General features: G+C 38.3%; 45 protein-coding genes (2 of these 45 cut by a window edge). 35 read left to right on the top strand and 10 right to left on the bottom strand.

Translation table 11 applies throughout. The features are described from left to right. On the top strand, window positions 1–2,038 hold the 3' portion of the coding sequence (locus tag FA727_RS07225) for a PD-(D/E)XK nuclease family protein (RefSeq protein ID WP_136830233.1). The gene continues 953 nt to the left of window position 1, outside the view; 2,038 of the gene's 2,991 nt are visible here — the last part of the coding sequence; its start codon lies beyond the left edge, outside the window; its stop codon occupies window positions 2,036–2,038. Then, complete coding sequence (locus FA727_RS07220; RefSeq protein WP_136830232.1) at window positions 2,031–5,210, top strand: UvrD-helicase domain-containing protein; 3,180 nt, start codon at window positions 2,031–2,033, stop codon at window positions 5,208–5,210. Before FA727_RS07225 ends, FA727_RS07220 begins: the two co-directional genes overlap by 8 nt. Before the next feature lie 33 nt (window positions 5,211–5,243). On the opposite strand, the gene FA727_RS07215 is transcribed toward FA727_RS07220, so the two are convergent. Continuing rightward, window positions 5,244–6,614 (bottom strand): methyl-accepting chemotaxis protein, encoded by a 1,371-nt coding sequence (locus FA727_RS07215; RefSeq protein WP_136830231.1) that lies wholly within the window; start codon window positions 6,612–6,614, stop codon window positions 5,244–5,246. Between the two features lie 87 nt (window positions 6,615–6,701). After that, window positions 6,702–7,226, bottom strand: a complete 525-nt coding sequence (locus tag FA727_RS07210; RefSeq protein ID WP_136830230.1) for a ribonuclease H-like YkuK family protein — start codon at window positions 7,224–7,226, stop codon at window positions 6,702–6,704. Window positions 7,227–7,403: 177 nt separating this feature from the next. On the opposite strand from FA727_RS07210, the gene FA727_RS07205 reads away from it, so the two are divergent. From FA727_RS07205 to FA727_RS07190, 4 genes are all read left to right on the top strand, one after another. Then, complete coding sequence (locus FA727_RS07205; protein WP_136830229.1) at window positions 7,404–9,896, top strand: helicase-related protein; 2,493 nt, start codon at window positions 7,404–7,406, stop codon at window positions 9,894–9,896. Between the two features lie 241 nt (window positions 9,897–10,137). Then, complete coding sequence (gene dacB, locus FA727_RS07200) at window positions 10,138–11,577, top strand: D-alanyl-D-alanine carboxypeptidase/D-alanyl-D-alanine endopeptidase (RefSeq protein ID WP_136830228.1); 1,440 nt, start codon at window positions 10,138–10,140, stop codon at window positions 11,575–11,577. Window positions 11,578–11,665: 88 nt separating this feature from the next. Further along, entirely contained in the window at window positions 11,666–12,427 is a 762-nt protein-coding gene (locus FA727_RS07195) for a hydroxypyruvate isomerase family protein (RefSeq protein WP_136830227.1), read from the top strand. Window positions 12,428–12,442: 15 nt separating this feature from the next. Next, complete coding sequence (locus tag FA727_RS07190) at window positions 12,443–13,324, top strand: NAD(P)-dependent oxidoreductase (RefSeq protein WP_136830226.1); 882 nt, start codon at window positions 12,443–12,445, stop codon at window positions 13,322–13,324. A gap of 23 nt (window positions 13,325–13,347) precedes the next feature. Here FA727_RS07190 and FA727_RS07185 read toward each other — a convergent pair whose 3' ends face one another. Continuing rightward, entirely contained in the window at window positions 13,348–14,481 is a 1,134-nt protein-coding gene (locus FA727_RS07185; RefSeq protein WP_246041738.1) for a CAP domain-containing protein, read from the bottom strand. A gap of 259 nt (window positions 14,482–14,740) precedes the next feature. On the opposite strand from FA727_RS07185, the gene FA727_RS07180 reads away from it, so the two are divergent. The 5 genes from FA727_RS07180 (at window position 14,741) to FA727_RS07160 (ending at window position 20,238) form a co-directional block, all read left to right on the top strand. Further along, entirely contained in the window at window positions 14,741–15,505 is a 765-nt protein-coding gene (locus FA727_RS07180; RefSeq protein ID WP_136830225.1) for an exodeoxyribonuclease III, read from the top strand. Between the two features lie 183 nt (window positions 15,506–15,688). After that, window positions 15,689–17,092, top strand: a complete 1,404-nt coding sequence (locus FA727_RS07175) for a DEAD/DEAH box helicase (protein WP_136830224.1) — start codon at window positions 15,689–15,691, stop codon at window positions 17,090–17,092. A 42-nt stretch (window positions 17,093–17,134) separates the two neighbouring features. Next, window positions 17,135–17,581, top strand: coding sequence for a branched-chain amino acid aminotransferase (locus FA727_RS07170; protein ID WP_136830223.1), 447 nt, complete (start codon window positions 17,135–17,137; stop codon window positions 17,579–17,581). 83 nt (window positions 17,582–17,664) lie between these two features. After that, a complete protein-coding gene (locus FA727_RS07165) occupies window positions 17,665–18,585 on the top strand; it encodes a CBASS cGAMP-activated phospholipase (RefSeq protein ID WP_246041736.1) in 921 nt (306 codons plus the stop codon). A gap of 117 nt (window positions 18,586–18,702) precedes the next feature. Continuing rightward, window positions 18,703–20,238, top strand: coding sequence for a class I adenylate-forming enzyme family protein (locus tag FA727_RS07160; protein ID WP_246041734.1), 1,536 nt, complete (start codon window positions 18,703–18,705; stop codon window positions 20,236–20,238). Between the two features lie 353 nt (window positions 20,239–20,591). Here the strand turns inward: FA727_RS07160 and mraY are convergent, their stop codons facing one another. The 3 genes from mraY to FA727_RS07150 form a co-directional block, all read right to left on the bottom strand. Further along, window positions 20,592–21,548 carry a phospho-N-acetylmuramoyl-pentapeptide-transferase gene (mraY, locus tag FA727_RS07155; RefSeq protein ID WP_136830220.1) on the bottom strand — a complete coding sequence of 319 codons (957 nt, stop codon included), beginning with the start codon at window positions 21,546–21,548 and terminating at the stop codon, window positions 20,592–20,594. Between the two features lie 306 nt (window positions 21,549–21,854). Further along, a complete protein-coding gene (locus FA727_RS24360; RefSeq protein ID WP_170209242.1) occupies window positions 21,855–22,004 on the bottom strand; it encodes a hypothetical protein in 150 nt (49 codons plus the stop codon). Window positions 22,005–22,173: 169 nt separating this feature from the next. Continuing rightward, window positions 22,174–22,380 carry a DUF2187 family protein gene (locus tag FA727_RS07150; RefSeq protein ID WP_158318813.1) on the bottom strand — a complete coding sequence of 69 codons (207 nt, stop codon included), beginning with the start codon at window positions 22,378–22,380 and terminating at the stop codon, window positions 22,174–22,176. Between the two features lie 177 nt (window positions 22,381–22,557). On the opposite strand from FA727_RS07150, the gene FA727_RS07145 reads away from it, so the two are divergent. The 15 genes from FA727_RS07145 (at window position 22,558) to FA727_RS07075 (ending at window position 41,899) form a co-directional block, all read left to right on the top strand. Then, a complete protein-coding gene (locus FA727_RS07145) occupies window positions 22,558–23,229 on the top strand; it encodes a TetR/AcrR family transcriptional regulator (protein ID WP_246041732.1) in 672 nt (223 codons plus the stop codon). Between the two features lie 2 nt (window positions 23,230–23,231). Beyond that, window positions 23,232–23,972: a GTP pyrophosphokinase gene (locus FA727_RS07140; RefSeq protein ID WP_136830218.1), complete on the top strand. Its 741-nt coding sequence runs from the start codon at window positions 23,232–23,234 to the stop codon at window positions 23,970–23,972. A 281-nt stretch (window positions 23,973–24,253) separates the two neighbouring features. Next, window positions 24,254–26,167, top strand: coding sequence for a 1,4-alpha-glucan branching protein GlgB (gene glgB / locus FA727_RS07135; protein ID WP_136830217.1), 1,914 nt, complete (start codon window positions 24,254–24,256; stop codon window positions 26,165–26,167). A gap of 224 nt (window positions 26,168–26,391) precedes the next feature. After that, window positions 26,392–27,681, top strand: coding sequence for a glucose-1-phosphate adenylyltransferase (locus tag FA727_RS07130; protein ID WP_136830216.1), 1,290 nt, complete (start codon window positions 26,392–26,394; stop codon window positions 27,679–27,681). Beyond that, window positions 27,678–28,796, top strand: a complete 1,119-nt coding sequence (gene glgD / locus FA727_RS07125; protein WP_136830215.1) for a glucose-1-phosphate adenylyltransferase subunit GlgD — start codon at window positions 27,678–27,680, stop codon at window positions 28,794–28,796. The genes FA727_RS07130 and glgD overlap by 4 nt, the downstream gene beginning before the upstream one ends. A gap of 36 nt (window positions 28,797–28,832) precedes the next feature. Next, window positions 28,833–30,449, top strand: coding sequence for a glycogen synthase GlgA (gene glgA / locus FA727_RS07120; protein ID WP_246041730.1), 1,617 nt, complete (start codon window positions 28,833–28,835; stop codon window positions 30,447–30,449). Window positions 30,450–30,624: 175 nt separating this feature from the next. Further along, on the top strand, window positions 30,625–33,048 hold the full coding sequence (locus FA727_RS07115; protein WP_136830214.1) for a glycogen/starch/alpha-glucan phosphorylase: 2,424 nt from the start codon (window positions 30,625–30,627) through the stop codon (window positions 33,046–33,048). A gap of 12 nt (window positions 33,049–33,060) precedes the next feature. Then, the gene (locus tag FA727_RS07110) at window positions 33,061–34,902 is read left to right on the top strand and encodes an alpha-amylase family glycosyl hydrolase (RefSeq protein WP_136830213.1); all 1,842 of its coding nucleotides are present in this window, start codon (window positions 33,061–33,063) and stop codon (window positions 34,900–34,902) included. Between the two features lie 137 nt (window positions 34,903–35,039). Further along, window positions 35,040–36,092, top strand: coding sequence for a Delta(5) desaturase DesA (gene desA, locus FA727_RS07105; RefSeq protein ID WP_136830212.1), 1,053 nt, complete (start codon window positions 35,040–35,042; stop codon window positions 36,090–36,092). An 80-nt stretch (window positions 36,093–36,172) separates the two neighbouring features. Next, window positions 36,173–37,309, top strand: coding sequence for a sensor histidine kinase (locus FA727_RS07100; RefSeq protein WP_136830211.1), 1,137 nt, complete (start codon window positions 36,173–36,175; stop codon window positions 37,307–37,309). Then, the gene (locus tag FA727_RS07095; protein WP_136830210.1) at window positions 37,302–37,901 is read left to right on the top strand and encodes a response regulator transcription factor; all 600 of its coding nucleotides are present in this window, start codon (window positions 37,302–37,304) and stop codon (window positions 37,899–37,901) included. The genes FA727_RS07100 and FA727_RS07095 overlap by 8 nt, the downstream gene beginning before the upstream one ends. A gap of 74 nt (window positions 37,902–37,975) precedes the next feature. Further along, on the top strand, window positions 37,976–38,224 hold the full coding sequence (locus FA727_RS07090) for a hypothetical protein (RefSeq protein ID WP_136830209.1): 249 nt from the start codon (window positions 37,976–37,978) through the stop codon (window positions 38,222–38,224). A gap of 207 nt (window positions 38,225–38,431) precedes the next feature. Continuing rightward, entirely contained in the window at window positions 38,432–39,580 is a 1,149-nt protein-coding gene (locus tag FA727_RS07085) for a thiolase family protein (RefSeq protein WP_136830208.1), read from the top strand. Between the two features lie 65 nt (window positions 39,581–39,645). Continuing rightward, window positions 39,646–40,416, top strand: a complete 771-nt coding sequence (locus FA727_RS07080; protein ID WP_136830207.1) for a 3-hydroxyacyl-CoA dehydrogenase — start codon at window positions 39,646–39,648, stop codon at window positions 40,414–40,416. A gap of 112 nt (window positions 40,417–40,528) precedes the next feature. Next, a complete protein-coding gene (locus FA727_RS07075) occupies window positions 40,529–41,899 on the top strand; it encodes an aldehyde dehydrogenase (protein WP_136830206.1) in 1,371 nt (456 codons plus the stop codon). Between the two features lie 20 nt (window positions 41,900–41,919). Here FA727_RS07075 and FA727_RS24910 read toward each other — a convergent pair whose 3' ends face one another. Further along, complete coding sequence (locus FA727_RS24910; RefSeq protein ID WP_281280860.1) at window positions 41,920–42,369, bottom strand: CBO0543 family protein; 450 nt, start codon at window positions 42,367–42,369, stop codon at window positions 41,920–41,922. Beyond that, on the bottom strand, window positions 42,296–43,435 hold the full coding sequence (locus tag FA727_RS07065; protein ID WP_136830205.1) for a DUF2515 domain-containing protein: 1,140 nt from the start codon (window positions 43,433–43,435) through the stop codon (window positions 42,296–42,298). The genes FA727_RS24910 and FA727_RS07065 overlap by 74 nt, the downstream gene beginning before the upstream one ends. 85 nt (window positions 43,436–43,520) lie before the next feature. Here FA727_RS07065 and shc point away from each other — a divergent pair, with 85 nt between their 5' ends. Next, window positions 43,521–45,398 carry a squalene--hopene cyclase gene (shc, locus tag FA727_RS07060; RefSeq protein ID WP_136830204.1) on the top strand — a complete coding sequence of 626 codons (1,878 nt, stop codon included), beginning with the start codon at window positions 43,521–43,523 and terminating at the stop codon, window positions 45,396–45,398. Window positions 45,399–45,410: 12 nt separating this feature from the next. On the opposite strand, the gene FA727_RS07055 is transcribed toward shc, so the two are convergent. Further along, on the bottom strand, window positions 45,411–46,193 hold the full coding sequence (locus FA727_RS07055; protein WP_136830203.1) for a hypothetical protein: 783 nt from the start codon (window positions 46,191–46,193) through the stop codon (window positions 45,411–45,413). A gap of 347 nt (window positions 46,194–46,540) precedes the next feature. Here FA727_RS07055 and FA727_RS07050 point away from each other — a divergent pair, with 347 nt between their 5' ends. The 8 genes from FA727_RS07050 (at window position 46,541) to FA727_RS07015 (ending at window position 56,869) form a co-directional block, all read left to right on the top strand. Beyond that, window positions 46,541–47,560 carry a zinc-binding dehydrogenase gene (locus FA727_RS07050; protein WP_136830202.1) on the top strand — a complete coding sequence of 340 codons (1,020 nt, stop codon included), beginning with the start codon at window positions 46,541–46,543 and terminating at the stop codon, window positions 47,558–47,560. A gap of 144 nt (window positions 47,561–47,704) precedes the next feature. Beyond that, window positions 47,705–48,859 (top strand): CapA family protein, encoded by a 1,155-nt coding sequence (locus FA727_RS07045; protein ID WP_136830201.1) that lies wholly within the window; start codon window positions 47,705–47,707, stop codon window positions 48,857–48,859. 203 nt (window positions 48,860–49,062) lie between these two features. Continuing rightward, window positions 49,063–50,046 carry a ring-cleaving dioxygenase gene (locus FA727_RS07040; protein WP_136830200.1) on the top strand — a complete coding sequence of 328 codons (984 nt, stop codon included), beginning with the start codon at window positions 49,063–49,065 and terminating at the stop codon, window positions 50,044–50,046. A 142-nt stretch (window positions 50,047–50,188) separates the two neighbouring features. Beyond that, window positions 50,189–51,328 carry a zinc-dependent alcohol dehydrogenase gene (locus FA727_RS07035; protein WP_136830199.1) on the top strand — a complete coding sequence of 380 codons (1,140 nt, stop codon included), beginning with the start codon at window positions 50,189–50,191 and terminating at the stop codon, window positions 51,326–51,328. Between the two features lie 222 nt (window positions 51,329–51,550). After that, window positions 51,551–51,922: a hypothetical protein gene (locus tag FA727_RS07030; RefSeq protein ID WP_136830198.1), complete on the top strand. Its 372-nt coding sequence runs from the start codon at window positions 51,551–51,553 to the stop codon at window positions 51,920–51,922. Then, a complete protein-coding gene (locus tag FA727_RS07025) occupies window positions 51,912–52,415 on the top strand; it encodes an endolytic transglycosylase MltG (RefSeq protein WP_136830197.1) in 504 nt (167 codons plus the stop codon). The genes FA727_RS07030 and FA727_RS07025 overlap by 11 nt, the downstream gene beginning before the upstream one ends. A gap of 803 nt (window positions 52,416–53,218) precedes the next feature. Further along, complete coding sequence (locus FA727_RS07020) at window positions 53,219–55,747, top strand: EAL domain-containing protein (protein ID WP_136830196.1); 2,529 nt, start codon at window positions 53,219–53,221, stop codon at window positions 55,745–55,747. Window positions 55,748–55,867: 120 nt separating this feature from the next. Next, window positions 55,868–56,869, top strand: a complete 1,002-nt coding sequence (locus FA727_RS07015) for an LLM class flavin-dependent oxidoreductase (RefSeq protein ID WP_136830195.1) — start codon at window positions 55,868–55,870, stop codon at window positions 56,867–56,869. A 39-nt stretch (window positions 56,870–56,908) separates the two neighbouring features. Here the strand turns inward: FA727_RS07015 and FA727_RS07010 are convergent, their stop codons facing one another. Then, window positions 56,909–57,671, bottom strand: partial view of a glycoside hydrolase family 18 protein gene (locus FA727_RS07010; RefSeq protein ID WP_136830194.1) — the 3' portion only. It continues 362 nt past the right edge of the window; the window shows 763 of its 1,125 coding nt (coding positions 363–1,125); the start codon falls outside the window, past its right edge; it ends in the stop codon at window positions 56,909–56,911.

The raw sequence follows: 57,671 nt of genomic DNA, 5'->3' as shown, positions 1-57,671 counted from the left end.
TAGTGGCTTATTAAAATGGTTTCAGACGAACTATAGTGTGCAGCCTTTTCTTGATTTATTACAGGAAGGGTTAATAGATATTGGTGATGAGGCTTCTAGTAAAGGGAAAATCGCAGGTTATTTGCGAGAGTTGCAGATTGGTTGGAGCAAACAACGCTATTTGGTGAAATTAGACGAAGAGATGCGTACATTAGAAAAAGCGCTAGAGACAGCTGAAAAAGAGGAGAAGATGGCCCATCTAACAAAACAACTAAACGACTTGAATTGGTTATCAAAATGGTTTCAAGCCATTTTTAAACGATTACCAGAATATGATTCACAAATAAATTATCGAAGCTTTCTAGAAGGGATTGCCTATCTCTTAAGAAATTCATGTGCTACAAAATCAGGAATGGACGAAGTTGGGAAGACAACCATTTTGGATACTATAGAAAAAGTCTTACCGTATGCAAATGAGGTATTGTCTTCTTATGAAATTGTAGAAAAGGTCAAAGATTTATTGCTTTCCCTTCGAATCAAGCAATCGAAGGCGAAACCCGGGCATCTTCATGTAGCTTCGTATCGCTCAGGCGTATACAACCATAGGGCAAACGTCTATATTGTCGGTTTGGATAATCGTCATTTTCCTGGAACGACAAGTGAAGATCCGCTGTTACTGGATCGAGAAAGAAAAGCACTTGGAAGAAATATTCCCGTGTTACAGAATACCGGACAAGAGAATCTTTACCTAATGAACCAGCTTCTTGCTCATGCATCAGGACCTGTCACAGTCAGCTACTGCCATTTTGATATACATAATAATCGAGCGGTCAGTCCTGCCCATCTGTTTTTACAGCTGTATCGCTATGGAACAGGAATACATGAGGCAGATTTCAAAGAATTAAAGAACCTCCCTTCCTATTTAACAGCAAGGAAAGTTATTGAAAATAAGGATTATTGGAATCGACTCTTAAGTGATGAGTCAAAAAAGGTGCTTGATTCGGAACTTTTAAGTCATTATCCGAATTTGGAATATGGTTTAAAGAGCGAAAAATATCGACAAGCCCCTGAATTTAACGAGTACGATGGTTTCGTTCAAGTGGAACAAGAAGCTTTGGATCCCCGCTTGAATAAAGAAGAACGTGTTTCAGCGGCGAAGCTGGAAGCATTAGCGAAATGCCCATACTCTTACTTCTTAAAGAATGTTCTTCGAGTTCGTCCAATTGAACACATTGAATATGATCCGTATCGATGGTTAGACGCGGCAACTCGTGGTAGCTTACTCCATAGCATTTTTGAAAAATTTTATAAGGAAATTAAAGTGGAAAAGCCATCTGTAAAAGCCCATGAGAACACGATTCAAACGATAGCGGGCAAATTGATTGACAGGCAAAAAGTACTCATTCCACCTCCAAACGAGCGGATATTTGCGAAGGAGGTCGATGATATTCTAGCCTGCTGTACAATTTTCTTAAAAGAAGAAGAGACTCATAGTAAGTCTTATAGGCCTCTTCATTTTGAATACGCATTTGGTGTCCGGGATTACGAACCGGCTGTTATCACCCTTCCATCTGGGGACACGATTCATGTGGCTGGAATGATCGATCGTGTAGATGAAGCGGATTCGGGAGATTATCATATTATCGATTACAAAACGGGAAGTACGTATTCCTATAATAATAGGGATATTTTTAAAGGAGGACGTCAACTTCAGCATATGCTCTATGCACTGGCAATTGAACAGCATCTTCAACTTGAAAGTGGAAAGGTACAGGAGAGTGCGTATTATTTTCCGACAGTGAAGGGAATGGCTACGAGAGTTACGAGAAAACAGGATGACGTGGTCCGCACAAATGGCCTTGATATATTAGAGCGTTTAATAGATGTGTTAAAATCAGGGACTTTCACGATGACCGATGATGAAAATGATTGTAAGTTCTGTGATTTCAAAGCTGTGTGTAGAAGGAAGTTTTATGATAAAGATGTGTTAGATGTAAAACAAATGGATCAAAACTTTGAAGAGTTACGTCGTTTTAAGGGGGTTCGAGCATATGACTAAAACGATAGTAGACCAGGCTGCGCGCGATAAAATCAAACAGGATTTACATACTAATTTCCTTGTGGAAGCAGGTGCGGGTTCTGGTAAAACAACAAGTCTCGTTGATCGTATGGTCAATCTCATATATACAGGTACGAGCAAAATCGAGCATATTGTCGCCATCACATTCACGAGAAAAGCAGCTGATGAATTAAAGGTCCGCTTTCAATCAGTCCTTGAAAAGACATGGAAAGAGGAAGCGGATGAAGCAATACGATATCGGTTAGCTGAAGCTCTGCAAAATATCGAACGCTGCTTTTTAGGAACTGTTCACGCGTTTTGCGCAAAGCTACTTCGTGAAAGACCGATTGAGGCGGGCCTAGATTTAGCTTTTAAAGAGTTAGAGGAGGCTGACGATGTAGAAATCCTCGAAGAAGCATGGGGAATCTATTTACAGGCACTACAGGAAACTCGAATTGATGAATTGAAATCGGTTGAGGATTTAGGGATTTCAGTGGATGAGTTGTTCAATTGCTTGAAAGAACTCAAAGATTATCCGGATGTAGATTGGGTAACTGAAATTGTAGAAAAGCCCGATCTGCAGACTGCTTTTCAATCCTTTATGAATGTCGTTAAGGAAGCTCGAAGATGTATCCCTGAACAGGAACCAGACAAAGGCTATGATTCTTTACAAAAGGCGATCGTGACAGCCTTACAAAAAGTGCGGTTTATTAATGTAACAATGGAAAAGGATATTATTTCAATCCTTACCCTTTTTGATAAAAGGCTTAAGCCTACGTTAAATCGATGGGAATCAAAAGAGGATGCGAAGTTTTTCGAGGAGAAGATATTGACCACCTTTGAGGCTCTGATTAAGCCATTGCTTCAAGAATGGAAGGAATATTGTCATCCAATTATTACGAACTTTTTACTGGAAGCAGTTCAAATGTATATGAGCTTGAAAAAGGAACGATCTCTACTAAACTTTCAGGATTTATTGATTAAAGCCTCAACTCTTTTGAAAAATAATGGGGAGGTCAGAGCATATTTTCAAGAAAAATATCGTTTTCTTCTCGTTGATGAATTTCAGGATACTGACCCGATCCAAGCTGAGCTTATGTTCTATTTAACGGGAGAGGACATGAATGAGCCTGTTTGGACGAGATGTAAACCGAAAGCTGGCTCTCTCTTTGTAGTAGGAGATCCGAAGCAAGCCATTTACCGGTTCCGTCGTGCCGATATCGATACCTATAATCGAGTTAAGGAATTAATTGTGAACCATGGAGGAGAAGTCCTTCAGTTGACAATGAATTTCCGTACACTCGATTCGATTACAAATGGTCTCAACACAGTATTTAGTCATTATCTACCAGAAACAGAATCGGTTTATCAAGCAGCGTATCGACCATTAAACTCTTTCCATGAGGATACAGGTGATGAGTGGACAGGGATTAAACAATTGATTGTACCAGCGGATTTTTCGAAAAAAGAAGAGATTATTGAAGAAGATGCGAAAAACATCGCCGTATGTATTCGCCAGCAAATCGAGTCTGGAAAAAACGCCAAGGATTTTATGATTTTAACACGCTATAATGACGGGATTGGACTCTATGCAAAGGCAGTAGAAGCACTTGGGATATCGGTAAGTATTAGTGGAGAGGTCATTATTGGCGAAACAAGGGAGTTTCAAGAGCTTAGTATTTTGTTAAAAACATTTACTGATCCAACGGATCAAATTAGTCTTGTTGCTGTTTTGCGAGGAATTTTCTTTGGTATTAGTGATAATGATCTTTATCAATGGAAAAAGGCAAATGGCTATTTTTCGATTTATGCTGATGTGCCTGAAGGTCTTCCAACAGAAGTGAAGAAGAAATTCGAATTGTCTCTTGGGAAGCTGAGATCTTATCAAAAATGGACGCGTGAACTTGCACCAACGGTTGCGATCGAAAAAATTATGGATGATGTCGGCTTTTATCCACTTTTACTCAAAAATAATCGCAGTAAACGGACGTATAAAAGCTTGCAACAAATCTTGACGGCTCTTCGCAAGCATGAAGGTAGTGGAAATAGCACTTATAAGCAAATTTTCGAGCGGTTAGAGGAGTTAGTCTTTGAAAAGTCTGTTGTCATTAATATCGAGGAGGATGCAGATGCAGTCCGCATTATGAATGTCCATAAAGCCAAAGGTTTAGAAGCCCCAATTGTGTTCCTTGCTCATCCTGCAAAAGTTGTTAAGCCGGATTCCTTTTTAAATAAGCATATTAAACGGGAAGATAGCTATTCTAAAGGATATTTTGCTTTTTCGGTTCGGAATGGATTTCAGGATAAGGAACTGGCACTCCCTGTTGGCTGGGAATCTGTAAAAGAGGAAGAACTCGCCTATTTAACGGAAGAAGAGGTACGAATTCTTTATGTAGCTGCAACGAGAGCAGAAAAGACACTCATCCTTAGCTCAAATGCTAAAAATAACAATAAAAACCCATGGAATCATCTATTTGAAATTGAAAATATAGCAGAAATAGAGATTGATTCAAGGCAAGTGGAGTCCAGTGAGGCTGTTATTTCAATTAGTCTAATGGACTACTTAAATAAAACAGAAGATACGCTAACTTGGTTAGATAAAAGACGTGAAAAATCCTTTGAACACTGGAGTCCGACGAAGGATAAGGATTATGCTGTGATCGGGACGATTGAACGGGAAGAAGGAGGAGGAATGGATTGGGGGACAGTTGTTCATGAAGTCCTCGAAAAGGTCGTACGCGGGATAGATGTATCTCAGTTTATAAAGTCCTTGCTTTCTAAATATGACTTCTCTATAGAAAGAGAAGAGGAAGTTATCGAGATTATAAGAAAGTTTCAACAGACTGAAATCTGGGATGATATTACGAAGGCTGAAATGGTCTTATCGGAAGTTCCTTTTACAAGAAAAATCACAAGAGAAGAGCCTTTATATCGTTGGATAGAGGAGCAGGAAAGTGAAACGGTTCTTATTAAAGGAATTATCGACCTAATCTATAAAACGGATGATGGTTGGGTGATTGTCGATTATAAGACTGACAGACCTACCAATAAAGAAGATTTTGCTAAGCTTGAAGAATTCTATCGCACACAGATAGGGTTTTACCAAGAGGTGTGGGAGACGTTAACGAATGAGAAGGTAGCTCAAAAAAGTTTGTATTTTGTTTATGCGTAAAACTGAAAAGAGGAGCGAAAAATGCTCCTCCTTTTAGTCAATGGTTAGATCGGCACCCAATATCCCAACTATTTGCCCTTCATGAGTGTAAATAGGGAACGATAATGTAATACATGCTTTTTTCGTAAGAGCTGAAATATACACTTCGGAAACATAGATATGACCAGCCAATGCTTGAATGAACCAAGGACGTGCCTTGGCATTGACGAGACCTGCTTTTGGATTGGAATAAACGAAGGTTCCATCGATGCGATTTGTCCATATTGCTTCCAAGTCTGTGTAAGTCGCCAATACCTCATCCAAAATCGTTTGATGTTCTAATGCGTGCATGGATTGAATTTGTACAGAATGTAGGATCGGCTTAAGATTCTGTTTCATTTTTTCGATGGCCGCGGGATCGACAACACTTGTGCCTGTTATCTCATGGTGAACAACGCCTTGAAGCTCGCTTGAGGTTGCAGAAAGGGAATTGCTGATCGAGAGCATTTGATGGATATTTTGATGCTGTTTATCCATATCATGGCTAACCTTAATGACAAAATCTTTGTTCTCAATTGATAATTGTGTGATTTGATCGAGGAGATTAGCGATTTCTTTAACGTTTTCTGTTTGTTCATCGACTGCGAATGTCGAATCAGAAACCATACTCGTAATAGCTCCAAGCTTATCCTTAAAGGATTCCAAATAACTAAGCACGTTTCCTAATTCAGCCGTTCCTTCTTGTACTTCCTTTGTTTCTTTTTCAACCATTTGAGAGTTTAACTGAATTTCTTCTTGAATAAGATTGATATTTTCTCTTGTTTCTTCTACTGCCAAGGAGGTTTGATTTGCAAGTTCTCCCACCTCATTCGCCACTACTGAAAATCCTCGACCATGTTCTCCAGCTCTTGCAGCCTCAATTGCCGCATTCAACGCTAATATTTTTGTTTTTTGCGAGATGGAGCCAATGGTATGAACGATCGCGTGAATATTCTCGGAGAACTTCACTAAATGATTCATTTGCTCAAGAAGTTGGTTATGGCTTTGACTAAGTTCTTCAAATTTCTTCTGCAAGTCTTGTAGGGATTTCCAAGAGATGTCTAAATCGTTTTGTGAGCTTTGTGCTTTGGAAAGTATTTCTTGGAAGGAATTGGATATCTGAATGGCAGACGTTTCGATGGTTTCCATCTTTTTAGAAACTTGTATCGTATAGTCTACGGTTTTTTCACTATGGGACAATAATGTATTCGTGCTGTTCTTACTGGAGGTGGAGGTTTCTTCTAACTCAATTGTTGCAATCTTAACTTGTTCGACGACACCGTTTAATTGGTCGACAGCAACTTGTACCTGTCCGTCAAAGTTTCTGCTCTCTAGTATTGGTTCAGGAATTACGTTTATTTTTCCTATTCTTTTTAGTAAAATCAAATAAAATCCCCCTCATGTCATGTTTCCTAACATTATTATAATATATAATCTGACAAATAGGGGGAATTATTAGAAATTTCGATTTTGTTATTTCGTAAACCGGTTGGCATAGCTTGAAGCAACAAAGGAATTCGGTTTAATTTTTGGTTCCAGCCCCATCGATTCAATCCTTGCCATCATTTCCTCAACGTATATTTTTGTTTTGTTTTTCTTTCCAGAACCGATATCAATATGGCCCTCCATCGTAAAAGTGGCCCCATGATAAATATGGGGAAGAATAATATCAATCATCCGGTTTTTCCTTTCTTCAGTAAACAAGGCAACAATTTCTTCGGTTAAAGACGTTTCTCTCGATATTCGTTCATGCAATCGTCCCATTTTTCTAGACACTGAAACCTTACGTATGCATGCCCATACGCCTTTTCCTTCGCTCTGAATAACAATTCCTGTGATAAAAAGCGTATAATCATGATGGACCTGTGAATCAGTCCCGATCATAAGCCGGTAATTACCTCTTGGATTTCGATTCATAAACTTTAAGATTCTATTAAATACATCTTCAAAGGACATGTTACGTTCCTGCAAATTCTGAAACCTGATGTCATTCACCATGTATCTGTCCTTTCGGTATAATAGTCTTTTTAAAGACTTTTTCTCAAACAAACTGTCTTTTAATAAACTTATGCAAGAAGAAGAGAATATTGTTGGCTTTTTACGGAATAGTTCCGTTCATAAAAATATTAATGCAATGGAAGAGTAATAATTAAAGCAAGAAAAAGAGGGGATTTTATGTCACATTTAGAGACTTGGCATTCAAAAGCTATTCAATATACACAAACCAAGGTCAAGGAGGACCTATATAGTTACCTTGGCAGCAAAGAAAGTATCACAACGTTTGAACAATATCTATACGATCGAAAAAATTATTTGGAGCAAATTTGGGTGAATGTATGGTTGAATCATGCAACAAACCACATACCACGAGCTGAAAAAAAAGAGTTATTAAAAGAAAGAGACTTCGAGGTTGAGGGTGTGGATCGAAAAGTAATCAACCATCTGTTCCGCCAGGAAATCCGAGAGTATAGACCCTTTGATGTTCTTAAATGGATTAAAACCCATTTTTCAAAAGATGAAGTCGATTGGGATGCAGTTTATGAAAAAGCGAGAGAACAATTTTTGATCAAGCAAGAGAAAGAACGACTAGCACAAGCACGTGATCAAGTATTGCACGAGTTGGAAACGTCGATAGATGAGATTTTGACAGATCAATATCAGCTATTGTATTTACATACCCGCTACTATGTAGCAAAGGTATTAGAAAAATATAGCCATGTTCAGTTTGATAACTATTCACAGATGGCTGACTTTTTCATGGAATGGACTGGTGTTGTACATAAATCGAGATACAAAGGTCGTTCATATTATGAAAATGAAAACTATGGGGAAGTATTCGAGGAATTGATCGGTCAAGATGTTATGAATAGGGTTCCACAGCTCATACTTGAAAGACTGAACAAAGATTTGATTGCTTGTTATGAGGAGCTTTTGGGGAAGCGAATGCGTGCAGCTAATATTCGAGATTTTCTCTATAATGAACTGTACGAAATTGCTTCAGATTTTATCGGAATTATTCAAGAGGAAGCTGTTGCTGACCTTCTCTCCTTAGCAGAAATTCCGTTTGAAGAAGAAAGTCATCAACAAATTTTACAGAGGAACTTAGCCGAACGAGATAGATGGAAGGCAGAGGAACTTGCTGAACTGCAACGAAAACAAGAAGAAGAAGCACGACGAATTGAAGATATCTTCGGGCAGGAATACCAGCCAGGGTTAGGCCGTGATATTAAATATGTCCTTCATATTGGTGAGACAAATACAGGGAAGACACACCATGCTTTGGAAAAAATGAAAGAGGCACCGAGTGGGCTTTACCTAGCACCACTTCGCCTTCTTGCTTTAGAAGTGTACGACAAATTAAACGCAGACGGGATTCCGTGTACTTTGAAAACAGGTGAGGAAGAAAAGCTTGCAACCGGTGCCCAGCATTATTCCTGCACGGTTGAAATGTTTCATGAGAAAGATTATTTTGATGTAGTTGTAATAGATGAGGCACAGATGATTGCAGATAAAGACCGAGGTTTTTCTTGGTATAAAGCAATCACGAAGGCGAATGCACGAGAAGTACATATTGTTGGAAGTAGAAACTTAAAGGATATGATGATACAGCTTTTAAGCGAATCCAATATGGAAATAAAAGAATATAGTCGTGAAATTCCACTCCAGGTAGAGAAAAAGAATTTTACACTTGAACAGACGAAAAAGGGAGATGCTCTAGTTTGTTTTTCTCGGAAACGGGTTCTTGAAACAGCTTCGCGATTACAGAATCAAGGTCATAAGGTAAGTATGATTTATGGGAGTATGCCTCCGGAAACACGGAAGAAAGAGATGCTTCGATTTGTAGAGGGCGATACAAAGGTTATTGTTTCGACAGATGCGATTGGAATGGGTCTAAACTTACCAATACGTCGGATTGTTTTTCTCGAGACAGAGAAATTTGATGGAACTCGTAGAAGGAGACTGAATTCTCAGGAGGTTAAACAAATCGCAGGTCGAGCAGGGCGTAAAGGCATATATGATGTTGGAAAGGTTGCCTTTACAAATGATATTAAAATCATGAAGCATTTACTCGAGCAAGTGGATACTCCTGTTCATACATTTTCAATTGCACCAACCAATGCAGTGTTTGAGCGTTTTCAAAAGTATTATCGTGAACTGGGCAGTTTTTTTGAGCTGTGGGATAAATTCGAAAGTCCTCAAGGTACGCAAAAAGCGAGCCTTTCTCAGGAAAAAGAGTTGTATGAAATCATTATAGGAACAGAAATTGAGGCGCGATTGTCAATGATGGACTTGTATGGCTTTTTGCATTTACCTTTTTCCACAAAGGATTATGGTCTCGTACAACAGTGGAGAGATACGATGTTTGCGATCGTTCAAGGAGAAGAACTCCCTGATCCTGTGATTAAAAGGAATAATCTAGAGCAACAAGAACTGGCCTACAAGGCGATTGGACTTCATTTACTCTTCTTATATCGCCTGGATAAACGACTGGAGGCTACCTATTGGGAACGAATTAGGGAAGAATTAAGTGATGCTGTGCATGAATCCTTAAAAACTGAAGTGAAGAAAATGACGAAGAAATGTAGGAATTGTGGAAAGACAATCCCATGGGAACACAATTTTCAAATTTGTGATTCATGCCATTTTTCTAGGTATCAGAGATGGTAAAAATTTGAAGGTCGTTAAGTTTAGTAGACGATAAAATAGTTATGTTAACTTGATAGTTTTGCATGGGTTTTGAGAACGAATGAGATGTCTTATGGATACAGATGAAGCCTACTGCGGATCATTTAAGTCAGTGATTCACTAGAGCATAGCTCTAGTGAATTTTTTCGTATATGGACCAATTTTTTCCTAAGTGGCTGGGTAAATTAGTAAGGCGGCAAATGAATGATGGATGTGAATTGGATTGAAAAAAGGGTTAACTACGCTATTTTTGTCGATCATAATAATGTTCATTTTAGCACCTCATGGATATGCGACTCCTCCGCAAGGACAGATTGAGCAACTAATCCAAACAGAAACGAACTTAAAGGGAGCTATCGTAGGTATTAGTATTCGTTCAGCAAAAACAGGCGAGGTTCAATATGAATATAACGGAAATACGAGGCTTAAACCAGCATCTAACATGAAATTGATGACAGCAGCTGTTGCTCTGTCCATTTTAGGTGAAAACTATCGCTTTCAAACGGAAGTCAGGACTGATGGGGTCATTAAAGGACGAACATTGAAGGGAAATCTCTATTTAGTCGGAAGAGGTGATCCTACTCTACGAGAAGAGGACTTCAACCAGCTCGCCAGTGAAATTAGAGGGTTAGGAATTACACGGATTGAAGGCAATCTAATTGGAGATGATTCCTGGTATGACGATGTTCGTTTCTCGCCTGATATGATTTGGAACGATGAAGATGACTATTATGGGGCGCAAATTTCTGCATTAACAGCGTCCCCAGATAAGGATTATGATGCGGGGACCGTTGTGGTTGACGTGGAACCAGGGAAAACGCTCGGTTCGCAAGCTGTAATTTCCTTAGTACCGAAAACGAAATATGTTCACTTCATCAATCATGTGACTACTGTTACTCCCGAAGAAAAGGCAAAGGTAACTATTAAGAGATTGCATGGTACGAACACAGTTATGGTTGAAGGGATGATTCCCTTGAAATCCATTAGAAAAAGGGAATTTGTCGGTGTTTGGGAACCAACCGGATATGCTCTAGACCTTTTTCAATTAGCCTTAGAGAGACACGGGATTACAGTATCAGGAAATGTCACGAGAGGTATAAGTACTAAGAGTCATAGACTAGCTGTTCATCATTCTCCTACACTTTCTGTTCTCATGGTTCCATTTTTAAAACTAAGCAACAATGTCCATGCAGAAATTTTAGTTAAAGAGCTCGGAAGAAAAGGAACCGGGCAAGGCAGTTGGAAAAATGGCTTACGGGTCGTCAAAAATGAGCTGAAGAAATTTGGTGTGAATAGTGATGTACTTGTATTTCGTGATGGTTCAGGAATTTCTCATATCAATTCACTTACGGCGAATGAATTAACAAAACTACTCTATCAAGTACAAGGAAAACCGTGGTTTAAGACATTTCATGATTCCTTACCCGTGGCTGGTAAAAAAGACAAGCTTGTCGGAGGTACATTACGTAAACGAATGGCTCATTTAGATGTACATGCCAAAACAGGCACTCTAACCACTGTATCTTCGATATCGGGGTATGCGCGAACAAAGTCTGGAGAGACAGTCATATTTTCAATATTGATAAATAATATCCTAAAAGAGGATAAAGGAAAGTTAATCGAAGATAAGTTGATTGAAATCATTGCAAATCAATCATTTTGAAGGGCTGTCTAAGGGCAGCTCTTTATTTAATGAAAAGGAATGTACTGTGTGAGTGTCGAAATTATTCTTATCAAGGAGGGATTTGAGAATGAATTTTTCTGTTAATGTATCAACCATTTTTACAGAGTTCCCTTTTTTAGAGCGTTTTAAAAAAGCAAAGGAAGCTGGATTTCAGTACGTGGAATGCCAATTTCCTTATGATTTTGAAGTTGAAGAGATTCAAGAAGCAATAGCTAATGAACAACTTACTCTTACGTTAATAAATTTGCCACCTGGGAATTGGGCGAAAGGAGACAGGGGTTTGGCGGTTGACTATATGAGAGTAGAAGAATTCCGTCAATCTGTCGAAAAGGGGATTACTTATGCGACAGCATTAGGCGTAAAGAAAATTCATTGTATGGCAGGAGTACCTATAGAACGTGATGTAGCAAGAGGTGCGTATGTGAAAAATATTCAGTACGCCGGAGAAAAGCTGGCTGAACACGGAATTACACTCCTTATCGAGCCCATTAATCCATTTGATATGCCAGGCTATTACTTATCCAATCTTCATGATTCGGTGCAGATTCTAAAAGAAATTGCTTTACCTAATGTAAAGCTTCAATATGATTTTTACCATATTCAACGTATGCACGGAAATCTCATCGCCAACTTTGAACAATATTTTGATTACATAGGTCATATTCAAATTGCTGATACACCAGGTCGCCACGAGCCAGGTACTGGTGAAATACACTTTGAGAATATTTTTAGCATGATAGAGTTATCCGGTTACGAAGGGTTTGTTGGACTAGAGTACACACCGAAAGGGAGAAGTGAAGATAGTTTTAAGTGGATTTCGCATACATAGAAAGGAGCAATACGGATGAAGATTTGTTTTATTGGTTTAGGTGTTATGGGAGCACGAATGGTGGAACGTTTCCTCGATGCTGGGCATGAGGTACTCGTTTTTAACCGTACGCCTGAAAAAGCTGAAGCCTTAGTAAAAATAGGGGCATTAAGGGCAAATGATATTCCTTCTTTAGCTGAGCAGTCGGATGTAATATGCAGCTGTCTTTCTATGCCTGAAGATTCGATTAAGGTTTTTCTCGAAGGAGTGATTCCTCATGCCAGGGACGGTACGATTTGTCTGGATTTTTCTACGGTAGGAGTTGATACGAGTAGAATCATCTATCAAAAAGCGCGGGAAAAGGGAATTGACTATCTTGATGCTCCAGTCAGCGGTGGTCCTGAGGGAGTAGAGAATGGAAATCTAACGATTATGGTTGGTGGAAAAAAGGAAGCATATGAACGAGTTCTTCCCCTTTTAAATAGCTTAGGAGAAAAGATTGAGTATCTTGGAGGAAGTGGTTCCGGAAGCATCGCTAAGTTAATTAACCAGTATTTAGTCGCTGTACACTCAATTGCAGCCTCAGAAGCAATGGTTGCTGGTGTAGCATTTGGGTTAGATAGTGAACAACTTTATAAACTATTAAAAGTAAGTTATGGGCAAAGTCGCATGCTTGAACGCCATATGGAGCAATACGTATTAGACCGCCAATTTGAGCCTGGTGGAGCAGTGAAGTATGTTCATAAAGATGTGAAGTTAGCCAATCAACTATTTGAACAGGTCGGGCTGACGGAAACTTTAGGTAAGTTAGCTGAGAATTCTTTTGCACATGCAATGGGGATTGGACTTTCTGACTTAGATATGTCGGCGGTGATCAAGCCTTTAGAAGATAAAACAGGTGTAGTCGTAAAAAGGTAGGACTCCGTGAGCTTCACGGAGTCCTATTTTGTAAAGTAATTTTGCGTATAGTAAGGATGGGATTCGTTGTTAAATGCGACTCCCACACCTAAGTAGTCAAAGTCTTTCTGCAGAATGTTCTCCCGATGTCCTAAAGAATTCATCAAACCTTCATGAGCAAATATGCTGCTGAATTGACCATAGGCAAGATTTTCTCCAGCGACAGAAAAGGTAATTTGGTCCCCAAGCATTCGGTCAAAAGGAGATTGACCTTCCAAATTCGTGTGATCAAAATAATTGTTTTCTGCCATATCTAAGCTATGTTTTCTTGCTGTATTCCTTACACGCTCATCCCAGGTTAGGATATTTAATCCATGGTTCAGCCTAGTGGCATTTGTAAGGTCGAACATTTGAAGCTCAAAGCCTTCTTTCAGTTCTTCGCTTGCTTTTGTATAAAAATCTTTCTTGCTTTCTTCTATGTCCTTATGAATCAATTGAATCGAGGTTACCGTATCATCCTCATGGATATCATAAAAAATGGTTACATAGCTATCATCTAACAGAAAAACATCGTAGTTAGAGTCCTCCTGAAATTGGTAATAGACAAACCCTTTTTGAATTCTGGTTAAAGGTGTACCAAGCTCTGTTCTTACGGTATCCTTTGTACTTCCGAGCTTTATATTTTTCGTGGAGGAAATGATATTTTGATTGGTAAAAAGACCGACCACTTGATCGGAATCATTATACATGACCTCGACAAAATTTTGATAGTTTTGATGATAGGTACTCCAATTCAAACCATATTCATTATAGGAAACGCGTTTTGGTTCCCCTAGAACTTCTTCAACCTGCTGTTTGGTCTCGCCAATTTCTATATTATAAATAGAGAAGGTTTGCTCAAGAGGAGGCGTAAGTTCTGGTTCTTTGATTTTTTCTGGAATAGCGAGCTTATTGGGTGATGTCGGTTCATTTTTTAAATCTTCTATAATCGTTTGGATTGCCATAATAAAAGTGGTGACTCGAGCTTCTAATTCTCCACTTTGGATAAAGCTTTGAACATCTTCTTTTATATGATTGAAAGTGGAAACCACTTTTTCTTCGTTAAATTTATCGTCTATATATGTCCATCCAATGCTGATTAAAAAAATGAATGATAATAAGAGAAAAATTCTCCTCAAGATAATCCCTCCTTCCATCCATTTAGTGCGGATAAGATCCAGTCTTGCCATATTTTCTTAATTTAATATATGAGTGGAGTTCGCAATGTGCGAAGATATATATATTTGTACAACGCAATTCATCCAGTTGCGATAACAATTAAGTATAATACCATTATTAACAGGATAAGAATGTTTAACTCGATTCATCTTTTATAGTATAGTAGAATGTATGTTTAAGGAAGTAATTCGATAGAGTATCGCAAGGAGATTTAAATATATGAAATTAGTATCATGGAATGTAAATGGAATTCGTGCATGTGTGAAAAAAGGCTTTCTTGACTATTTTCACGAAGTGGATGCCGATATTTTTTGTATACAGGAATCAAAGCTTCAAGAGGGACAGATTGAGCTAGAGTTAGATGGCTATTACCAATTTTGGAATTATGCTGAACGAAAAGGGTATTCTGGTACAGCTGTTTTTACTAAGCATAAGCCAATTTCAGTGAGCTATGGTATAGGAGAACGGGATGACGAAGAAGAGGGTAGAAGCATTATTCTCGAGTTTGCTGATTTCTATTTAGTCAATGTCTACACGCCCAATTCAAAAAGAGACTTGGCGCGTTTAGATTATCGCCTCCAATGGGAGGAAGAGATTAGGAAATATCTACTTGAATTGAATTCGATCAAGCCTGTTATTTATTGTGGTGATCTTAATGTGGCTCACGAGGAAATCGATCTTCGTAACCCGAAATCGAATATTGGGAACTCTGGTTTTACGGATGAGGAAAGAGGAAAAATGACGGAATTGCTTAAGGCTGGTTTTGTAGATAGTTTTCGTCACCTTTACCCGGACAAGACGGATTCCTACACTTGGTGGAGCTATATGGCCAAGGTTCGTGAAAGAAATATTGGGTGGAGAATTGATTACTTCATTGTTTCCAATGCGTTAGAAAATAAAATTGAGGATGCGGAAATCCACCATGAAGTACTTGGTAGTGATCATTGTCCTGTTGTGTTAAAAATGGCTAACTTAAACGCATAGTTTATTTTATGATACAAATTTTGCAATCATGAAGCGTCCATATAATTCTCGTGTAGGTTGCGGAAAAATATTATGGGGAGTCTATGTGACTCTCCTTTTGTATTTGCAAATTTAGAGGAAAAACGGCAAAATTAAGCACAGAATACATAAAACATTAAAGCAACAAGAAAGTAGGAAATACATATGGCGGATTTTTTGTCCCTAGGAATTTCAAAGAAAGTCGTGGAACAGCTTGCGCACAATGGGATTGTCATTCCAACACCGATACAAGAGGCTGCGATTCCACATGTATTGAAAAATAAAGATATTATTGCGCAGGCGCAAACAGGGACGGGAAAGACACTTGCCTTCCTTTTACCAGTACTAGAAAAAATAGTGCCGGACTCTCCCGATGTACAGGCATTAATTGTCACACCGACAAGAGAATTGGCTCTCCAAATTACATCCGAAGTAAAGAAACTTATTGAGGATATGGATGGAGTTGAGGCTCTTGCTGTTTATGGTGGACAGGATGTAGAAAAACAGTTAAAGAAGCTAAAACGTTATGTTCAAATAGTGGTGGGTACGCCCGGACGATTATTGGATCATATTAGAAGAGAGACCCTTTCGTTAGGGAATATTTCTTTTCTTGTCCTCGACGAGGCTGACCAAATGTTACATATAGGATTTCTGAATGAAGTGGAGGATATTATTCGAGAAACTCCACGCACGCGTCAAACGATGCTATTTTCAGCAACTATGCCAGATGAAATCAAGACTTTGGCGAAAAAACATATGAACGCACCAGTCAATATTCAAGTGGAGAAAAAACAAGGTCCGGCGTTATCGGTTAAACAATTAGCGCTTCATACGACTGACCGGGCGAAGCAGGGTACGATTATAGAATTGATTGAGACTCATCGTCCATATTTAGCTGTGATTTTTTGCCGCACAAAGCGGAGAGTCACGAAGCTTTTTGGAATTTTAAAAACGCATGGCTTTTTATGTGATGAATTACATGGGGATTTATCTCAGGCTAAGCGGGAACAGGTGATGAAACGTTTCCGCGACGGAGAAGTCCAACTTCTTATTGCAACAGATGTGGCTGCACGTGGACTTGATGTAGAGGGCGTCACACATGTGTTTAACTATGATATTCCTCTTGATGCAGAAAGCTATGTTCATCGTATTGGGAGAACTGGTCGGGCAGGTATGAAGGGGCTAGCCATTACATTTTATTCATCTGCAGACCGTCCGACTCTTGATCTGATTGAAAAAGAGTTGAATATTCGTATTCCGAAGCAGAATATTGGCAATGTAGAAACAAAAGGACCGAAAGAAGAACGTAAACAACAACAGAGGGGTTCAAAATCAAAACCTAGAGAAGAGACTCGCGGTGAAAAAGGACGACCCTCTAAGAGAACGAAAGAACAAGGTTCGAAACAAAGAGATGGCAGAAGAACAGAAGAAAAAAAGCATAGGGATTCCAAACAAAAAGGCAATGCTACGGCAAGTAAAGGTAGAAGAAATGCTGGCTCTAAGCCAGGAACAAAGCCAGGGGCAAAACCATCTAATAGTAGAACTACGGTGAAAAAGAAACGAAGATAACCAACGATGGTACGGGATTTTTAAATAAAAGGAGTATCTTAAATGGAAGCTAATCAAGTATATATTGAGCGCTGTGATAAGGAAACAGAAAATCTATTAGCGGAAGAAGGACAAGCTTTTTTAAGCAATCCAATTGATTATTTACTTTCTCATAAAAATGAGTTTGTTTATATCGAGGCTACGCCATTTAACGAAATCGGGGTAGATGCGTTATCGATTGAGATAGACGATATCTTCGGAATGTACGATGTGATGCTAGGATTAAAGCTTCCAAAAAAGCTTGAGCCATCTATTAAAGCTTTTCTTAACCAAGAATTGCAGGGAGAAGACATTAAATTTGATTTAATGTTTGATCAAAATGATGGCTTATGGAATGTCAATTTCACGCTTAACTTTCTACCAGATTTTCGTGAAAGTATGACTTTTCAAGAGGCATTCACAAGTATTTATGAGTTTTTGGCAAAGTTAGTGAAGGAAGTAAAACAATAATCGTTGTGGACATGGTCGCTAGCCATGTCTTTTTGTTTCAACGTCATTTCATGCCATAATAAAGAAAATGGTATGTAGAGTTGGTGACGAATGTGAAGATTTTATGCATGGATGGTGGGGGCATTAGGGGTGTTTTTGCAGTTGCTATTTTAGCGGCGATCGAAGAAGAGATGGGCGAACCAATCAGTAATGCTTTTGATATCGTGGCAGGTACTAGTACAGGTTCGATTATTGCAGCAGCAGTAGCCGTGAAAAGAAAAATGAGCGACCTCCTCGAAGACTATAAGAAGTACGGGGAGAAAATTTTTCTACGCCAGGCAAAAGTAGGCTTATTTAAAACCGTCTATAGTGATCGGTATTTAAGACGCTTTTTTCAAAAAGCATTTGGTGACCTAACCCTAGCAGAAGTTGAAAAGCCATTGCTCATTCCGGCCGTGGATTTAACTCACGGAAATCCTTATGTTCATCGCTCAAATTTCGGCCAAGCGGAACATGAAAATGATTTATCGATAAAGGTTTGGGACGCTGTATTATCCTCTTGTTCCGCTCCTGTTTATTTTCCGCCAAACAATATGGGGAATAAGTTCTTATCCATTGATGGGGGACTTTGGGCAAATAACCCGTCACTTGTTGGAATTACAGAGGCAATGCATCATTTCAAAGAAAGGATTGAAAACATCCAAATTTTATCGATTGGGACCGGTAAGCAAAAAATCGATTTCACTGATGATGGGGAAACAAGCTGGGGAGTGAAACAGTGGCTCCCATTTCATCTTCCGAGCATGAAAGTTACACCAAAGCTACTTGATTTGGCACTTCATCTATCTTCAGAGTCCGTTTCTTATCAATGCGAACATCTACTCGGTTCAAACTATTTGAGGATAAATGAAGACCTCTGGGATGAAATTCCCTTTGATGAAGTGAAGTATATGGAACAACTAATCCAAACTGCATCTATTTGTATAGAAGGAAATAAGGATAGAATTCTCCAATTTATGAAGTAAAACCGCTAATTTTTAGTGTTAGCGGTTTTTATCATGATTCAAGTGTAGTAGAATGTAAATAGAATTATAAATCAGAATATTCTTACATAAGATTTATAAAAGAATCGGAAGGAGCGGATGAAAGTGCTATTAAAAGATTTGCTTGAGACAAATATTGACAAGCATGGGGAGTATCCGTTTTTATTCTTCAAAGATCATTCCTACACAAGTACGGAAACGAGAGTATTCTCCGAACAATTCGCAAATGGCTTAATTGAAATGGGCATCGAAAAAGGGGATCGAGTCATCGTATGTATGCCGAATTGTCCAGAAGTTTTATTTGCCTATCAAGGTATCACAAGAGCTGGTGCTGTTATTGTTCCAGTTATGTTTATGCTACATCCACGTGAAATTCATTTTATTGCTCGTAATTCTGGAGCCAAGGCGATTATTACCTCGTCACATATTTTACAGCATGTTGACATGGCATTAGAAGGATTATCTTCGAAACCAACTGTCATTGTTGTTGATGTAGCAACAAATGAAAAGGCTTACAATTTTTATGATGTGATGAAAAAACATACATCTGTAGAACGTGAACTAGCTGAAGGGCTTGATGAGAATGATGCAGCCATCATCCTTTATACGTCTGGAACAACAGGGAATCCAAAGGGAGTCGTACTTACTCATAAAAATCTTTTCTCCAATGCAGCTAATTCGTGTGAACATAGTAAAACAGAGCAAGGAACAACACTTGGAGTTTTACCCCTCGCACATGTGTATGGATTAACGATTTCTAATATTTGTTATTTGACGGGAAGCTCGATTGTTATTTTTCCAAAATTCGACTTGAATGAAGTGTTTGCAGCAATTGAAAAATATCAGGTTAAGAGCTTTTCAGCAGTCCCCGCCATGATTCATGCAATGCTTTCCTTTCCGAAGGCAGACGATTATGATATATCTTGCCTTGAGTCGGTTAGCTCAGGGTCAGCCCCACTCCCAGTAGCTTTAATACATGGATTTAAGCAAAAATTTGGAGCGGATGTGCAAGAGGGTTATGGACTTTCAGAAGCAGCCCCGATCGTTACTGCTCATGGAAAAGGAGCTACAATTAAACCAGGCTCTGTTGGTACACCAATTCCCGGTGTTGAAATTCGGATCGTGAATGAAGAAGGAGTTGAGCTTCCACGAGGTGAAGTTGGGGAATTAATTGTTCGAGGTGCTAATGTGACATCTGGATATTTTCAAAATGAAGAGGAAACGAATCGAGTTTTGAAGGATGGCTGGTTATTTACAGGCGACATGGGTCGTATGGATGAAGATGACTATTTATATATTGTTGACCGGAAGAAAGATTTAATTATTCGCGGTGGTTTCAATTTATATCCACGGGATGTAGAGGAAATTCTTAATACCCATAAAGGAGTATCAGAGGTTGCGGTCATTGGAATACCAGACGAGAGAATGGGAGAAGAAATGGTAGCTTGCGTGGTAAGAAAGCAGGACTCAGATGTAACCGAACAGGAATTAATCGCTTTTTGCCAAGAGCGTCTTGCTAAGCATAAAACCCCAAGAAAAGTTCTCTTTTTAGAATCCTTACCAAGAAACGGGGTCGGAAAAATCCTCAAGACCCACCTACGACAAACAGCTGCTGATTTAGATTCTGTTAAATAGATAGGTTTCTAGAATCTGAAATAACAATATAAAGAAAGTGCTAAATCGAATCTAGGTTTAGCGCTTTTATGTTTGTAAAGTACCAACTTAAAACGATTTTCAAATCGAAAAGCATATAATCATAAATAATTTTGAAAATATGCCTTAATGTAGCACCCCAAGAAGCGCACTTTTTTATAATATTGAAAAGGAGTTCGATGACAAAATGGAGATCATCGCCATTTATTTAGTTTTTGGGGTATTTATTATTTCAGGTATTTATGCGATTGCAGATTTTCGACCTTGGTATATTTTTTCTACTTTGTACGTTGCCTGGTTTCCTCTAATATGCGTTGGAATGATTTTAACTTTATTCATGGATTTAGAAGAAGTTTCCAATAAGTTAAACAGACAAAAACACAAATCCAAGAAATAAATCCAAAAACTGAGACAATTGTAGTTTCTGACCAACCGTACTTTAAGCCAAAGTGATAGTGAATGGGTGTCATTCTAAAAATACGCTTATGAGTAAGTTTAAATGACGAAACTTGTAAAATGACCGAAAGTTCTTCTGCAAAGTACACAAAGAACAAAATGGGGATTAAAATTTCCACTTTCTCAATAACTGCAAGAAATGAAAGCGATCCCCCAATGGCTAATGATCCTGTATCCCCCATAAAGGCTTTTGCAGGATATATATTGTAAATGAGAAAGCCGAGTAAACATCCAATCATAATTAAACAGAAAAGTTGCACCTCTGAGCTGTCAGAAACGATAAAAAAGAAAAAGTATGAAGGGATTGCAACAACTCCTAAAAGACCATCTAACCCATCCGTAAAATTTATGGCATTTGCAGAACCTACAACAAATAACGTGATCACAATTATATATAGCATTATTGGAAGATCTAAAGAAATATCTTTATAAATGTGAATACTGGTATCTATGCCTAATTCGTGGATTACGTAAAAAAGTAAAGCTCCAGTGAAAATAAATTGAAAAATAAGTTTGGTACGACTTGAGACACCTAATGGGTCCTGGCGGGAAGCTTTCCAAAAATCGTCCAAAAAGCCAACAAAACTAAAAAGAATGTATGTAATAAATAAGAAATACATTAATGGAGTAGGTGAGAAAAGGAGTGATATTATAATTCCTACAAAAAGAATAATTCCAAACATTAACGGAGTCCCTTTTTTTAACTGATGATCTGAAGGAAGTTCTTTTCTTATCGGTTGAATCAACTTAAGCTTTCTCAAAACAGCTATTAGTACGGGGGATAAAATTGAAACAGCAACAAAAGCAATTACTGCTGGAATTATTTGATTACTCACGTGTCATTTACTCCTTCTCTCTTTAACTATAATATTAATTTCTATAAAGAGCATTCGATTCCTCTATTTATTCAAGGTTATGTTTTATATGTTTATGCATCTAAATGGGGAGGTTGTTCAATTGGCGTCCCTTTTTTTAAAAATAAAAGGGGAATTTAGTTGAAAGTTTTACATATCCGCCGAGAAGGCTTAAGGACTCCCCCTCGGAAAGCGTTCGCCTGTAGTGGAAATCAACCATTACATAAACAAACAAAAAGAGGAGTCCCAAGCTTTTGGGACATCCTCTTTTCAGATCTATTCGTAAATTCATTGACTTTTTAAATCAGTAATTGGTAATGTAATAACTTTGCCACCGATTTGCACATGAACGGTGTCGTTAAAAATAGCTTTCACTAATCCTTTTAAGGAAATCTGTGAATCAACTTTTAAATTTTTGTTTTCAGGGGTTTTTGTCATGTTTTTTCACCCTCCAGAAATTAAGTTAATTAAGCACTATTAACATCAGAAAAATAATTATTAATATTATATAGCAGAAGTTTAAAAATGATCAAATAAAACATCTGAAATTTGAAGAGAATGTTTGTTGACCCATTTAAAAACAAGCCGTTAATAACTTAAAGGTTTCTTATTTTAAGGAATTAGACGCTAAAACAATGTAGTGCTTATGCGATACAACAGTCAATGGAGTCTCTAATTTCAAGTAATTCGCATCTGTATCATTCAACTTTACGATAACGCTTTCTTCACGGATACGAGTAACTTCTCCAATAAACTGTTCTCCGTTTCTAGAAAATTGTATTCTATCCCCTAAACTTGCCTTCTGTGAATTCAATTGCAAGACGACTCCTCAAACTAACAGAATAGAGCTCATGTTCATCCGACCATTATACAAGGGGTGTTAGAAGATAATGTATCAAATAAACATGAACCATAGTTCAAGTATTACATGAGCGAAATAGAGTGTCAACAAAAACGTGAACTCTAGTTCATTTTTTATTCCTGTGATATAATGATTTACGAGGTGACGATGATGACTGAAATGGACGAGACGCAATTGATTGGTTCGCTGCCAATCATTCCGAAGCAGGCTCGAGCACATGAAAAGAGAGATGCCTTATTAAAAAGTGGCCGTACCTTATTTATTGAAAAAGGATATGACCAAACGAACGCAAAGGAAATTGCTCAACATGCAGGTGTTGCAACAGGCACCTTTTATCGATATTTTTCAGATAAAAGACAACTTCTTATGTCCATACTCGAGGACAAGCTCGAAAGCTTACTACCACCAGAGCCACTTTGGAGTAACGTTAATCCAGAGGAATATCTTTCGTCACTATTGGAAGACCATTTTAATCGCTTGAAAGAAAAAGGCATTCATCGTGTTCTACCAGAGTTGCTTCACCGTGACCCTGAACTTGCGAAGGTATTAGTAAATGCGAAAAGAAATATCGTTGCACGGATTCATCAGGGGCTTGAAAAAGCAAAAGAGCAAGGGTTTACTTGGGAAGATTTAAACCTAGAAACTGTTTCATGGACGGTTATGTCGATACTTGAAAAATTACCCGAAATGTACACTGAAATTGGAACTCAACCAAATTTCGGTGAATTAGCGAAGATTATTTGCAGACTTGTGTTTCCTCCCGAAAAAATCGATGTTATTAGTAATTTGAAAAACAACTAGAGATGAGTGAAAGTATGGATATTCAAGAACTGAAGAATTTAAAGACGGAATTAACAAGATTCATGATGGCTTATAAATTTGCATTAGACGAAATGAATACGAAGATTAATATCTTAAAAGAGGAATTTCAATACATTCATGAATATAACCCAATTGAGCATGTTTCTTCTCGGGTAAAATCACCGGATGGCATTTTAAAAAAGGTGATGAGAAAAGGGCATGAACTATCATTAGCGTCAATTAGAGAACAAGTTAAAGATATTGCGGGGATTCGCATAACATGTTCTTTTATATCTGATATATATGAAATAAGTGAGATGTTAAAGAAACAAAAAGATGTAAAAATCCTAAATTGTAAGGATTATATTCAAAATCCAAAGCCAAACGGCTATCAAAGCCTTCATTTGATCGTTGAGATCCCGATTTTTATGTCAGACCGTGAAGAGCATATACCGGTAGAAATACAAATAAGAACGATTGCGATGGATTTTTGGGCAAGTCTTGAGCATAAAATATTTTATAAATATAACAAAGCTGTACCTGACCATTTGATAACAGAGTTAAAGGAAGCAGCCATCACGGCAGGGGAGCTTGATCGAAAAATGGAGCGACTCCATAAGGAAATGATAACGATCAAGCAACTAGATAATGAAAATACAACTAAAAAATTATTATTAGGGATAGACGAGGAAACATTTAATCTCCCTACGTATCTTTTAGAATCTTTAACAAAAAAAGTATAATGTAAGATGTAAAGCACAAGAGGCATTTTGAAAAATTCGAATGCCTTTTGTGCTTTTTTGTTAGGTATATTGATTTCTTTGTAAGAATTTCTTACTAATTTTACAAAAAATTAATAGATCAATGGTAAAATAATATACATTATATGGAATAGCATTATTGGTGGATTATTTTTACACGTATTTGTTAAAATTTAACAAGTTCGTACGATTTACTTAGTCTATCAGTAATTTTTCTTTAATATACTCGGGTGATAAAAGTATTTGTAGAAGGGATGGATTAGATGCAGCAATATAAGGAGGATATGTCTGTAGCAAAATACTTGTTTCACCACGGAAAAAACTTCAGAGCTTATGATTATTTAGGTTCTCATTTTTCTGAATATAAAGAAAAGTGTGGATATGTATTTAGAGTATGGGCCCCAAATGCAAGTGCAGTTTCTATTGTTGGAGATTTTAATCATTGGGACCCTCAGTCGCACCCCATGGTCAAAGAAACGAACGAGGGAATATGGGAGCTTTTTGTGGAAGGGTTAGAAGAGTTCTCCTTATACAAATATGCGGTGACCACGAAGGACGGTCGGGTGCTTTTTAAAGCTGACCCTTATGCGGTTTATAGTGAAACAAAGGAGAAAACGGCCTCTTATACGTATCGATTTGCTGACAAATTTACATGGACTGACTATGATTGGCAAATGGTTAAAGAGAAGCAGAATATTTATGAGAGTCCATTGAATATATATGAGGTACATTTAGGGTCGTGGAGAAAAACGGCTGACGACGGGTACCTGAACTATCGTGCGATTGCGAACGAACTGATTCCTTATGTGAAAAAGATGGGGTATACCCATATTGAACTTTTGCCACTTGCTGAGCATCCGTTCGACGGATCTTGGGGGTATCAGGTTTGCGGCTATTATAGTGTTACTTCGCGATTTGGGAAACCTGAGGACTTCATGTATTTCGTCAATTTAGCTCACGAACATGGGATAGGCGTCATCATGGATTGGGTTCCTGCTCATTTTCCAAAGGATGCCCACGGATTATATGAATTCGATGGTCAGCCTTTGTATGAATATAAAGATCCGTTAAAACAGGAGCATAAGCAGTGGGGAACGCGAATTTTTGACTTTGGTAGAAAAGAAGTTCAGGCTTTCCTCATTTCAAATGCAATCTTTTTTATGGAAAAATATCATATTGATGGTCTCCGAGTGGATGCAGTTGCCTCCATGATTTACTTGAATTACAACAGAGAAAGTGGTGAATGGAGGCCAAATGCTTACGGAGGCGAAGGAAATCTTGAAGCGATTGACTTCATAAGAACATTGAATCATACCGTATTAACCAATTTTCCTCATACTTTAATGATAGCGGAAGAATCGACCGCATGGCCAGGCGTGACACTTCCTCCTTCCCATAATGGATTAGGTTTCAATTACAAATGGAATATGGGTTGGATGAATGATGTCTTATCATATATGGAAGTTGACCCCATTGCACGCCAGTATCATCATGGTAAACTTACTTTTCCAATTGTCTATGCTTGTGACGAAAACTTCATCTTACCGATTTCCCATGACGAGGTCGTTCATGGAAAACGTTCCTTGTTAGATAAAATGCCAGGGGACTACCACGATAAATTTGCAGGCGTACGTAGCTTTCTCCTCTATATGCTCAGTCATCCTGGTAAAAAACTTATGTTCATGGGCTGTGAAATCGGTCAATTCATTGAATGGAATTACAAAAAAGAGCTTGAATGGTTCCTCTTAAAATATGAATCTCATAAGAAGTTGCAAACCTTTTTTAGTCATGCGAACCATTTTTATTTACAAAACCGTCCGCTATGGGAATTAGATTGCTCCGGCGATGGATTCAAATGGATTTGCCATTCAGACCATACAAGAAATATACTCTCCTTCCGACGAATGGATAAAGCGCAAAATGAATTAGTGATCGTTGTGAACTTTTCTCCGGTCCTATGGGAGGATTACTACGTTGGTGTACCAGAGAAAGGTCAATATAAAGAAATATTCAATACAGACTTAAAGAAATTCGGTGGTTCAGGGATACGTAATCGCAAGCTACTTGGAACAACAGATGAACCGATGCATGAGCTCGACCAATACATTTCAATAACTTTACCACCTTTAACAACACTTGTGATTCAACACACAGAGCAAAAAAGCGTGAGAATTTAAAGAAAGTATTCAATTGAGGCTGTTTTCGTAAAGACTGTTGTTAAAATCCTACTGCCGATTTTAACGTAGAAATAATCAGTTGGTGCATTCTAGCTAGATTGCAAGCTCTTTTCTCATTGATTTACGATTCAGTTATCACTGAAAACAAAGATTACTTTATTGATTTTTTGCTCCAAAAGCAACAAAGTTTGAGAAAAGAGCCTTAATTAAAGGGGGAGCTGAAGATGTTTCGGAAGAAAAAATGTGTAGCGATGTTACTAGCAGGTGGTCAAGGAAGTAGATTGCATGTATTGACGAAGCAAATTGCAAAACCGGCCGTCCATTTTGGTGGGAAGTACCGAATTATTGATTTTACTTTATCGAATTGCATTAATTCTGGCATTGATACTGTTGGAGTTTTAACTCAATATCAACCATTAGAATTAAATGATTATATTGATAATGGGGAACCTTGGGATTTGGACCGGTCTCATGGAGGTGTTCACATCCTTCCTCCGTATCAACAAGTAAAAGGTGGAGATTGGTACAAAGGGACAGCAAATGCAATCTATCAAAATATGAATTTTATCGATCGATACCAGCCTGAATATGTCATTATTCTTTCTGGTGATCATATTTATAAAATGGATTACAACAAAATGCTTGAGTACCATATTGAGAAGGATGCAGATTGCACAATTGCGGTTCTTTCGGTACCAATGGAAGAAGCGAGTCGCTTTGGCATTATGAATACGTATGAGGACGGAAGAATTTATGAGTTCGAAGAGAAGCCAAGTATTCCGAAAAGTAACAAGGCATCGATGGGTGTATACATTTTTAAAAAGGAAGCACTGTTCCGCTATTTAACGGAAGATGAAGAGGATGAGAATTCCTCAAAAGATTTTGGAAAAAATGTCATCCCAGCAATGTTGTATTCTGGCGAAAAAATGTTCGCTTACCCATTTGAAGGCTATTGGAAAGACGTGGGAACACTCCAATCATTATGGGAAGGAAATATGGATCTATTAGGGGATTGTCCAAAGCTTGATTTAAATGATCAGAAGTGGAAAATCAGTTATCGCCACTATCCTGACCACCCTCATTTTATCGGGAACGATGCTTCTGTTAGGAACAGTGTGATTGCTGAAGGCTGTGAAATTCATGGTACCGTCATAAATTCTGTTCTTTTTAGTGGAGTGACAGTTGAAGAAGGGGCTGTCATTAAAGACAGTGTTGTCATGCGAAATACATTCGTGAGCGAAGGCGCAACCGTTAATTATAGCATCGTCGACGTAGGTGTCTATGTCGGAAAGGATGCAAAAGTTGGAGAGGACCGCGGTAATGGGGGAGAGCTAACGGTTTTAGGCAGCAATGTCAAAGTAAAGGATTTTACACAAATTTCTAGCGGAGAAATTATCGATAGCAATTTGTATTTGAAGTATATCGAGAAGTCCCATTTAAAGGGCATATTAAAGGTGATCAAATCGGATGATGTCATTTATTCCAGTAGACAGGAAAGAGAGGCTATCGAATGAATGCACTAGGAATTGTATTTTCTAATATCAACGATAAACAAGTACCAGAAATCACAAAAAAACGCATCATGGCTTCCGTGCCTTTTGGTGGAAGATATCGTCTAATCGATTTTGTACTTTCCAATATGACAAACTCTGGCATTAATAATATTGGCATTGTGACAAAAAGAAACTATCAAAATTTAATGGACCATATTGGCACAGGAAAAGCATGGGATCTAGCCAGAAAAAGAGGTGGCATTCGCCTATTACAATCTTTCTCAGATGACGCTGAGGAAGTCGTTCAGATTGATAATCGTTTAGAAACATTAAAAGGGATTATGTACTATTTAGACAAAACGAATGAGAAATATGTCGTACTCTCAGACTGTGATATTGTTTGTAATATTTCCTATTCTGATATGCTAAAAGGGCACCAGGAAAATCATGCTGATGTGACGATTTTATATAAGAAAAATCAAGAAAATACGACCTGGAAAGAAAAAAGACCTGTTTTTAAACTAGATAAAAATGAACGTATTGCAAAGATTGAAAGATCGACAAATATAAAAGTTGGAGATGCTCTGTACTTAGGAACCATGATTGTACAGAAGGATTTCCTAAAAAAGCAAATTTCACTAGCCATTAATAAAGGATATACCAGCATTCTAGATTATTGGGCTGACCACACAGAGCACTTCCTCGTAAAAGGCTTCGAATTTAAAGAGTATTTCGCTTACATTGATTCACTAGAAAGCTATTTAAAAAGTAATTTAGATTTATTGAAAATGTCTGTTCGAGAGGACTTATTCCGGAAACCTTATCGTCCGATTTATACAAGTGTGAATGATTCAGCACCAACGAAGTATGGACCGTCAGCAGTTGTCGAAAATTCAATTATTGCAGATGGCTGTATTATCGATGGGACAGTGAAAAATTCGATTATTTTTCGCGGTGTGAAGATTAAGAAGTATGCGACCGTGAGCAATAGTATCGTTATGCAAGATTGTGAGATCGGGATAAATGCTACATTGAATCATATCGTCACCGACAAAAACGTTCAAATTGGTGAAAACCGAATGCTATGTGGGCATGAAACCCATCCGTTTTATATAGAAAAAGGGAGTAGGATTTAGTGCAAATATAGTCATAATGAACGGAGATGAAATTTGATGAGAAAACAAGTCATCCAACAACGGACGATCGCAGATAAAAAAGTGGAGCCAAGTGTTCCTTTAGAAATAAAAATCATGGGTAGTCATTCATCTGAAGAAAGTGCTCCACCAATAGAAGGCCCTATTTTAATCAAAAAAGAACGAGTAATCATTAATGATGAAGTTGAAGGTAATGGTAAAGGTCGGAAAATTAACATTTTGATGGCTGCTTCTGAAGGAGTACCGTTTTTTGTAACGGGTGGCTTAGGTGAGGTAATTGGAGCGTTACCAAAAGCGATTATGAAAGATAATAAAGACCGTTTTGATGTGCGCGTTGTCCTCCCTCTCTACGATTCTATTAGCCCACAAGAAAGAAATAAGATGCAGTTCTTAGGGCATTTCCATGTTGAGCTTGCCTGGAGAAAACAATATTGTGGTGTCTTCCGCACAGAAAAAGATGGGATTACTTATTACTTTATCGACAATGAGTTTTATTTTAAACGTGCGATTCCATATGGATATGATGACGATGGTGAACGATTTGCCTTTTTTAGCAAAGCAGTATTGGAAAGCATTCACGTGATGGACTTTGAACCAAATATTATTCATTGTCATGATTGGCAAACAGCGCTCATTCCAGTATATCTTCATTTCAGCTATCACCACTTACATCTAAAGTCACTCTTCACGATTCATAACATCGAATACCAAGGAAAAAATAACTTGCACATGCTAGAGGATATTATTGGATTACCTGCTGAAGCACGAAGTGTTTTGGAATATAATGGATGCGTGAACTTAATGAAAGCCGCAATTGAATGTGCTTATCATGTTAATACGGTAAGCCCTAATTATGCGAGTGAATTGAAGAATGATTACTTCGCGAAAGGATTAGCGAGAATCATCCAAAGAAATGGGCAAAAAGTTAAGGGGATTCTAAATGGGATTGATATGGATTTGTATAATCCTGAAACAGATCCAGCGATTTTTGTGAATTACAATCAACAGACGATTGAAAAGAAAAAATTGAATAAAACCGAGCTGCAGCGTCTTGTTAATTTACCAGTAGAGGAGAAGGTTCCTCTTTTTGCCATCGTTAGCAGACTCGTTACTCATAAAGGCATTGATATTGTTGCTGCCATGATGGAGAAATTGTTAAGCGAAAAGGTACAGGTCGTTATTTTAGGAATTGGCGAGCGTAAATTCGAGGACTATTTCAAATGGCTTCAAGACCAATACCAAGGAAAAGTTGCTTCCCTGATTACCTTTAATCAAGATTTAGCAAGAAAGATTTATGCTGGATCTGATTTTTTCCTCATGCCATCGAAAAGTGAGCCATGCGGATTGGCACAAATGATTGCTTCAAGATATGGAGCCGTTCCAATTGTTCATGGTGTTGGTGGCTTGCGTGATACAATTCAAGATTGCTCAAAAGGCGAAGGAAATGGGTTCGTCTTTGAACAATATAACGGGAATGATCTATTGCACTCTATCTTCAGAGGTTTAGAGACGTATAAAAACGAGCAAGATTGGAATGCATTGGTCGAATGGATCATGGGCATTGACTTTAGTTGGGGAAAATCAGCAAGAGAATATGAGAGACTCTATATGGAATTGGATAAAGTTTTAATTTAATTTTACGATTTCACCAAAAAAGTCAGTTTGGCCCTGTTCGCTTTTTCACTTACCTTCGGACATTGTAAATCGATTCAGGCGACTGGATATAGATAGAGTAATTTGAATTGGGACGATTAAATGGACACGCATAGAGCCTTGAACTTTTTAGACAGATTTGACTGGAGGTATTTCCATGCAATCCACGTTAACAAGTAAACAATTAGGCGTGCTCATTAAAAATAAATTGTCACGCCACTATGGGATTTCGGCTGAGGAAGCTGACCGGAAGCAGATGTACAAAACATGTGCAAGAGCGGTCGTTGAAATTCTTTCTGACAAACGTACAAGATATTATCAAAAATTAAAAGATCAAGAGAAAAAGAAAGTGTACTATCTTTGCATGGAATTTTTAGTAGGGCGTTCGCTAAAAAATAATCTCTATAATTTAGGTTTGGAAAAGGAATTTCGTGAGGTATTAAAGGAATGGAATTTTGACCTAGAAGAGCTTTACGAAGATGAACCTGATGCAGGGTTAGGAAATGGAGGTCTTGGACGCCTAGCTTCGTGTTTTATGGATTCACTAGCTACGATGGAATATCCTGCGATGGGATATTCGATTTGTTATGAGTACGGACTTTTTAAACAGAAAATTGTGGATGGTTGGCAAATGGAGCTTCCGGATATTTGGTTGCCTGGTGGAGACGTCTGGCTTAATCAACGAAACGATTTAGCTTTTCGCGTGAAATTTAATGGTCATGTCGAAGAAATTTGGACAAATGACGGGCTGAAGACGAATTACACGGATTATGATGAAGTCGAGGCAGTTCCATACGATATGATGATTTCAGGAGCGAACTCTGAAGGAGTGGCGATCTTAAGGTTATGGCGTGCCAGAGATGTGGATAAGTTCGATATGAAATCCTTTGCTAAAGGTGACTATAACCGAGCGATGAATGAAAAAATGAATGCTGAGCTCATCTGTAAAGTTCTGTATCCGTCAGATAATCATTTTGAAGGAAAAACCTTACGCTTACGGCAGCAATATTTTCTTGTTTCAGCGTCGATACAGAACATCATATCTGATCATCTTCAGCAATTTGGTACATTAGATAATTTTAGCGAAAAAATTGCTATTCATATTAACGACACGCATCCTGCTCTTTGTATTCCTGAGCTTATGCGAATTTTACTTGATGATTATCATTATAGCTGGGAAAATGCCTATAACATGGTGATAAGTACCGTGAGTTATACGAATCATACTGTTTTATCAGAAGCGCTTGAAACATGGCCAGAGGAGCTTATAAAACAGCAATTTCCAAGAATTTATGGAATCATTCAAGGAATGAATGAATCGTATTGTCAAGAAATGTGGAATCGTTATCCTGGTGAGTGGGGAAAAATTGAACGCATGGCGATTATTAGCCATGGTCAAATAAGAATGGCTAATTTATGTGTAATCGGATCATCCTCTGTGAATGGGGTTTCAAAGCTACATTCTGATATTTTAAAAAGTCAGGTTTTTTCTGATTTTTATCAAGCATCCTCTGAAAAATTCACCAATGTTACGAATGGGTTTGCCCATAGAAGGTGGATCTGTCAGGCAAACCCTCGTTTAACCAGATTGCTAGATGATTGCATTGGTGAAGAGTATAAAAAGGATGGGCGGAAACTAGCTGACTTCAAACGGTATTCGGACAACCGAAGTATCTTACGTCAGTTAAGGGACATTAAGTTAGCGAATAAGATTGATTTTTCAAACCTCATGGACCAAAAGGGAGTTAGCATTGATCCCCATTCGATTTTCGATGTACAAGCAAAGCGATTACACGAATACAAACGGCAGTTGCTAAATGTTCTAAAAATCATTTCTTTGTATTTGGATTTAAAAGACGATCCCAATTTGGTTATGCCTCCGCAAACTTTTCTATTTGCAGCAAAGGCAGCACCTGGCTATTATATGGCGAAGGAAGTCATACGATTAATTTGGCATTTGAGTGCGGATATTGAAAAGGATCCTGTTTTACGAGAAAAGATACGGGTTGTTTTTCTTGAAAATTACTGTGTGACGATGGCGGAAGCGTTAATGCCAGCAGCTGAGATTAGTGAACAAATCTCTCTTGCAGGTAAAGAGGCAAGTGGAACTGGAAATATGAAAATGATGGCGAATGGTGCTCTTACAATCGGGACGATGGATGGGGCGAATGTTGAGATTTTCGAAGCGGTCGGCAACGAAAATATGTTTATTTTTGGCATGAGTGCAGAGGATGTAGAGCGAAAATGGGCTGAAGGCTATGAGGCTTCTTCTTATTATCATAATAAAGAGAAGATACATAGAGTCGTCGAGAGCTTGCGTCGAGGGTTTAATGGAGAGTCATTTGACTCAATTTATCGCTACCTAATCGTAGGTGACTTTGGTGTGGGCGATCCATATATGTGTCTGGCTGATTTTGAAGATTATTTGAAGGTCCATCAGCAACTACTCGATGTCTACCTGGACCAGCATAAATGGAATCAGATGTCATTATTTAACATTGCGGGAGCCGAACGTTTTGCTGCTGATCGAAGTATTATGGATTACGCAAGAAATATATGGAACATTACACCTCTGCATTAAGGAGCTGTCAGTTTGGAAAATCGCATTTGTTCACGATTTGAGGGAGGAAATTTCCGTCATCCATCAGGAGCGGTTCCGACACATGCCTCGATTCTGTTTGAGATAGAGGTTCCTCGTTTTTATGGATTCAAAGAGGTTTCGCTTGTCGTAATAAACGATCGTACTCATCAGTACCATCGTTTGAAGATGGACTGGAAAGGGATGGAGTGCGGGCGAGATATTTATGAACTAGACATCGAGATAGATGATGTTGGACTGTATTGGTATTACTTCCAATTAGAATCGGTCACTGAGGTGCAGTATTTCGGAATGCATGATACTGGCATTTCGGAAACCGAGCCACCATCCTGGCAACTAACGGTCTATGACAAGGAATTTACAACACCAGATTGGATTAAAGGTGGTATCTTCTATCATATTTTTGTTGACCGCTTTGCACGTGTTGGGAAAACGATGCTAAAAGATGATATCTTTTTGCGCGACGACTGGGGTGGGCTCCCAACCTACAAACCAAATGAAGAGGGAGTAGTGCTTAATAATGATTTCTTTGGTGGTAATTTAAAGGGAATCATTAATAAATTGGACTATATTCATTCACTAGGAGTGACATGTCTATATTTAAGCCCTATTTTTGAGGCTTATTCGAACCATAAATACGATACGGGTGATTTTACTAAAATCGACCCGATGTTTGGGAAGTTAGCTGATTTTCATAGACTTTGTAAGGAAGCAGAAAAAAGAGGAATCCGAGTCATTTTGGATGGCGTCTTTAATCATGTTGGCTCAGATAGTGTTTATTTTAACAAAAAGGGAAGATATGAAGAGATTGGGGCTTATCAATCGAAGGCTTCCCCTTACTTTTCTTGGTTTAAATTCATCGATTACCCTGACGATTATGAAAGTTGGTGGGGAATTAAGACCTTGCCATCAGTCAATGAGGAAGAGCTCACTTATGTTGATTTTATTACAGGTAAGCATGGAGTTGCGAGTAGATGGCTAGAAGAAGGAGCATCAGGATGGAGACTCGATGTTGTGGATGAATTACCTGATCCATTCATTGAAAAAATTCGTAAAGTGATGAAAAGCTCTCAACCAGATTCCTTGTTAATTGGTGAAGTATGGGAGGATGCATCAAATAAAATAGCTTATGGACATCGGAAAAGTTATCTGTTAGGGAAACAGTTGGATAGTGTGATGAACTATCCGTTTATGAACGCTATTATTGAGTTTGTGCGAAATGGGGAAGCGGAGCAACTGGATACTGTAGTAACTAGTATTTTACAAAACTATCCAATGTGTGTCGTAGAATGCTTAATGAATATGTTGGGCACTCATGATACCCAACGTATTTTAACGGCTTTGGGAGGAAAAGACTTAAGCCACGCACCGAAAGAAGAGCAAGCGGATACATGTATGACAAAGAGTGAAAGACAAGTTGCGATTCAGCTATTAAAAATGGCTTCGCTCCTGCAAATGACATTGCCAGGTGTCCCGTGTATTTATTATGGTGATGAAGCGGGAATGGAAGGATATAATGACCCTTTTAATCGAAGATGTTTCCCTTGGGGCCATGAAGAGAGAGAGCTAGTTGAGTGGTATCAGATGTTAGGTGCAATTCGAAAAGATTGGACCGTTTTTAAAGAAGGGGAATATGAAACGATTTATAGCAAGGAACGTGTTTATCTTTTTCAGCGTACAGATGGGACAGAAAAAGTTGTCATAGGTGTGAATCGTTCAGAAGAGCCTTTCCGAATGGATGTGGAGAACGAGTACAGAGACCTTCTTGAATCAAAAACAGTTACAGGCGAATATGTTCTTCAACCAAATGGTGTCTGTTTTCTAGGAACACGATAAACTACTTCGACTCTAAGTCGGAGTTTTTTTACCTTAAGTATGACATTTATCATGTATAGCATGTGACAACTATGTCTACCATAATTTATAGCCTTTGTTATGATAAGAAAAAACGAATGACGAAGGGATGCTAATACATGATCAATCAAAAGCAAAAGCAAAAACAGCTTCGTAAAGAGATGGCCCCTTATGAGAAATCTGCTACACGCAAAAGTATCTTCCAGTTGATAAACACATTTGTCCCATTTTTTCTATTATGGGTGCTGGCATATCAAAGCTTGGACGTTTCATTAGTTCTTACGTTCTTATTGTCAATTGTTGCGGCTGGATTTCTAGTTCGCATATTCATCATTTTTCATGATTGTTGTCATTACTCATTTTTCAAAAATCGGAAAGCAAACGATATTCTAGGAACGATTACAGGGATTCTAACGTTATTTCCGTATCGTCAATGGCAGCATGATCATTCTGTTCATCACGCGACAAGCTCGAACTTGGATAAGCGAGGAACGGGTGATATTTGGATGTTAACAGTCGATGAGTATTTAGAAGCTTCAAAAATGACAAGATTAAAGTACCGATTATATCGAAATCCATTTGTTATGTTTGTTCTCGGTCCGATTTATCAATTCTTAATTATTAATCGTTTCAATCGTAAAGGTGCACGTAAAAAAGAGCGTATGAGCACGTATATAACGAATACGGCGTTCGTTGCCCTAATCGTCCTACTTGGCTTGACGGTTGGTTGGATTCCGTTGTTAGTGATTCAAGGTACGATCTTTATGGTTTCAGGCGCGGCAGGAATTTGGTTGTTCTACGTTCAACATACATTTGAAGATTCGTACTTCGAAGAGGATGAACATTGGGAATATGTTCGTGCTGCTGTAGAAGGAAGTTCTTATTACAAGTTACCGAAAATCCTCCAATGGATGACTGGAAATATTGGCTACCACCATGTACATCATTTGAGCCCAAGAATTCCAAATTATCAGCTTGCAGAGGCACATGAAAATACGCCACCGTTACAGCAAGTGCCAACGGTAACGCTTGGAACTAGTATCGCCTCGCTTAAATTCCACTTATGGGATGAGGAGGAAAAGAATTTTGTTGGCTTCAGAGCGATCAAGGAAAAAATAGCTCAAGAAAAATCGAAAAAATCAAAAGTAGGTAGTCCTGTCAAATCTTCATAATGGAAAAAGGCCGTTTCTTAACTTAGAACGGCTTTTTTATGCTAAAATTGCGAAAAAGACAATCAAAAAGGATACAAAAAATGAATATTAAAAAACAAAAAATGATGCAAAAGTTCTCAGGAATATCACCATATATATGGGCTCTTTTAAGTATCCTGCCGTTTTATTTTATTTTTCAGTCTTCGTCGACGATGGAGATTGTGACGGGAATTATACTCACTGCGCTCTTTTTTATCGTCTATCGATTTGCGTTTATTTCAAAAAGATGGTCGGTCTATTTATGGTCTATCATTTTGATTAGCATTTCGATGACCATGTCGATTCTGTTCGATTATATATATTTCGCCTTTTATATTGCCTATTACAATGGGAATATCAAAAAAAAGGCAGCGTTTATTACTTTGTATGTCGTTCACTTAGTCTTTACAACGGCAGCCATCAACTATAATTTTGTCATGCAAAAAGAATTATTTATCGAACAAATTCCTTTTGTCATTGTGATTTGGATAAGTGTCATACTCCTTCCATTTAACCTCTATAATAAAAAAAAACAAGGAATCTTAGAGGAAAAGCTAGAGGATGCAAACAAAAGAATTTCAGAGTTAGTTAAGCAAGAGGAACGTCAAAGGATTGCACGTGATCTTCATGATACTTTAGGACAAAGGCTCTCTTTAATTGGACTTAAAACGGATTTAGCGCAAAAATTAATATATAAAGATCCAGAACAAGCTAAGAATGAATTAAAAGACGTGCACCAAACAGCTAGAACAGCGTTGAGCGAGGTTCGCAAAATGGTTTCCTCAATGAGAGGGATACGCTTAAAAGAAGAATTAGTCCATGTGGACCAGCTACTTACTGCTGCTGGAATCGAACTTATTGTAGCGCAGAAAGAGCCGACAGCAAATGTTTCGTTGTTTTTAGAAAATATTTTAAGTATGTGTTTGAAAGAGACTGTTACAAATGTTGTGAAGCATAGTAAAGCTACCACCTGCCAAATCAGCATTGAACAAACAATGAACGAAGTGACGGTTACAGTGAGTGATAACGGCACCGGTTTAAAAGAAGCTGATGTGGGAAAAGGTAGCGGTTTACTCGGAATCAGGGAGAGACTTGAGTTTGTTAACGGAATGTTTGAGATTCTTGAAGGTGATGGAACAACGATCGTTATGAAAGTACCGAACGTGATGAAACGGATTGGAGGTGAGCAAGTTGATTAGAATTGTGATTGCTGAAGACCAACGGATGTTACTTGGTGCATTGGGCTCTCTGCTTAGCCTAGAGCATGACATGGAAGTGGTAGGAAAAGCTTCAAATGGTGAGGAAGCGATAGCACTCGTTCATGAGCTTAAGCCAGATATATGTATTATGGATATTGAGATGCCTGGAAAAAGTGGACTAGATGCTGCAGAGGAATTGAAGGGTCAAGGATCTGAGGTGGTTATTCTTACGACGTTTTCTCGAACTGGTTATTTTCAACGAGCATTAAAAGCAGGTGTAAAAGGGTATTTATTAAAAGATAGCCCTAGTGAAGAACTTGCGAACTCGATTCGAAATGTGATGTCAGGAAGAAGAGTGTATGCACCTGAATTAATGGATGACATGTATGCTGAAGATAATCCGCTTACCGACCGAGAGCTCGAAGTACTCGAACTTGTTGCTGATGGTAGAAACACAAAGGAGATAGCCGAAGAACTCAGTATTAAAACAGGTACTGTACGGAATTATATTTCGACTATTTTAGATAAATTAGGTGTGACGAATCGGATAGAAGCGATTACCCATTTTAAAGAAAAAGGCTGGTTTAAATAACTGGAAATATTATGTATGTTAAAAACCAATTAATGGCATACTACTCGGAAGAAACAATAAAAGGAGTTTATGCCATGACAATTGAAGTTGGAACAAAGTATCAGATATCAAAAGAAATCAAGAGCATTTACAACTCGGCCGATACATTGACGGTCACGCGACTGAATGGGGCAACCGTTCAATTTACTTTAGGAGATGGCAAGGGTTATGGTGCCATGCCAAAGCAGCATTTAGAATATTTGTTAAAACGCACGGACTTAACAGAGGTAACTAACAAGAGAATGATGTTAAAATCTGAGCAATCAGAAAAGGATATTGTGTGAGATTTACAAAAATCGGGCTCCGAACTAATTGGAGTCTTTTTTACTACTTGTTTAATTAACAGAAAATTTCTATAAAACATGTTATAATAGATGAAGATATTGCCATTTTAGTTTTATAACACAGGAGGTTGAAAGCGTTATCAAGACTATGCGTTGTTTAGAATTAATAAATATGAAGGTTACTAGAATGAAAGGGAGGCAAACAAGATGAGAGAAGTCGTGATTGTTGAGGCAGTGAGAACTCCGGTTGGAAAAAGAAAAGGATTCTTGCGCAATGAGCGTCCTGATGAGCTCGCAGCCAAGACATTGAAAGAACTTGTGAACCGTGCAGGCATTTCTCCAGAGTTAGTTGAGGATGTTATTTTGGGCTGTGTAGCTCAGGTTGAGGAACAAGGTTTGAACATAGCCCGTACTTCTGCATTAATGGCAGGGTTCCCAATTGAGGTACCAGGTACGACGATCGATCGCCAATGTGGCTCTGGACAACAAGCGGTACATTTTGCATCACAAGCGATTTTAAGTGGTGATATGGACATCGTGATTGCTGGTGGTGTGGAAAGCATGACACGGATTCCAATGGGCTCAACTCGAAAAAATTCAAGCTGGAGTGAAGTGTTGACTTCGCGTTATGAGATGATTCATCAAGGCTTGTCTGCTGAGCGAATTGCGGAAAAATGGGAGCTGACTAGACAAGAACTCGATCAGTTCTCGTTCGAAAGTCATCGCAGAGCAATTAGAGCACAAGATGAGGGCCGCTTTGACAGGGAGATTATGCCATTAGAAGTAACGCTTGAGGACGGTACAAAAATGGTCGTTACTCAGGATGAAGGTCCAAGAAGAGGAACATCCTTAGAAAAGCTTGCAACACTAAAACCAGCATTTACTGAGGATGGGAAAATTCATGCAGGAAATGCAAGTCAAATGAGTGATGGTGCTGCTGCTATTTTATTAATGTCACGAGAGAAGGCAGAAGAGCTTGGACTTAAACCTAGATTTAGAGTGGTTGCCCGAACAGTTGTTGGTTCTGACCCAACGTTAATGCTTACGGGCCCAATCGAAGCAACGAAACGTGTGTTAAATAGAGCAGGACTTACGATTCGTGACATGGATACTTATGAAGTGAATGAAGCGTTTGCACCAGTTCCGATGGTGTGGCAAAGAGAATTAGACGCTGACCCTGAAAAGCTTAATCCGAATGGAGGAGCTATCGCATTAGGTCATCCGCTCGGTGCGAGTGGTGCTCGTGTAATGATTACAATGATGAGCGAGCTAGAGAGAATCGGTGGTCGATATGGACTTCAAGCCATTTGCGAAGGTGGCGGAATGGCGAACGCTACGATTATTGAAAGACTATAATTCTATTGATATAGCAAATGGCTCATCCTCGAGGTGGGCCATTCGCTAAGGGAGGAGGATGTGTAATGGATCTACAGAATACAGTAGCGATCGTGACAGGGGGAGCATCTGGGCTAGGTGAGGCAACTGTTACCCGAATAGTTGAAAAAGGTGGATTTGCGACCATTCTAGATTTATCAGAGGAAAAAGCAGCTACACTAGTAGAAAAGCTAGGCTCTGACCGAGTTCTCTTTGTTAAAACAAATGTCACGAATGAAGAGGAAGTTCAGTCTGCAATTAATCAAACCATTGAAAAGTTTGGCGCTGTTCATGTATTGGTTAATTGTGCGGGGATAGGCCTTGGCGAAAGAGTTGTGGGTAAAGAGAAGCCACATGACCTCGATCGTTTCGCAAAAGTAATCCACGTGAATTTAATTGGGACATTTAATGTCATTCGATTGGTCGCTGAAAAAATGATTTCAAATATGCCGAATGCTGAAGGTGAACGTGGTGTAATCATTAACACAGCATCTGCCGCAGCTTATGAAGGACAAATTGGACAAGCGGCATACAGTGCGTCTAAAGGTGGAATTGTTGGGATGACTCTGCCTATAGCACGCGAATTAGCCAAATATGGCATCCGTAATATGACGATTGCACCAGGACTTATTGATACACCGTTGTTTGCCGGACTACCTGATACAGCCCGCCAAGCTTTAGGGGCTATGGTGCCGTTCCCATCAAGACTAGGTTATCCTTCTGAGTATGCCATGCTAGCAACAAGTATTATAGAAAATCCAATGCTTAATGGAGATACGATTCGCCTCGACGGGGCAATTAGAATGCAACCCCAATAATAAAGTCCGTTTTTAACTGCTTTTCAAAATAAATATTCGTCATGATTGTAATTGATTGCAACTTTTTCATCATAGAATTATGATCAAGACAAAATCATTTTAGGAGAATCATATGGAGAGCTACGGATTATTAGTTGAGAAACAAAGAGACTTTTTTCATACGGATCAGACAAAAGAGATTTCGTTTAGAATTCAAGCACTTGAAACGCTCCGTAAAGCGATAAAGAATGGGGAACAAGAGTTAATTGAGAGCTTGAAGCAAGATTTAAACAAATCGGAATTTGATGCCTATTCAACAGAAATCGGAATTGTGTTAGAAGAGATTCGCTTTACGTTAAAACATCTTTCTAAATGGGCGAAGCCAAGAAGAGTGAAAACACCTGTGACCCACATCGGTTCGAAGAGCTATATTTTTCCGGAGCCATACGGCGTTACCCTTATTATCGCTCCTTGGAATTATCCATTTCAATTAGCCATCGCCCCATTAATTGGTGCGATTGCAGCGGGGAACTGTGCTGTATTAAAACCTTCAGAACTGACGCCAAAGACTTCGAATTTGATGGCAAAACTGCTCAAAGAAAATTTCCCTGAAGAGTTCATCACGGTCATAGAAGGTGGAGTCGAGACAAGCGAGGCGCTTTTGAAAGAAAAATTCGATTATATCTTTTTTACAGGAAGTGTCCCCGTTGGGAAAATTATTATGGAAGCAGCCTCAAAACACCTAACGCCGGTTACTCTAGAGTTAGGTGGAAAAAGTCCTTGCATCGTTCATGAAGATGCCAATATTAGGATTGCGGCGAAAAGAATCGCTTGGGGCAAATTTATGAATGCTGGTCAAACATGTATTGCACCAGATTACTTGTTTGTCCATCAAAATATTAAGGATGAATTCTTGTCACAGTTGAAAGCTACGGTTGCTGAACTCTATGGAGATTCTCCATTAGAGAATGAAAATTTTACGAAGATTGTTAGCGAAAGACATTTTAATCGTCTTCAAAGCTTTTTGAACAATGGCACGGTGTTTGTAGGTGGGGGAAGTTTACCTGAACAGTTAAAGATTGAGCCAACAGTTTTAACTGATATTTCGTGGGATGATGCAGTCATGGAGGACGAAATATTTGGTCCAATTCTTCCTGTTCTTGAATACAACAATATGGGTGAAATTATCGATGAAATTAATAAGCATCCAAAACCACTTGCACTCTATTTGTTTACTGAAAGTGAGCTTGTCCAGTCTTCTGTATTGAATCGCGTCTCATTTGGTGGAGGATGTATTAATGACACGGTGTATCACATCACGAGTCCCTATTTGCCATTTGGTGGAGTTGGGAGCAGTGGCACTGGGGCCTATCATGGAAAAGGCAGCTTTGATACATTTTCCCATGAGAAAAGTGTCTTAAAGCAAACGACTTTATTTGATATCCCACTACGATATCCTAATTTTAAAGATGGCTTGAAATATATCAAATTGTTTTTTAAGTAAATTGTAAGTCTCTCTAGTTTTCAGGGAGACTTTTTTTTCACCCATTGATAAAAAGAATAGATAAAATACATGAATACGCTATATCCAAAAAAGGAGTAGGAATGCTTCCATGCCGAACTATGAATAAAGAATCCTATGTCTTCTGCAACCCTTTCAAGTATTGATGCTAGAAGACCTGATAAAAAGATAAAGAGAAAAGTGTTCCTTTCAGTTAGCTTGTCAGAAATGTAGAGAAAAAGGAGTACGACGAGAGGTAGAATAATTAAGGTAAATACGATATTTACTGAAAAAATGGAGGGATACGGTCTATACGGGAAAGCATATACCCCTTTTCCGACAAAATACAGATCTAAATACGTTCCAATGAGGGAAGCCAATAGCACGACTGGTAAAATGTTAATCCAAAATCGATACGGCCTTTTTTGCAATGGCAGCGAGTTCAAGTTTTTCGAGTGTTTTACAGTATTCATTTCTAATCTCCCCGTCTATGTCTTCTTTTGTTTCTAACAAATAATAGATGACTTTCCAATTCTTAAACCAATCACCTTCTTCTGCAGGTTTTTGTATTCTATTTTTCCACGCTGTTGTGAGCTGAGGGCTATAGAGCCGTTGTGACCCAGGAAGCAATTCGCAATCTTTGAATCTTCGTTTCCACACGGTACCAGGTACTGCTTCCTCCACCTCATTGAAAATGGCTGGCCAGTAATCTTTTCTCGAACCAGTATGTGGAGTCGAAACGGCCCATTGTAAAATTTTCTCTTTACGCTCTTCAGCACCGAACAAAATTTGATAGAGACGTTTACCAAGCATGATCCGTTCATGGAGCCTTTCAAATTGGTGAAGTGTTTCACCTACTAAACTTATATGTTTCCCTGTTTCAAAAGGAAAGAGTATATGATTCATAGAAAGGATGTCCTGAAGGAGAAATTCCATCGAATCAAAAACTTCTTTCTTAAAAGTTGGGTGTCGAACCACACGATTTTCTAAATAGCTTTGTTCATTAATGACAAGAGCAATAGCTAACAGATAAGAATCGTGATGCTTCCAAAAGTCATTCCAGATGGTTTCCATGAAGACGGATACATGAAAAAACGGTAGTAGATGAAATAGGTTCTGCCCTTTCCGGATACTTTCTTCATAGAGGAGAAATTGGGGATAGGCATCTTGAAAGATCAGCCAATTTCCTCTTTCAAGAAATGCAAAAAAGCTTTCACGCTCCTTTTTTGAGAGTAACCTAGATAAAAGACCACCTTTTAAATCCGTCATATTCCAACCACCATTACGTGAAACCATATGGCCCAAAAAGGCCCAATGAATTTCAGGGTGTTTAACGTAAAAGTCTAAATAAGCTTTCGTACGCGTTACATTATTTTTATTTAATTGCCTTGTTTGCTGTTGAATATTTTCGACTAACCTTTTCTCATCTAAGCTTACAGGCCTGTCTATCCAATTTTTTTGGTTTTTATTTTTCAATTCATTCTTAATGATGGCTAAAGATATCGGTAAGGCTGTGGTCTTTTTGATGAATTTGCACAAGTGCTCACTCCTCCTTAGGCGAATGCTTTAGAAAAAAGCGAATATGTATGTAACGTGAAGTTATTATTTTTCTGGAGTGATCAGTATGAATCAAAGTATCACAGATGGGATTGAGAGCTTGATTGATCAATTGAAGAAAGATCAATCTTTTGACGGTTCATGGAATTATCCGTTTGAGACTGGTATTTCTACGGATTGTTATATGATCATTTTATTAAGAACTTTAGAGATTGATGATGAAAACTTAGTTAAGGAATTAGTACGAAGAATTATAAGCAAACAGGAGAAAAATGGTGCTTGGAAGCTATTTTATGATGAAGGGGAGGGGAACGTTACAGCGACCATAGAAGCCTATTACGCTCTCCTATATTCAGGTTATTTTGAAAAAACAGGGAAAAGATTAACGGCAGCTAGACGCTTTATTTTAAAAAATGGTGGAATAGAAAAGGCTCATATGTTTACTAAAATCATGCTAGCGATTACCGGCCAGTACAAGTGGCCAAGTTTCTTTCCAATTCCTTTAGAATTTCTCTTGTTACCTAACATCTTTCCAATTAATTTCTATCAACTATCGGTATACGGTAGAGCGAATTTGCTGCCGATTATGATTCTTTCTGATGGTAAATTCCAATTGAGAACAAAGAAAAGTCCAGACTTATCTGAGCTGTACATTCGTCAAAAAGATGAAGAGCTATTTCAAGAAGAAGACTGGCGATCATTATATGACTCGATACATTCGGGGATTGAGAGTTTGCTAGAGCTACCAAGTCAACTAAAAGAACGTGCAAAGTCCAAGGGGAAACAGTATATGCTTTCGCGGATTGAAAAGGATGGGACGTTCTATAGCTACTATAGTTCAACCTTTTTAATGATTTTTGCATTAATGGCGCTTGGGTATAAAAAGTCACATCCCGTAATAACGAGGGCTGTTAATGGGTTAAAGTCGATGAAAACGACCATTGATGGATTTACCCATATGCAGTATACAACCGCAACAGTTTGGAATACTTCATTAATTAGTTATGCTCTACAGGAAGCGGGCGTTTCTGGAGAAGAGGCTGTAATTGAAAAGGCGAACAATTTTATACTAAGGAAGCAGCATACTTTGTACGGAGATTGGGCTGTACATAATCCGAATAGCTTTCCTGGTGGCTGGGGGTTCTCGAATATTAATTCATTTAATCCAGATGTTGATGATACGACTGCTTCATTAAGATCAATCGCTCGCGACGCGGTTCATAATCCAAGTTATCGTTCTGCTTGGGACAGAGGGATTAGATGGCTTTTATCGATGCAAAATGAGGATGGGGGCTGGCCGGCCTTTGAAAAGAACACGAATAGTCCTCTGTTTAAACATTTACCGATTGAAAAAGCAGACTTTATTTTAACAGACCCACCGACAGCTGATCTGACGGGGAGGACGTTACAGTTTTTAGGGGATTTTACGAACCTTCCAAGCTCGCATCCTTCCGTGAAGGCCGGGGTAGAGTCTATTTTAGCCAAGCAAGAGAAGGATGGTTCATGGTATGGACGTTGGGGGATTTGTTATTTATATGGAACTTGGGGTGCACTTACGGGGTTAAGTGCTGTTGAAGTTCAATCTGGGCATCCAGCTGTACGCAAAGCAGTTTCATGGCTGGAGAGTGTGCAAAATGAAGATGGGGGATGGGGAGAATCGTGTAAGAGTGATAGTCAGAAAAAATATGTGGCTCTTCCAGCTAGTACACTCACACATACGGCTTGGGCTGTTGATGCACTGATGTCTGTATCAGATAAGCCATCAAGAGCAATCAAGAAGGGGATTGAATTTTTGCTAGAGAATCTCGAGAAAAAAGACTGGACCACTGAATATTCGAAAGGTCAAGGTATGGCAGGGGCCTTCTATATTCATTACCATAGTTACCGCTATGTCTTTCCATTATTGGCACTTGCTCATTACAAGCAGAAATATGAAAAAAGCTAAAAGGGGAATCTTTTAGCTTTTTGTAATTTTAGATGGATTATTGATCTTATATGGAACAGGGTCTGTAACGATAAATTCTTCTTCAACGTCTTTGCCGCTAGGAAGTTTCTTTTTCACGATTTTACCGTCAAATTCAAGATTTTCTCCAGGTGATAATTCAAACTTCTTTAAAGTTTTTGAATGACTGCACCAAGCAAGACCGATCTCAATTGGTTCTTCTTGTTCGATACGCACATTCTCTAACACTACGACTTCATCATTCTCTTCATTAAAATGATTCCAGCTAAACGCGAATTGCTTCACAACAGCGGTAAAATGGACTTTGTCTTCTGGTAATTCAATTTTCTTCGGCTTTTCTTTTTTCTCTTTCTTCGGCTTCGCTTCTTTTGCCTTTGATTCCGCCGGCGTTGCTGATACTTCAATTGCTTTCGTTGCTACTGTTTCTGTAGGCGTGTTCTCTGATTCGGAAGTAACCAATTTTGAGAAGCTTGGAGACTGCATTTCTTTTAAGTAGGCAGGATGAATACAGCTTAAATTCCCATCTTCAAATTCAATGATGATAGTGTAGTAGTCATCAGTTTTGCCGTAGGCTTGATAGCCAATGATCTTCACTAGGCGTTGGAAGGTCGCTTCTTTGTACCAAAATTTCTTTTTGACCTCTTTTGTTGTTGAGAGACCCCATTCCTTCACTTTTTCAGCATAGTCATCTTCATCAGCAAAAGTTTCGTATGTACCAACAGGAGGGAGATAAATCGTCTTATTTGAGTCTTCTATATGTGGTAATGCATTTGCCATTGTAGGTCACATCCTTATTTCTTTTCTTTATCATAACCTTTTTTGCCGAAACTTTAAAATACTATGATCTTCTTTAGGTGATGGTATTCGTTCTTTTTCGCGGTTCCTGATTTAAAAGAGGAAACGATTCCAATATGGAATTTTTGTGTCAGTATTAGGAATGTCATTGTTATTTCTTAATACCGTTGTTACTGTATTAATGCCTATATTTCGGTCATAGGTCAAGTTGATGGTATAGTTGCCATCGTTGTTGGAGGTCTATAGTAGTCCAAGCCGTAAAATTTGGTAGAAATATGTTATGATATACATAATATTTAGAAAATTATATCAATGGAGGGAATATGTATATGAAAGCAATGGTAATGAAGGATAAAGTGAAGCCGGGTGGAGAAATTGCGCATCTTTTTTTTGAAGAAAGAGAAATTCCTAAAGCAGGTGCTGGGGAAATCGTTGTACGTTTACGTACTGCAGCATTAAACCGAAGAGATGTATTTATTCGTCAAGGACTCTATCCAGGAATTCGAGTTCCATCCATCCCTGGTTCAGACGGAGCCGGCGTTATTTCAGAACTAGGTGAGGGAGTAGAAGGCTTTCAGGTAGGAAGCGAAGTCGTTATTAATCCAGCAATGGGTTGGGGGGACAATCCTCATTTTCCTGACCCTAGTTTCACTGTTCTTGGTGTTCCGATTGATGGTACATACGCTCAGTACATTAAATTACCAGCTGAAAATGTTTTTTCAAAACCAAAGCATTTGACTTGGGAAGAGGCAGCAGCACTTCCTCTTGCTGGATTAACCGCCTATCGGGCAGTTGTGACGAAAGGACAAGTTCAAGAAGGAGATACGGTCATCATTCCAGGCATCGGCGGTGGTGTAGCAACTGTCGCCCTTCAAATCGCTGCTTCTCTAGGTGCAAAGGTGTTTGTCACTTCTAGCAGTAATGGAAAAATTGAGAAAGCATTAAAACTAGGGGCTGCAGGTGGTGTGAATTATAAAAATGAAAATTGGGTAAAAGAACTAAAAGGACTTTCAGGTGGTGCAGATTTGACCATAGACAGTATTGGTGGTGACACATTCAAAGATTTGATTTATCTAGCTAACCCGGGTAGTAAAATTGTTTCTTTTGGTGCCACTTTAGGTCCAGTAAATAAGCTTTTGATGCCTCATATTTTCTTTAAACAGCTCCATATAATGGGGACTACAATGGGAAATCCAGAGGAATTCCGAAAAATGCTTGCCCTAGTTGAAGAACATCACATAAAACCTACAGTTGAAAAAGTATTCCCGCTTGAAGAAGTAGAAGAAGCTCACAAAGAAATGGAGTTAGGCAAACACTTCGGTAAAATTGTTCTTGCTATTCCAGAATAAGGTATGGGTATTAATTGTAATATTTTCATATTTTTTCTTTTTATATGAGACCTCAGATGGTAGTATATAAGTATTGGTTTCTGGAAGTCAGAAACCAATTTGGCCTTATATTTATCGATTATTTTAAAAGGGGTTATTCGTTGCATGGAGAGTAGAAAAGATACGAGAAAAGAGCAACGTCGAAGTAATATCAATATTATGGTCATTTCTATTATTATTTGCTTGTTTGTTGCGGGTGTTATTCTTTTAAGTTATTTAAATTCGAATAATAAAAGCGGCGTAGCCAGTGAAGGTGGAGTAAAACATACGGTTTTACCCGAGTCCAATGTCCAGCCCGAGCCAAAAGTAGAGCCTAATTTTGAGACAACCATTAAAATTAGTGCTGCTGGAGATTTTACGATCGGAACCGATGAATCGTTTGGTTATGATGGTACTTTCGTGCATGAAGCTGATAAGAATGGTCTATCTCATTTTGTGGGTGGATTAAATGATATTTTTAAGAATGATGATTTGACCACAGTAAACTTGGAAACAACTTTGACAAATGCTAATCAAAAAGCTGAGAAGAAATTCCGTTTTAAAGGAGATCCATCTTACGTTGAAATTCTAAAGCTTGGTGGAATTGAATCGGTAAACCTAGCTAATAATCATATCCGTGATTACCTACAGAAAGGTTACGATGATACGATCAATACTTTAAAAAATGCGAATGTTGGTTACTTTGGTTACGATAATAAGTTTATTACGACAGTTAAAGATGTGAAAATCGGTGCTCTTGGCTATGAGGGCTGGGCAGATACAACCGAGATTCGTAGTCGAGTTTCTAAGGATATTGAGGAATTAAGAAATCAAGGGGCACAAATTGTTCTTGTTCATTTTCATTGGGGTGTAGAACGGGAATATGTACCGACTGCATCACAGCAGTCACTAGCTCGTTTCACTGTTGATAGTGGTGCAGATTTGGTTCTTGGTCATCACCCACATGTTGTGCAAGGAATTGAAGAATATAATGGCAAATACATTGTTTATAGCTTAGGTAATTTTATGTTTGGAGGCAATCGTAATCCAGACGATAAAGACACTTATGTGTTTCAGCAAACCTTCCATTTGGAAAATGGTGAGCTGACAGATAAAAAAGAAATCAATGTAGTTCCATTTTCGATTTCTTCTCAGACGAATAGAAATGACTATCGTCCAACGATGTTAGAGGGAAAAGAAAGGGATCGCGTGAAACAAAAAATTATTGATGTCTCGAATAAAATCAACGGCTCTGAATGGCTTAAGTATGAAACAGAGTAAAAGAGCAGGAAAAGACGCATTCTTTTGTGGATGCGTCTTTTTATTTGGAGAAACAATTAAAATGAATTCCAGAAATTCGTATATTGTTGACAACAAGTTCTATCGATGCTATTATTATCTCGAATTCAAGATATATTAAATTGAGATATCGGGTGTGGGTAAATTGTTACACAGAGGCATAATACTTATTGGAGGTTATGAAAATGAATGAACTAAAAGGAATACACCATGTAACAGCAATTACAAGCAGTGCAGAAAAAAATTATGAATTTTTCACATATGTATTAGGAATGCGTTTGGTTAAGAAAACAGTTAATCAGGATGATATCCAAACATATCACTTATTCTTTGCAGATGATAAAGGTAGTGCTGGAACGGATATGACATTCTTTGACTTTCCAGGAATCCCAAAAGGTGTTCATGGAAATAACGAGATCTTCAAAACATCATTCCGTGTACCAACAGATAAAGCATTAGATTATTGGGTAAAACGATTCGATCGATTAGAAGTTAAGCATACTGGCGTCAAAGAACTTTTCGGCAAGAAAACTCTAGCTTTCGTCGATTTCGATGACCAGCAATATCAATTAATTTCAGATGAAAATAATACGGGTGTTGCATCTGGTACTCCATGGCAAGATGGACCAATCCCATTGGAATACGCGATTACTGGTTTAGGTCCAATCTTCGTCCGCGTATCACAATTTGATTTCTTTAAACAAGTCCTCGAGCAAGTACTATTATTTAAGGAAATCGCAAAAGATGGTTCCTTATATTTATTTGAGGTTGGAGAAGGCGGAAATGGTGCGCAAGTCGTAGTAGAATACAACACCATTTTACCACCAGCACAGCAAGGCTTTGGAACTGTCCACCATGCCGCTTTCCGCGTTGAGGACCGATCTGTACTTGAAGAGTGGATTGAAAGAATGGAAAGCTTTGGTTTCAATACATCTGGCTATGTGAACCGTCACTTCTTTGAATCTCTATACGCAAGGGTGGCTCCACAGATACTCTTTGAATTTGCGACAGACGGCCCTGGATTTATGGGTGATGAACCATATGAAACCCTTGGTGAAAAGCTATCCCTTCCACCATTCTTAGAAACGAAGCGTGAACAAATCGAGAATCTTGTACGCCCGATCGATACAACGAGAAGTACAAAGAAATTTCAAAAAGAATACGAATAAGCAAGAGACTCCTGCTAATCAAGCGGGAGTCTTTTGTCTTCGGATTAATTTACCTTGTTAAAAAAAATTTAAAGTTTGACCTTCTTGGGAAAATTATTGAGGATGCCTCACTCAGAAAATTCGCCAAAAAGGAGTTGCGAACATGAAGGCTGTTACATATCAAGGTTTTAAGGATGTCGAAGTAAAAGAAGTACATGATCCGAAAATTGAAAAGGCAGACGATATTGTGATAAAAGTGACCACTTCGGCGATTTGTGGATCTGACCTTCATTTGATCCATGGAATGATTCCGAATATGCCAGAGAATTTTATCATAGGTCATGAGCCAATGGGGATCGTTGAAGATGTCGGTCCTGAGGTAAAAAATCTCAAAAAAGGTGACCGTGTAATTGTTCCTTTTAATATAAGTTGTGGCCATTGTTGGTACTGTAGTCATGGCTATACGAGTCAATGTGACGAAGCGAACCCACATGGAGATATGGGAGCCTATTTTGGCTATTCTGAAACAGCGGGCGGTTACGCTGGTGGGCAAGCAGAATATTTGCGCGTTCCGTATGGCAATTTTACACCCTATAAACTGCCAGATGATTGTGAAGTTGAGGATGAACAGTTAGTACTCCTAGCCGATGCGGCTTCAACTGCTTATTGGAGTGTTGAAAACTCAGGTATGCAAAAGGGAGATACTGTAATCGTGCTTGGCTGTGGTCCCATTGGTTTGCTGACTCAGAAATTTGCGTGGTTAAAAGGAGCAGAACGTGTCATTGCTGTAGATTACATTGAGTATCGCTTACAGCATGCGAAAAGAACAAATAACGTGGAAATTGTGAACTTTGAAGAACAAAAGCACACTGGTGAATATTTAAAGGAAATGACTAAGGGTGGAGCCGACGTGGTCATTGATTGTGTTGGTATGGATGGAAAGATGAGACCGATTGAAATGATTGAAACGGGTCTTAAACTCCAAGGTGGGGCGATGGGTGCAATTGTGATGGCTGCACAAGCAGTACGAAAGTGCGGTACGATTCAATTAACCGGGGTCTATGGAATGCGTTACAATGCGTTTCCACTTGGGGATATTTTTCAACGGAATGTGCAAATGAAAATGGGACAGGCGCATGTCATTCCGCTTATTCCAAAGCTCTATGACTTGGTGAGTAAAGAGAAAGTAAATCTTGCTGATATCGTGACTCATAGACTTCCCTTAACTGATGCGAAAAAAGGATACGAATTCTTTGATACTAAAACGGATAACTGTATCAAGGTTATTTTAAAACCCCATTAAATGCAGAGAAATTTACTCTCTGTATTTTTTTTGCGTGTGTTGTAAAGATTGTACAAAGTTTCTAAAGCAACAATACCTATTTGTTAAAGCCTTCCTATTCATCCATCGAAATTCATCCTGACTTTTGAAGCATTTTGTAGAATTTGATCGAAAAAATACGAAATAGAAGGTATAATGTTATCTTGCAGGAATATGTTTTAAGTTAAAGGAGGAAATTTAGAGATGGGATGGGCATTATCAGCTTTATTCATCGTGGCTGCTCTACTTTTCGTATTTTCATACTATAAAAGTAAACAAGCGGCTAAGGCTGAACAGCGTGAAATTGATACAGTGTACATGTCTATGATGGAGGAAGTTAATAAATTGCAGGGCCAAATCAGGAGCCTCGAGCTTGAGAGTGAAATTAATGCACAACGAGCTGGTATGACGAGAGAGGAACTCCATTTACTTCGAGAAATACTAGACTTGTATAAGAGAAATTACACGCTAGAAGGCATTGCTGCGAAATTCGATCTTCAGCAGCATGAAGTTGAACAATTAATTGCACCGTATGTAACTAAGAATGAAGGGAGAAAGGTAGCAAATGAAGGCTAATATTGTGAATAGCTTTGCTGCAGGTCTTCTTATTAGTGCAGGCGTTTGTGGTGCAGTATACTTCTCTGGTTCATCAAAAGGTGAAAATAACAGTAAAAAAGCTGCTGCTCCAACTGAAGAAGAAATGAAAACAAATTTAGCTAACTCTGGGTATGTTATTTTAACGAATGCCGAGTGGGAAAAGCAATTAACTGCTATCGAAGAGCAGAAAAAAGAAGCTGCGAAGACTGACAAAGCTAATGAAGAAACAGCTAAAGAAGAACAACCGAAGAAAGATGATGAAGTTGTCTCTCGAACGATTGTAAATGTTGCAACTGGTATGACAAGTATTGATGTTGGAAATGCATTAGAACAAGGGAAAATCCTAGACGATGCGATGACATTTTTCCATGAGGTTGAAAAAAGAGGATTGTCCAACGAATTAAAGCCAGGAACGTTTGAAGTGAATAGCACGATGACGATGGATGAAATTATTTCTGTTATATTTAAATAATTCGTGATTCGTTGAGCAAATGAGAAAAAAGTATGGATTTTCGAGAATTAGAAAAAAATGGAACAGGCATTCCCTTATATGTGATATAATGGAAATGCAATAGAATTAGGTAACTCAAGGGTGGTCAGCACGCTCCCCAAGAAAGGGGGTGCTGCTGGTGGCGGTATCCGAAGCTTTAATGTTTGCGTGTGCGTTTGCAAGCTTAATAGTCGCAGTTCTGTCATTTAACCAAAAAAAATAACCCACCCTTGAGTTGACCAACCGTAGGTGGATTATCCCTTTAATAGCTGATCCCCTTGACAGGACCTTCTATTGCATGGACCGTTTGGTGTTACAGCACCAAACGGTCTTTTTTAATATATGCGTTTGATTCAATCTTATTATACATAATTTTAGATTAAAAGTGAATAGATTCGACTCTCTTAAATGGTGAAAATGACCCATTTTTTGGTATGTTAGATGAATTAGAAATGGTTGGAAGTAAGTTCTTTTCTTAAAACTTGGTTGCTCTTCCAATTAAAATATAAATATATGGAAAGCATTTTCTTCATACATCAAAAAAAACAAAATGTTCAATCCTAAAGAATAAATATAAAAAGGCACTTCCGAAATGGACTTAAACTTAAGCGACTCCTAGAACCACTCCATATTAAGTAAACGGGAGTTCTTTTGACCTAAAATCTGAAAATATATTTATTAATATAAGGTGTTTGTAAATAGGAAAATTTCATTGAAATTATGGTATAATAATTTTTCGTGCAGTTTTTATTGTAATTTAGATTTCACCATCGGAGGCATGCAATGTGTCTATAAAGAAAAAACTACCTATTCTTTTTACAATTTTAGTACTCCTTATATTAATAGCTAATAATATGCATCATTTTTTTCGTGCTAAAAATAGTTTGCTTGAAAATTATGATCGAGAAATTTCTTTGCTTGCTCAGCAAGTCTCTTATCAAGTGGAGAATGCGAAAAATGGCTCTGAATATGTCGAAAATATTGTTGGAAGAGAGCTTCGTACAGCATCAATCGCAATTCGAAATTCGCTACCGACTCGGCATGAAGATGTCACGAACGAACAGCTAGTGGAGTTGGCGAAGGAATTAAAGATTTCTCATATTACCCTTCTTGCCCAAACGGAAGATGATATTGTTGGCGTTAAATCTTCAGATCCTCATGAAATTGGCATGTCAACAAAAGAGTGGGGCTATTGGTATGATGCATTCCAACAGCTTTTTGCTAGGGAACCAGTAACGGTAGAAGAAGGATTAACCTTAAAAGATTATTGGTCTGGTCCAATTGAAATTGCCTCAAGCAACCCAGATCATACGGACAAATGGGGCTATTATTTTGACGGGAGGACAAATTATATAATCGATCCATATTATAGAGACGATGAAATTCTAGAGTATGAGAAACGCTTTGGACCTACAAACATCATGGAACAAGTAACGAATCAGCTCGAAGGGGTTCTGGAATTGTCGGTATTCAATCCAGAGTCTTTTGGAAACGCAAAAAAGGAAGTTTATCTTAACGGTAATAGTTTTATCCGAATATCCGAACAGTCAATATGGTATGGTTCCTATGATTATGCGAATACGGCCAAGGATCAGAAATATATTCAATCAGCTTTAGCCACAAATGAAGTGAAAAGTTACAATGAGGTCATCAATGGAAAAGATGTAAGAAAAGCATTCGTGCCAATTAACGAATCAAATGATGGATCTTATGTAATTGGGTTTGTCTATGATAATGCAATGATTGATAAAGAGTTGTACAAAGAATTAGAAGCCTATCTATTCTCTTCACTGTTTTTTATGATTATTGTTTTGTTTGTTAGCTTTATTTTCTCGAATTCGATTACAAAACCAATTGCGCTTATTGTTGATCATGTCAATGAAATTGCTCAAGGGACATTCGGGAAGAAATTAGTCTTGAATCGTAAGGATGAATTGGGTCATTTAGTTGCGAATGTAAACGAATTGTCTAGAGATTTAAAAACGTATGTCGATGATCTGAAAGAAAGTCAGGAAGTTATTAAATTCCAAGCTTATCATGACCCGCTTACTTCGTTGCCAAATCGACGCTTTATTCAAGAAAAATTGAGTGATTTAATCCATGAGGCAAGTCAAAACGATCATGTCATTGGCGTTATTTTTATTGATATCGACCGATTCAAGCATGTTAACGATTCGATGGGTCATAAAATGGGTGACCAGTTAATTAAGCTTATTTCTGAACGGATTAAAGAGTTTTTAATTGATTATAAGTGCGTAGTGGCAAGACAAGGTGGTGACGAGTTCATCATCTTGACGGAGAATTTAAGTGAAGAGCAAGTCAGAGAAATGACGCATGAATTAATTCTTCACATAAGAAAGCCATATGATCTAGGAGAGCGAGATATCTATGTAGGTTCAAGCTGTGGAATTAGTTTTTATCCGCATCATACGAAAAATATGGAACAGCTCATTATTAATGCAGATATTGCAATGTATGCAGCAAAGAAACAGGGTGGTAATCGCTTTGTCGTATATGATCCGAATGAAAGTAATGTAAGCCTAGAGCGAATTGAAATAGAAGCAAGTCTAAGAAAAGCGATTGAGGATGAAGTACTGGATGTCTTTTATCAGCCGAAAATGAATGCTGCTTCCGGTAAAATTATTGGAGCAGAAGCATTGGTACGTTGGAATGATGTGAAATTGGGCTTTGTTTCTCCAGCTGTGTTTATTCCGATTGCTGAGGACTCAGGTTTAATCCAGCCTTTATTTGAGCTTGTCTTAAGAAAAGCTATGATTCAAATGAAGGAATGGAATGACGTATTAGTTGAAAAGTTAACAGTTTCTGTCAACGTATCTGCTGTACAGTTTATGGAAGCAAGGAATTTGGTTGATTGTGTAAAAGATAAGTTAAGTCTTACGCAGTTTGCACCAGAATTACTGGAATTGGAGATTACTGAGAGTGCTCTTTTAAATAATATGAGTGAAACGATTGAGGCATTAGAGGAATTCAATCAACTTGGTATTTCAATTTCCATTGATGATTTTGGCACGGGATATTCATCTTTAAGTTATCTACAAAAGCTGCCAATCGATACTTTGAAAATCGATCAATCCTTTATTAAAAGCATTGATGAAAACGGGTCTATTTCAGAGATTGCGAATGGGATAATCAATTTGGCAAGAAGCTTGAAATTGGGCATTATTGCTGAAGGAGTAGAAGAGGAATATCAAAAGGAATATCTAATTCGAAATGGCTGTCATTTAATGCAGGGTTATTTGTTCTCTAAGCCATTAGAGGCAAAAGAATTTCATAAGTTTATTAAAGATTCTTAAGAAACAAGGCAATTCTCCATCGATGGAGAGTTGCCTTTTCATTTGTAAGCATTAAATTTTGATTCCAATGTTGCAGTTGTTAATATAAGGGAGAACGATTATCAAGAAAGGATCTTCAATATGACAAATATAAATATCCCTGTATCTGTATTAAATCTTGCCCCTATTCGACAAGGTGAGGGTGCGAAGGAAGCAATCGATGCGATGGTTGAACTTGCTCGAGCAACCGAGCAAATGGGTTATAGACGTTACTGGATTGCAGAGCATCATAACACACCAACTCTTGTGAGTTCAGCGACATCCATTTTAATTAAACATACGTTAGAACATACAAATACAATTCGAGTTGGTTCTGGTGGTGTGATGCTCCCAAATCATTCACCTCTAGTCGTTGCCGAGCAGTTCGGTACGATGGCGACAATTTATCCGGGAAGGTTAGATTTAGGTCTAGGGAGAGCACCTGGGACAGATATGATGACTGCGAGTGCGCTGAGACGTTCCAAGAACGATTCTGTTTTTACATTCCCAGAGGATGTTAATGCCTTGTTAACTTATTTTGGTCCAGCAGAGAAACAGGATTATGTAAAAGCATATCCAGGTGTAGGTACAAACATTCCGATCTACATTTTAGGATCTTCTACAGATTCTGCATACTTAGCTGCGAAGCTTGGGTTACCATATGTGTTTGCATCCCATTTTGCCCCTAGATATATGGAAGAGGCTATTTCAATCTACAGAAATCGATTTGAGCCATCTGAATACCTAGATTCGCCGTTTATGATGGTATGCTTGAATGTGATTGCTGCGGAAACGGATGAGGAAGCTAAATTGGAGCAAACAACGATGCAACAGTTTTTCTTAAATGTTGTGCGCGGGACACAAAAGCCTTTAAGCCCTCCAGTTGAGAACATGGAGCAGCTCTGGAGTCCGCCGGAAAAACAAATGGCTACACAGATGTCTAGTGTGACCTTGTTAGGAAGTAAAAACAGCGTGAAAGAGCAGTTAATTAAATTCCAGGAGAAGTACAATGTGGATGAGCTTATGGCAGTTTCTTATATATTTGATCCGGAGAAACAAAAGCGCTCCTATGAAATCTTAAAAGAGATTGTGGACGGAAAGTAAAAAGAAGGTCTAGGATTATGCGTATCCTAGACCTTTTTTCTATTTTAAAGTATATAAATTGTTTGATTCGATTTTCTTCGCAATTACATTTGATAAACTATTTGCACCTTCTGCATCAAGTCCGACTTCCCAAAGCATCATACCACCGAGACCATTTTGAAGTGCTAAATCAACCTTCTTTTGCACAGTATTTGTCCCGTTATAATGATAGATAGTACCGTTTAATGCAACCGTATCACTGCCGGCATTTGCAGGATTTGCATTGATAATTGCGCTGTAAGAGACCTGTTTAATATTTGGATCCTCAGGTTGTCCATAAGAAGGGATCCCTAATACAAGCTTTTCTCTTGATAAATGATTGGCTTCAAATAAATTTGTCCAATACTTTACGATTTGTTCGTTGAATTTATATGGAGATAGATTTGCTGCGTTGTATTCTCCGTCCCACTGTCCATCATAAGCCATGATGTTCACATGATCTACGTTCATGAACATAGACGTTTCGTATATCACATTATTAATCTCTGTTCCTGCAACACTATGAACCTTGGCATTCACAGCGATTGATAATTCCTTATTTTTGAGGACACCTCGTAGTTCTTTAACGAAAGCGGCTAGGTATTGCGCGTCCTCTTTTGAGCGCGGGTGTTCAAAATCAATGTCGATGCCATCAAGTTTTTCTTTTTGTACAATTCGTTCGATCTCTTGAACAAGTTTTTGACGAGTATTTGGCGAGGAGATTGCCTCTTTAAAATAAGAATAAGACTCTCCACCTTGTATATGGTACCAGCCACCAATGGCT

It is taken from the genome of Robertmurraya kyonggiensis (assembly GCF_005116465.1).
Classification (GTDB): Bacteria; Bacillota; Bacilli; order Bacillales; family Cytobacillaceae; genus Robertmurraya; species Robertmurraya kyonggiensis.
The sequence above is the reverse complement of the archived record's forward strand: the minus strand, read 5'-3'. Positions and strand labels throughout refer to the sequence as shown.

Coding starts and splice junctions, on each gene's coding strand:
- FA727_RS07220 (WP_136830232.1), top strand. CDS start 2,031: ATGACTAAAACGATAGTAGACCAGGCTGCGCGCGATAAAATCAAACAG.
- FA727_RS07210 (WP_136830230.1), bottom strand. CDS start 7,226: ATGGTGAATGACATCAGGTTTCAGAATTTGCAGGAACGTAACATGTCC.
- FA727_RS07205 (WP_136830229.1), top strand. CDS start 7,404: ATGTCACATTTAGAGACTTGGCATTCAAAAGCTATTCAATATACACAA.
- FA727_RS07195 (WP_136830227.1), top strand. CDS start 11,666: ATGAATTTTTCTGTTAATGTATCAACCATTTTTACAGAGTTCCCTTTT.
- FA727_RS07190 (WP_136830226.1), top strand. CDS start 12,443: ATGAAGATTTGTTTTATTGGTTTAGGTGTTATGGGAGCACGAATGGTG.
- FA727_RS07180 (WP_136830225.1), top strand. CDS start 14,741: ATGAAATTAGTATCATGGAATGTAAATGGAATTCGTGCATGTGTGAAA.
- FA727_RS07175 (WP_136830224.1), top strand. CDS start 15,689: ATGGCGGATTTTTTGTCCCTAGGAATTTCAAAGAAAGTCGTGGAACAG.
- FA727_RS07170 (WP_136830223.1), top strand. CDS start 17,135: ATGGAAGCTAATCAAGTATATATTGAGCGCTGTGATAAGGAAACAGAA.
- FA727_RS07160 (WP_246041734.1), top strand. CDS start 18,703: ATGAAAGTGCTATTAAAAGATTTGCTTGAGACAAATATTGACAAGCAT.
- FA727_RS24360 (WP_170209242.1), bottom strand. CDS start 22,004: ATGACAAAAACCCCTGAAAACAAAAATTTAAAAGTTGATTCACAGATT.
- FA727_RS07145 (WP_246041732.1), top strand. CDS start 22,558: ATGATTTACGAGGTGACGATGATGACTGAAATGGACGAGACGCAATTG.
- FA727_RS07140 (WP_136830218.1), top strand. CDS start 23,232: ATGAGTGAAAGTATGGATATTCAAGAACTGAAGAATTTAAAGACGGAA.
- glgB (WP_136830217.1), top strand. CDS start 24,254: ATGCAGCAATATAAGGAGGATATGTCTGTAGCAAAATACTTGTTTCAC.
- FA727_RS07130 (WP_136830216.1), top strand. CDS start 26,392: ATGTTTCGGAAGAAAAAATGTGTAGCGATGTTACTAGCAGGTGGTCAA.
- glgD (WP_136830215.1), top strand. CDS start 27,678: ATGAATGCACTAGGAATTGTATTTTCTAATATCAACGATAAACAAGTA.
- glgA (WP_246041730.1), top strand. CDS start 28,833: ATGAGAAAACAAGTCATCCAACAACGGACGATCGCAGATAAAAAAGTG.
- FA727_RS07115 (WP_136830214.1), top strand. CDS start 30,625: ATGCAATCCACGTTAACAAGTAAACAATTAGGCGTGCTCATTAAAAAT.
- desA (WP_136830212.1), top strand. CDS start 35,040: ATGATCAATCAAAAGCAAAAGCAAAAACAGCTTCGTAAAGAGATGGCC.
- FA727_RS07100 (WP_136830211.1), top strand. CDS start 36,173: ATGAATATTAAAAAACAAAAAATGATGCAAAAGTTCTCAGGAATATCA.
- FA727_RS07090 (WP_136830209.1), top strand. CDS start 37,976: ATGACAATTGAAGTTGGAACAAAGTATCAGATATCAAAAGAAATCAAG.
- FA727_RS07085 (WP_136830208.1), top strand. CDS start 38,432: ATGAGAGAAGTCGTGATTGTTGAGGCAGTGAGAACTCCGGTTGGAAAA.
- FA727_RS07080 (WP_136830207.1), top strand. CDS start 39,646: ATGGATCTACAGAATACAGTAGCGATCGTGACAGGGGGAGCATCTGGG.
- FA727_RS07075 (WP_136830206.1), top strand. CDS start 40,529: ATGGAGAGCTACGGATTATTAGTTGAGAAACAAAGAGACTTTTTTCAT.
- FA727_RS24910 (WP_281280860.1), bottom strand. CDS start 42,369: ATGAATACTGTAAAACACTCGAAAAACTTGAACTCGCTGCCATTGCAA.
- shc (WP_136830204.1), top strand. CDS start 43,521: ATGAATCAAAGTATCACAGATGGGATTGAGAGCTTGATTGATCAATTG.
- FA727_RS07055 (WP_136830203.1), bottom strand. CDS start 46,193: ATGGCAAATGCATTACCACATATAGAAGACTCAAATAAGACGATTTAT.
- FA727_RS07050 (WP_136830202.1), top strand. CDS start 46,541: ATGAAAGCAATGGTAATGAAGGATAAAGTGAAGCCGGGTGGAGAAATT.
- FA727_RS07045 (WP_136830201.1), top strand. CDS start 47,705: ATGGAGAGTAGAAAAGATACGAGAAAAGAGCAACGTCGAAGTAATATC.
- FA727_RS07040 (WP_136830200.1), top strand. CDS start 49,063: ATGAATGAACTAAAAGGAATACACCATGTAACAGCAATTACAAGCAGT.
- FA727_RS07035 (WP_136830199.1), top strand. CDS start 50,189: ATGAAGGCTGTTACATATCAAGGTTTTAAGGATGTCGAAGTAAAAGAA.
- FA727_RS07030 (WP_136830198.1), top strand. CDS start 51,551: ATGGGATGGGCATTATCAGCTTTATTCATCGTGGCTGCTCTACTTTTC.
- FA727_RS07025 (WP_136830197.1), top strand. CDS start 51,912: ATGAAGGCTAATATTGTGAATAGCTTTGCTGCAGGTCTTCTTATTAGT.
- FA727_RS07015 (WP_136830195.1), top strand. CDS start 55,868: ATGACAAATATAAATATCCCTGTATCTGTATTAAATCTTGCCCCTATT.